The sequence below is a fragment of the Neobacillus sp. NPDC058068 genome, assembly GCF_042885335.1.
Lineage (GTDB): Bacteria > Bacillota > Bacilli > Bacillales > Cytobacillaceae > Neobacillus.
Window position 1 is genome coordinate 57,672 of sequence record NZ_JBHVSI010000002.1, and the last position, 56,245, is coordinate 113,916.

General features: G+C 39.0%; 66 protein-coding genes (1 of these 66 running past the window's edge). 14 read left to right on the plus strand and 52 right to left on the minus strand.

The window, feature by feature from the left end:
- The 16 genes from spoVE to ACFVSW_RS02550 all read right to left on the minus strand — a co-directional run.
- Window positions 1-478, minus strand: partial view of a stage V sporulation protein E gene (spoVE, locus tag ACFVSW_RS02475; RefSeq protein ID WP_024029195.1) — the beginning only. It extends 623 nt beyond the left edge of the window; 478 of the gene's 1,101 nt are visible here — the first part of the coding sequence; its start codon is at window positions 476-478; its stop codon lies beyond the left edge, outside the window.
- A 140-nt stretch (window positions 479-618) separates the two neighbouring features.
- Entirely contained in the window at window positions 619-1,971 is a 1,353-nt protein-coding gene (gene murD, locus ACFVSW_RS02480) for a UDP-N-acetylmuramoyl-L-alanine--D-glutamate ligase (RefSeq protein ID WP_387311771.1), read from the minus strand.
- Window positions 1,972-2,949 carry a phospho-N-acetylmuramoyl-pentapeptide-transferase gene (gene mraY / locus ACFVSW_RS02485; RefSeq protein ID WP_387311773.1) on the minus strand — a complete coding sequence of 326 codons (978 nt, stop codon included), beginning with the start codon at window positions 2,947-2,949 and terminating at the stop codon, window positions 1,972-1,974.
- 1 nt (window position 2,950) lies between these two features.
- Window positions 2,951-3,400, minus strand: coding sequence for a hypothetical protein (locus ACFVSW_RS02490; RefSeq protein ID WP_387311775.1), 450 nt, complete (start codon window positions 3,398-3,400; stop codon window positions 2,951-2,953).
- 2 nt (window positions 3,401-3,402) lie between these two features.
- Window positions 3,403-4,863 (minus strand): UDP-N-acetylmuramoyl-L-alanyl-D-glutamate--2,6-diaminopimelate ligase, encoded by a 1,461-nt coding sequence (locus tag ACFVSW_RS02495; protein WP_387311777.1) that lies wholly within the window; start codon window positions 4,861-4,863, stop codon window positions 3,403-3,405.
- A gap of 171 nt (window positions 4,864-5,034) precedes the next feature.
- On the minus strand, window positions 5,035-6,954 hold the full coding sequence (locus ACFVSW_RS02500) for a stage V sporulation protein D (RefSeq protein ID WP_387311779.1): 1,920 nt from the start codon (window positions 6,952-6,954) through the stop codon (window positions 5,035-5,037).
- Between the two features lie 135 nt (window positions 6,955-7,089).
- Complete coding sequence (locus ACFVSW_RS02505) at window positions 7,090-9,333, minus strand: penicillin-binding protein (protein ID WP_387311781.1); 2,244 nt, start codon at window positions 9,331-9,333, stop codon at window positions 7,090-7,092.
- Window positions 9,330-9,689: a cell division protein FtsL gene (ftsL, locus tag ACFVSW_RS02510; protein WP_387311783.1), complete on the minus strand. Its 360-nt coding sequence runs from the start codon at window positions 9,687-9,689 to the stop codon at window positions 9,330-9,332. Before ftsL ends, ACFVSW_RS02505 begins: the two co-directional genes overlap by 4 nt.
- Before the next feature lie 19 nt (window positions 9,690-9,708).
- Entirely contained in the window at window positions 9,709-10,644 is a 936-nt protein-coding gene (gene rsmH / locus ACFVSW_RS02515; RefSeq protein ID WP_387311786.1) for a 16S rRNA (cytosine(1402)-N(4))-methyltransferase RsmH, read from the minus strand.
- Between the two features lie 64 nt (window positions 10,645-10,708).
- Window positions 10,709-11,140 (minus strand): division/cell wall cluster transcriptional repressor MraZ, encoded by a 432-nt coding sequence (gene mraZ / locus ACFVSW_RS02520; protein WP_387311787.1) that lies wholly within the window; start codon window positions 11,138-11,140, stop codon window positions 10,709-10,711.
- Between the two features lie 150 nt (window positions 11,141-11,290).
- On the minus strand, window positions 11,291-12,925 hold the full coding sequence (gene bshC, locus ACFVSW_RS02525) for a bacillithiol biosynthesis cysteine-adding enzyme BshC (protein WP_387311789.1): 1,635 nt from the start codon (window positions 12,923-12,925) through the stop codon (window positions 11,291-11,293).
- An 80-nt stretch (window positions 12,926-13,005) separates the two neighbouring features.
- Window positions 13,006-13,401, minus strand: coding sequence for a DUF3397 domain-containing protein (locus ACFVSW_RS02530; RefSeq protein WP_387311791.1), 396 nt, complete (start codon window positions 13,399-13,401; stop codon window positions 13,006-13,008).
- On the minus strand, window positions 13,398-14,300 hold the full coding sequence (locus ACFVSW_RS02535; protein ID WP_387311793.1) for a 2-dehydropantoate 2-reductase: 903 nt from the start codon (window positions 14,298-14,300) through the stop codon (window positions 13,398-13,400). Before ACFVSW_RS02535 ends, ACFVSW_RS02530 begins: the two co-directional genes overlap by 4 nt.
- A gap of 116 nt (window positions 14,301-14,416) precedes the next feature.
- On the minus strand, window positions 14,417-15,958 hold the full coding sequence (locus ACFVSW_RS02540) for an acyl-CoA carboxylase subunit beta (protein ID WP_387311795.1): 1,542 nt from the start codon (window positions 15,956-15,958) through the stop codon (window positions 14,417-14,419).
- Window positions 15,959-15,981: 23 nt separating this feature from the next.
- Entirely contained in the window at window positions 15,982-16,194 is a 213-nt protein-coding gene (locus ACFVSW_RS02545) for a biotin/lipoyl-containing protein (RefSeq protein ID WP_387311797.1), read from the minus strand.
- A 14-nt stretch (window positions 16,195-16,208) separates the two neighbouring features.
- Window positions 16,209-17,546 (minus strand): acetyl-CoA carboxylase biotin carboxylase subunit, encoded by a 1,338-nt coding sequence (locus ACFVSW_RS02550; RefSeq protein ID WP_387311799.1) that lies wholly within the window; start codon window positions 17,544-17,546, stop codon window positions 16,209-16,211.
- A 233-nt stretch (window positions 17,547-17,779) separates the two neighbouring features.
- On the opposite strand from ACFVSW_RS02550, the gene ACFVSW_RS02555 reads away from it, so the two are divergent.
- Window positions 17,780-18,250 carry an N-acetyltransferase gene (locus ACFVSW_RS02555; protein ID WP_387311800.1) on the plus strand — a complete coding sequence of 157 codons (471 nt, stop codon included), beginning with the start codon at window positions 17,780-17,782 and terminating at the stop codon, window positions 18,248-18,250.
- 49 nt (window positions 18,251-18,299) lie between these two features.
- Here the strand turns inward: ACFVSW_RS02555 and ACFVSW_RS02560 are convergent, their stop codons facing one another.
- From ACFVSW_RS02560 to ACFVSW_RS02575, 4 genes are all read right to left on the minus strand, one after another.
- Window positions 18,300-18,929, minus strand: coding sequence for an RsfA family transcriptional regulator (locus ACFVSW_RS02560; RefSeq protein ID WP_387311802.1), 630 nt, complete (start codon window positions 18,927-18,929; stop codon window positions 18,300-18,302).
- A gap of 87 nt (window positions 18,930-19,016) precedes the next feature.
- Window positions 19,017-19,775 (minus strand): enoyl-CoA hydratase/isomerase family protein, encoded by a 759-nt coding sequence (locus tag ACFVSW_RS02565; RefSeq protein WP_387311804.1) that lies wholly within the window; start codon window positions 19,773-19,775, stop codon window positions 19,017-19,019.
- Window positions 19,776-19,893: 118 nt separating this feature from the next.
- Complete coding sequence (gene rpmF, locus ACFVSW_RS02570; RefSeq protein ID WP_024029176.1) at window positions 19,894-20,067, minus strand: 50S ribosomal protein L32; 174 nt, start codon at window positions 20,065-20,067, stop codon at window positions 19,894-19,896.
- Between the two features lie 90 nt (window positions 20,068-20,157).
- On the minus strand, window positions 20,158-20,679 hold the full coding sequence (locus tag ACFVSW_RS02575; protein WP_387311807.1) for a YceD family protein: 522 nt from the start codon (window positions 20,677-20,679) through the stop codon (window positions 20,158-20,160).
- A 237-nt stretch (window positions 20,680-20,916) separates the two neighbouring features.
- Between ACFVSW_RS02575 and ACFVSW_RS02580 the strand changes: the two genes are divergently transcribed.
- Entirely contained in the window at window positions 20,917-22,131 is a 1,215-nt protein-coding gene (locus ACFVSW_RS02580) for a nucleotidyltransferase (RefSeq protein ID WP_387311810.1), read from the plus strand.
- A 30-nt stretch (window positions 22,132-22,161) separates the two neighbouring features.
- Here the strand turns inward: ACFVSW_RS02580 and ACFVSW_RS02585 are convergent, their stop codons facing one another.
- Both ACFVSW_RS02585 and ACFVSW_RS02590 read right to left on the minus strand, forming a co-directional pair.
- Window positions 22,162-23,181 carry a SepM family pheromone-processing serine protease gene (locus ACFVSW_RS02585; RefSeq protein ID WP_387311813.1) on the minus strand — a complete coding sequence of 340 codons (1,020 nt, stop codon included), beginning with the start codon at window positions 23,179-23,181 and terminating at the stop codon, window positions 22,162-22,164.
- Window positions 23,182-23,188: 7 nt separating this feature from the next.
- The gene (locus ACFVSW_RS02590; RefSeq protein WP_387311816.1) at window positions 23,189-23,968 is read right to left on the minus strand and encodes a patatin-like phospholipase family protein; all 780 of its coding nucleotides are present in this window, start codon (window positions 23,966-23,968) and stop codon (window positions 23,189-23,191) included.
- A 247-nt stretch (window positions 23,969-24,215) separates the two neighbouring features.
- On the opposite strand from ACFVSW_RS02590, the gene ylbJ reads away from it, so the two are divergent.
- Window positions 24,216-25,430 carry a sporulation integral membrane protein YlbJ gene (ylbJ, locus tag ACFVSW_RS02595; RefSeq protein ID WP_387311819.1) on the plus strand — a complete coding sequence of 405 codons (1,215 nt, stop codon included), beginning with the start codon at window positions 24,216-24,218 and terminating at the stop codon, window positions 25,428-25,430.
- 218 nt (window positions 25,431-25,648) lie between these two features.
- Here the strand turns inward: ylbJ and coaD are convergent, their stop codons facing one another.
- The 7 genes from coaD to ACFVSW_RS02630 form a co-directional block, all read right to left on the minus strand.
- Window positions 25,649-26,134: a pantetheine-phosphate adenylyltransferase gene (gene coaD / locus ACFVSW_RS02600; RefSeq protein ID WP_387311822.1), complete on the minus strand. Its 486-nt coding sequence runs from the start codon at window positions 26,132-26,134 to the stop codon at window positions 25,649-25,651.
- 12 nt (window positions 26,135-26,146) lie between these two features.
- A complete protein-coding gene (gene rsmD / locus ACFVSW_RS02605; protein ID WP_387311825.1) occupies window positions 26,147-26,707 on the minus strand; it encodes a 16S rRNA (guanine(966)-N(2))-methyltransferase RsmD in 561 nt (186 codons plus the stop codon).
- 390 nt (window positions 26,708-27,097) lie between these two features.
- Complete coding sequence (locus ACFVSW_RS02610) at window positions 27,098-27,373, minus strand: YlbG family protein (RefSeq protein ID WP_024029168.1); 276 nt, start codon at window positions 27,371-27,373, stop codon at window positions 27,098-27,100.
- Window positions 27,374-27,475: 102 nt separating this feature from the next.
- Window positions 27,476-27,919, minus strand: a complete 444-nt coding sequence (locus ACFVSW_RS02615; RefSeq protein WP_387311828.1) for a YlbF/YmcA family competence regulator — start codon at window positions 27,917-27,919, stop codon at window positions 27,476-27,478.
- Window positions 27,920-27,978: 59 nt separating this feature from the next.
- Window positions 27,979-28,425, minus strand: coding sequence for a hypothetical protein (locus tag ACFVSW_RS02620; RefSeq protein WP_387311831.1), 447 nt, complete (start codon window positions 28,423-28,425; stop codon window positions 27,979-27,981).
- 298 nt (window positions 28,426-28,723) lie between these two features.
- Window positions 28,724-28,963 (minus strand): YlbE-like family protein, encoded by a 240-nt coding sequence (locus ACFVSW_RS02625; protein ID WP_387311832.1) that lies wholly within the window; start codon window positions 28,961-28,963, stop codon window positions 28,724-28,726.
- 19 nt (window positions 28,964-28,982) lie between these two features.
- Window positions 28,983-29,387: a YlbD family protein gene (locus tag ACFVSW_RS02630; RefSeq protein WP_387311834.1), complete on the minus strand. Its 405-nt coding sequence runs from the start codon at window positions 29,385-29,387 to the stop codon at window positions 28,983-28,985.
- A 154-nt stretch (window positions 29,388-29,541) separates the two neighbouring features.
- Between ACFVSW_RS02630 and ACFVSW_RS02635 the strand changes: the two genes are divergently transcribed.
- A complete protein-coding gene (locus ACFVSW_RS02635) occupies window positions 29,542-30,024 on the plus strand; it encodes a PaaI family thioesterase (RefSeq protein ID WP_387311837.1) in 483 nt (160 codons plus the stop codon).
- A 20-nt stretch (window positions 30,025-30,044) separates the two neighbouring features.
- Window positions 30,045-30,404 carry a hypothetical protein gene (locus tag ACFVSW_RS02640; RefSeq protein WP_387311838.1) on the plus strand — a complete coding sequence of 120 codons (360 nt, stop codon included), beginning with the start codon at window positions 30,045-30,047 and terminating at the stop codon, window positions 30,402-30,404.
- 17 nt (window positions 30,405-30,421) lie between these two features.
- Here the strand turns inward: ACFVSW_RS02640 and ACFVSW_RS02645 are convergent, their stop codons facing one another.
- The gene (locus tag ACFVSW_RS02645) at window positions 30,422-31,399 is read right to left on the minus strand and encodes a CAP domain-containing protein (protein WP_387311839.1); all 978 of its coding nucleotides are present in this window, start codon (window positions 31,397-31,399) and stop codon (window positions 30,422-30,424) included.
- Between the two features lie 335 nt (window positions 31,400-31,734).
- Window positions 31,735-32,169, minus strand: a complete 435-nt coding sequence (locus tag ACFVSW_RS02650) for a CBS domain-containing protein (RefSeq protein WP_024029160.1) — start codon at window positions 32,167-32,169, stop codon at window positions 31,735-31,737.
- 187 nt (window positions 32,170-32,356) lie between these two features.
- Here ACFVSW_RS02650 and ACFVSW_RS02655 point away from each other — a divergent pair, with 187 nt between their 5' ends.
- Entirely contained in the window at window positions 32,357-32,716 is a 360-nt protein-coding gene (locus tag ACFVSW_RS02655; RefSeq protein ID WP_387311841.1) for a YugN family protein, read from the plus strand.
- A 44-nt stretch (window positions 32,717-32,760) separates the two neighbouring features.
- Here the strand turns inward: ACFVSW_RS02655 and ACFVSW_RS02660 are convergent, their stop codons facing one another.
- The 7 genes from ACFVSW_RS02660 to cyoE form a co-directional block, all read right to left on the minus strand.
- Window positions 32,761-33,225 carry a DUF420 domain-containing protein gene (locus tag ACFVSW_RS02660; protein WP_387311843.1) on the minus strand — a complete coding sequence of 155 codons (465 nt, stop codon included), beginning with the start codon at window positions 33,223-33,225 and terminating at the stop codon, window positions 32,761-32,763.
- 108 nt (window positions 33,226-33,333) lie between these two features.
- Entirely contained in the window at window positions 33,334-34,242 is a 909-nt protein-coding gene (gene ctaG / locus ACFVSW_RS02665; RefSeq protein ID WP_387311845.1) for a cytochrome c oxidase assembly factor CtaG, read from the minus strand.
- A 129-nt stretch (window positions 34,243-34,371) separates the two neighbouring features.
- Entirely contained in the window at window positions 34,372-34,707 is a 336-nt protein-coding gene (ctaF, locus tag ACFVSW_RS02670) for a cytochrome c oxidase subunit IVB (protein ID WP_387311847.1), read from the minus strand.
- 4 nt (window positions 34,708-34,711) lie between these two features.
- On the minus strand, window positions 34,712-35,341 hold the full coding sequence (locus ACFVSW_RS02675; RefSeq protein ID WP_387311848.1) for a cytochrome (ubi)quinol oxidase subunit III: 630 nt from the start codon (window positions 35,339-35,341) through the stop codon (window positions 34,712-34,714).
- A complete protein-coding gene (ctaD, locus tag ACFVSW_RS02680; protein ID WP_387311850.1) occupies window positions 35,341-37,209 on the minus strand; it encodes a cytochrome c oxidase subunit I in 1,869 nt (622 codons plus the stop codon). Before ctaD ends, ACFVSW_RS02675 begins: the two co-directional genes overlap by 1 nt.
- Window positions 37,210-37,241: 32 nt before the next feature.
- Window positions 37,242-38,312 (minus strand): cytochrome c oxidase subunit II, encoded by a 1,071-nt coding sequence (coxB, locus tag ACFVSW_RS02685; protein ID WP_387311852.1) that lies wholly within the window; start codon window positions 38,310-38,312, stop codon window positions 37,242-37,244.
- 108 nt (window positions 38,313-38,420) lie between these two features.
- Window positions 38,421-39,359, minus strand: a complete 939-nt coding sequence (gene cyoE / locus ACFVSW_RS02690; protein WP_387311854.1) for a heme o synthase — start codon at window positions 39,357-39,359, stop codon at window positions 38,421-38,423.
- Between the two features lie 588 nt (window positions 39,360-39,947).
- Between cyoE and ACFVSW_RS02695 the strand changes: the two genes are divergently transcribed.
- Window positions 39,948-40,856: a COX15/CtaA family protein gene (locus ACFVSW_RS02695; protein ID WP_387311857.1), complete on the plus strand. Its 909-nt coding sequence runs from the start codon at window positions 39,948-39,950 to the stop codon at window positions 40,854-40,856.
- 57 nt (window positions 40,857-40,913) lie between these two features.
- Here the strand turns inward: ACFVSW_RS02695 and ACFVSW_RS02700 are convergent, their stop codons facing one another.
- Together ACFVSW_RS02700 and ACFVSW_RS02705 are read right to left on the minus strand one after the other, a co-directional pair.
- Window positions 40,914-42,122 (minus strand): FtsW/RodA/SpoVE family cell cycle protein, encoded by a 1,209-nt coding sequence (locus tag ACFVSW_RS02700; RefSeq protein ID WP_387311859.1) that lies wholly within the window; start codon window positions 42,120-42,122, stop codon window positions 40,914-40,916.
- 176 nt (window positions 42,123-42,298) lie between these two features.
- Window positions 42,299-42,580 (minus strand): Fpa/YlaN family protein, encoded by a 282-nt coding sequence (locus ACFVSW_RS02705; protein ID WP_387311861.1) that lies wholly within the window; start codon window positions 42,578-42,580, stop codon window positions 42,299-42,301.
- A 170-nt stretch (window positions 42,581-42,750) separates the two neighbouring features.
- On the opposite strand from ACFVSW_RS02705, the gene ACFVSW_RS02710 reads away from it, so the two are divergent.
- Window positions 42,751-43,248 carry a peptidyl-prolyl cis-trans isomerase gene (locus ACFVSW_RS02710; protein WP_387311863.1) on the plus strand — a complete coding sequence of 166 codons (498 nt, stop codon included), beginning with the start codon at window positions 42,751-42,753 and terminating at the stop codon, window positions 43,246-43,248.
- 27 nt (window positions 43,249-43,275) lie between these two features.
- Here the strand turns inward: ACFVSW_RS02710 and ACFVSW_RS02715 are convergent, their stop codons facing one another.
- Window positions 43,276-44,604 carry a PhoH family protein gene (locus tag ACFVSW_RS02715; RefSeq protein ID WP_387311865.1) on the minus strand — a complete coding sequence of 443 codons (1,329 nt, stop codon included), beginning with the start codon at window positions 44,602-44,604 and terminating at the stop codon, window positions 43,276-43,278.
- A gap of 209 nt (window positions 44,605-44,813) precedes the next feature.
- Between ACFVSW_RS02715 and ACFVSW_RS02720 the strand changes: the two genes are divergently transcribed.
- Window positions 44,814-45,404 carry a YhcN/YlaJ family sporulation lipoprotein gene (locus ACFVSW_RS02720; protein ID WP_387311867.1) on the plus strand — a complete coding sequence of 197 codons (591 nt, stop codon included), beginning with the start codon at window positions 44,814-44,816 and terminating at the stop codon, window positions 45,402-45,404.
- 30 nt (window positions 45,405-45,434) lie between these two features.
- Here ACFVSW_RS02720 and ACFVSW_RS02725 read toward each other — a convergent pair whose 3' ends face one another.
- The gene (locus ACFVSW_RS02725) at window positions 45,435-45,890 is read right to left on the minus strand and encodes a pyridoxamine 5'-phosphate oxidase family protein (protein ID WP_387311870.1); all 456 of its coding nucleotides are present in this window, start codon (window positions 45,888-45,890) and stop codon (window positions 45,435-45,437) included.
- Between the two features lie 289 nt (window positions 45,891-46,179).
- Here ACFVSW_RS02725 and ACFVSW_RS02730 point away from each other — a divergent pair, with 289 nt between their 5' ends.
- Window positions 46,180-46,380, plus strand: coding sequence for a YlaI family protein (locus ACFVSW_RS02730; RefSeq protein WP_387311873.1), 201 nt, complete (start codon window positions 46,180-46,182; stop codon window positions 46,378-46,380).
- A gap of 51 nt (window positions 46,381-46,431) precedes the next feature.
- On the opposite strand, the gene ACFVSW_RS02735 is transcribed toward ACFVSW_RS02730, so the two are convergent.
- From ACFVSW_RS02735 to typA, 3 genes are read right to left on the minus strand one after another with little or no spacing between them, the layout of a single operon-like run.
- A complete protein-coding gene (locus ACFVSW_RS02735) occupies window positions 46,432-46,725 on the minus strand; it encodes a hypothetical protein (protein WP_387311875.1) in 294 nt (97 codons plus the stop codon).
- 14 nt (window positions 46,726-46,739) lie between these two features.
- Window positions 46,740-47,045, minus strand: a complete 306-nt coding sequence (locus ACFVSW_RS02740; RefSeq protein WP_387311878.1) for a YlaH-like family protein — start codon at window positions 47,043-47,045, stop codon at window positions 46,740-46,742.
- A 23-nt stretch (window positions 47,046-47,068) separates the two neighbouring features.
- Window positions 47,069-48,907 carry a translational GTPase TypA gene (gene typA / locus ACFVSW_RS02745; RefSeq protein ID WP_387311881.1) on the minus strand — a complete coding sequence of 613 codons (1,839 nt, stop codon included), beginning with the start codon at window positions 48,905-48,907 and terminating at the stop codon, window positions 47,069-47,071.
- A 148-nt stretch (window positions 48,908-49,055) separates the two neighbouring features.
- Here typA and ACFVSW_RS02750 point away from each other — a divergent pair, with 148 nt between their 5' ends.
- On the plus strand, window positions 49,056-49,241 hold the full coding sequence (locus tag ACFVSW_RS02750; protein ID WP_387311883.1) for a YlaF family protein: 186 nt from the start codon (window positions 49,056-49,058) through the stop codon (window positions 49,239-49,241).
- Window positions 49,242-49,269: 28 nt separating this feature from the next.
- Here the strand turns inward: ACFVSW_RS02750 and ACFVSW_RS02755 are convergent, their stop codons facing one another.
- Window positions 49,270-50,067, minus strand: a complete 798-nt coding sequence (locus tag ACFVSW_RS02755) for an inositol monophosphatase family protein (RefSeq protein ID WP_387311886.1) — start codon at window positions 50,065-50,067, stop codon at window positions 49,270-49,272.
- A gap of 247 nt (window positions 50,068-50,314) precedes the next feature.
- A complete protein-coding gene (locus ACFVSW_RS02760; protein WP_387311888.1) occupies window positions 50,315-50,509 on the minus strand; it encodes a hypothetical protein in 195 nt (64 codons plus the stop codon).
- A 184-nt stretch (window positions 50,510-50,693) separates the two neighbouring features.
- Between ACFVSW_RS02760 and ACFVSW_RS02765 the strand changes: the two genes are divergently transcribed.
- Window positions 50,694-51,326, plus strand: a complete 633-nt coding sequence (locus tag ACFVSW_RS02765; RefSeq protein ID WP_387311891.1) for a YktB family protein — start codon at window positions 50,694-50,696, stop codon at window positions 51,324-51,326.
- Window positions 51,327-51,364: 38 nt separating this feature from the next.
- Here the strand turns inward: ACFVSW_RS02765 and ACFVSW_RS02770 are convergent, their stop codons facing one another.
- Both ACFVSW_RS02770 and ACFVSW_RS02775 read right to left on the minus strand, forming a co-directional pair.
- Complete coding sequence (locus tag ACFVSW_RS02770; protein WP_387312695.1) at window positions 51,365-51,637, minus strand: UPF0223 family protein; 273 nt, start codon at window positions 51,635-51,637, stop codon at window positions 51,365-51,367.
- A 43-nt stretch (window positions 51,638-51,680) separates the two neighbouring features.
- Window positions 51,681-52,640, minus strand: coding sequence for an NAD(P)H-dependent flavin oxidoreductase (locus ACFVSW_RS02775; RefSeq protein WP_387311893.1), 960 nt, complete (start codon window positions 52,638-52,640; stop codon window positions 51,681-51,683).
- A 196-nt stretch (window positions 52,641-52,836) separates the two neighbouring features.
- On the opposite strand from ACFVSW_RS02775, the gene ACFVSW_RS02780 reads away from it, so the two are divergent.
- Window positions 52,837-54,309 carry an aminotransferase class I/II-fold pyridoxal phosphate-dependent enzyme gene (locus tag ACFVSW_RS02780; RefSeq protein ID WP_387311896.1) on the plus strand — a complete coding sequence of 491 codons (1,473 nt, stop codon included), beginning with the start codon at window positions 52,837-52,839 and terminating at the stop codon, window positions 54,307-54,309.
- Between the two features lie 211 nt (window positions 54,310-54,520).
- Here ACFVSW_RS02780 and ACFVSW_RS02785 read toward each other — a convergent pair whose 3' ends face one another.
- Together ACFVSW_RS02785 and ACFVSW_RS02790 are read right to left on the minus strand one after the other, a co-directional pair.
- Window positions 54,521-54,643 carry a GapA-binding peptide SR1P gene (locus ACFVSW_RS02785; RefSeq protein WP_387311899.1) on the minus strand — a complete coding sequence of 41 codons (123 nt, stop codon included), beginning with the start codon at window positions 54,641-54,643 and terminating at the stop codon, window positions 54,521-54,523.
- Window positions 54,644-54,808: 165 nt separating this feature from the next.
- Complete coding sequence (locus ACFVSW_RS02790) at window positions 54,809-55,108, minus strand: DUF3055 domain-containing protein (RefSeq protein WP_387311902.1); 300 nt, start codon at window positions 55,106-55,108, stop codon at window positions 54,809-54,811.
- A gap of 161 nt (window positions 55,109-55,269) precedes the next feature.
- Here ACFVSW_RS02790 and ACFVSW_RS02795 point away from each other — a divergent pair, with 161 nt between their 5' ends.
- Window positions 55,270-55,704, plus strand: a complete 435-nt coding sequence (locus tag ACFVSW_RS02795; protein ID WP_387311905.1) for a DUF1885 family protein — start codon at window positions 55,270-55,272, stop codon at window positions 55,702-55,704.
- 22 nt (window positions 55,705-55,726) lie between these two features.
- Here the strand turns inward: ACFVSW_RS02795 and ACFVSW_RS02800 are convergent, their stop codons facing one another.
- Window positions 55,727-55,969 carry a hypothetical protein gene (locus ACFVSW_RS02800; protein WP_387311908.1) on the minus strand — a complete coding sequence of 81 codons (243 nt, stop codon included), beginning with the start codon at window positions 55,967-55,969 and terminating at the stop codon, window positions 55,727-55,729.
- Between the last annotated feature and the right edge of the window lie 276 nt (window positions 55,970-56,245).

Genomic DNA, 56,245 nt, shown 5'->3' on the forward strand with positions numbered 1-56,245 from the left:
GCATAATCATGGCAAAGGCAATAAATGCAAGCCCTAAAGAAGGGACAAGCCCTTTTTTAAACGAGGTTATCAGCTTTTGCCTTTCAGATAGGAATTTTGCCAAAAAGGCAATCATCGCCAGCTTCATAAATTCTGAAGGCTGAATTGAAAAGGCACCAACCCCGATCCAGCTTCTAGATCCGTTTCTTTCATTTCCAATTCCAGGAATTAAGACAAGGATTAACAACACAAAACAAACAATAATGATTGTTTTCGACCAGGTTCTCCATGTCCAGTAGTTGATATTCATAATAAAAAACATGGCAGCAATACCGACCCCGGCAAAGAGTATCTGCCTTTTTGCAAAGAAAAAGGAATCATGAAATTTATATTCAGCCCAAATCGCACTTGCACTGTAAACCATGATTAGCCCTATCGCCAGCAGCGTGAAGGTTACAATCATTAAAATAAAATCAGGAGTAGTTCTCTTTGTCGGCACACTATCCACCTCAACTGCGAGTTTTGGGCTTAACACGATAGGTGACAAAGTAAGAGCCTATTCAAGGCGCTTTCGCTTTTCGTTTGTCTAGCTGCAGCGCCCTTGGCCAAGGCGATGCAGCTTTTCGTGTGGACAAGCCCTTACTTAAGCTTATGCACCGCTTCAATAAAAATGTCTCCCCTGACTTCAAAAGTTTTATATTGATCCCAGCTTGCACAAGCAGGCGATAATAATATGATGTCCCCTGGTTCAGAGTGACGATAAGCCTCGGGCACTGCCTTGTCAACATTATCGACACGCTTGATTGTTTTTATTCCAGCCTCGCTTCCAACCCTCTCGATCTTTGGAGCCGTCTGCCCAAATGTAACCAACGCTTTAACATTTTTTAAATAAGGAAGCAGTTCATCAAATTCATTGCCGCGGTCAAGGCCCCCAGCAAGTAAAATAATTGGTGCCTCAAAAGCTGCAAGGGCATTGATGGCTGCTAAACTATTCGTGGCTTTTGAGTCGTTATAAAATTTTCTGCCATTCACTTCTGTAACATATTGCAAACGATGTTTTACACCAGTAAAGGTTTTCAGCACTTCCTGAATCGCACTATTTTCCACACCGGAAAGCTTGGCCGCTACCATAGCGGATAAAATATTTTCGAGATTATGAACTCCCGGCAAAGCTATTTTTTCAATCTCTATTACCTTCTCATCATTAAAACAAATCCAGCCATTGCTAATGAACGCACCTTCAGACAGATGTTTCTTTGTAGAAAAGGGAATGATCTTCGCTTTGGAATGGCGGGCAATTTCAAGTGTTTCTTCCTGATCGGCATTAATGATTAAATATTCCAGTTCAGTTTGCATTTTCGTTATATTCGACTTTGCTTCAATGTATTCTTTTCTAGTTCCATGATAATCCAAATGGGCATCATAAAGGTTTGTGATAATAGCAATTCTAGGCTTAAAGGTGTCAATTCCCATAAGCTGAAACGACGATAATTCAATCACAATCGTATTTTCCTTCGTTGCCTTTTGTGCAACGCCTGAAGCCACTGTCCCAATATTTCCAGCAATTAATGGCTGTTTGTTGCCCTGGTTCAGCATTTCAAAAATGAGGGTTGTCGTTGTTGTTTTTCCATTTGTCCCTGTAATTGCGATGAAAGGTGCATCTGATATTTGATAAGCAAGCTCTACTTCCGTAATAACAGGAATCCCCTTTTCAATCGCCCCGGCAATCATTGGATTATTATATGGGATGCCGGGATTCTTTACAATCAGCTCAAAACCCTCATCCAATAGCTCTATTGGATGATCTCCACAAATCACTTTAATCCCTTGTTCTAATAACCCCTGTGCCTCGGGATTTTCCGAAAGAGGTTTTTTATCATTAACGGTAACAAATGCCCCTAGCTTATGTAAAAGGGCTGCAGCGGTTACCCCGCTTTTTGCCAGCCCAAGAACAAGGATTTTCTTATGTCGATATACATCAATCTGCTTCACTTACAACCACACCTCAATATAGATTCCTAGTACTGCCAAAATTAATCCTACGCTCCAAAAGGTTACGACAACTCTCCATTCCGACCAGCCGACTAATTCGTAATGATGATGCAAAGGGCTCATTCGGAAAATCCGTTTACCAGTCGTCTTAAAGGATGCGACCTGGAGGATAACCGATAACGTTTCGATGACAAATACTCCACCAATAATAATTAGCAGTAGTTCAAGATCTGTTAAAATCGCGATGGCTGCGAGTGCTCCGCCAAGCGCAAGTGACCCTGTATCCCCCATGAACACCTTAGCAGGATGTGCGTTAAATACCAAGAATCCCAAGACTGCCCCAACTACAGCAACACAGAAAACGGCAATTTCAAGGTCGCCCTTATTCCATGCCAGAACGGCAAATGCCCCGAATGCGATGGCTGCGGTGCCTGACACCAAGCCGTCAAGACCGTCAGTCAAATTGACTGCATTTGAGAATCCAACCAGCCAGAATATAATTAGAAACACATAGGACCAGCCTAGGTCAAACGAGTAGTCACTAAACGGAAGATTGACTTCGGTTGATTGCCCCGTATGTTTTAAGATTAAATAAAATATTACCGAAATAATAATTTGACCTAAAAACTTTTGCTTTGATGTTAGCCCTAAATTTCGTTTTAAGACCACTTTGATAAAATCATCCAAGAACCCAAGTAACCCGAAACCAAAAGTAACAAATAGCAGTAAGAACACGTTAACTTTTGTTTGGTCTGAGTATTTCCCAATCATGACAAGTGTCGTAATAATGATTGAGAATAAAATCATTACCCCGCCCATTGTCGGAGTTCCTGATTTTTTTTGATGTGATTTAGGACCTTCCTCCCGAATGCTTTGTCCAAATTTCAACCTTCTTAAGAAGGGAATAAAAATCGGAGAAAGTAAGACCGATATGAGAAAGCTCATAATAATTGTGAAAAAAATAACTTGCTCCTTCATTTTATCCCCTCCCATCCTTATTTAGTGCCATTTTATTTGTTAGTTTTTCTAATATCACAGCTATATCATATGTTTGTTTATTTTTATTAAGAAGTTTTTTATTTGAAAATTTAAAGTTAGTTATCTCCATTTTACGAATCGTTTCTCCATCTAATTTTTCATTATATAATTTTATTATCTCTTTTATTGCTTCCGCTGAATCATTGGTAAAAAAAACCGGAAAATAATTTGGTGTATATTGCGGCAGCATTTCTTCAACATCCCATACGGCAGCGATAGCTCCATTAGCAATGGCTTCCAAAAGTTCCCCTGAATCTTCGTTTAATCGGACAAACAAACCCTTAGGCTGCGAAAAACTTGCTTTGTCTGTAACGGTATAAAACGAAAAGCCGTCGTTAATACCTCGTTGATCATTGAACAAGTCTGCCATGTCTTTACTAGCTAAATACATCCCTATCTCACCTCGATTGCTTCCCTTGCCACCTGCCGATCATCAAAGTCATGAACAACATTACCGATTATTTGATAGGTTTCATGTCCTTTTCCGGCAATTAAAATAACGTCCCCCGCTGATGCCTGACTAACAGCCAATTCAATTGCCTCTTTACGGTCAGGAATGACTTGGTAGAGTTCCCCTTCTACCCCCGCCTCCATATCCTTTAAGATTGCGATTGGTTCTTCACTTCTTGGGTTATCCGAAGTGAAAATTGGATCTGTTGCCAGCTTACAGGCAATCTGAGCCATCAAAGGCCGTTTCGTTTTATCTCTGTCGCCGCCGCAGCCTACGACAACGAAGACCCTTTTCTTCGCAAAATGCTGAATAGTGTTTAACACATTTTCCAGACTGTCTGGTGTATGGGCATAATCAACAATTACCATATATTCTTGGCCAGCGTTTACAAGCTCAAACCTTCCGGCTACCCCTTCCACACTCTCAATTGAAAGGATTATTTCATTGATTCCAATTCCGGATACTAATGCGGCAGCAATACTTGCTAAAACATTATAAACACTGAATTTACCAAGAAACTGTATGTTGATTGGATAGCTTGCATCTTCAATCCAAAGTTCAAAACGAGTCCCCTTAGGAGTCATGTGAATATTTTTTGCTTGAATATCCGCCTTTTCATCAATCCCATATGTAATTACATTTGCTGCCGTTGATCTAGATAACATCTCTGAAGCAGGGTCATCAGCATTTATGACAGCAAATTTTGGTTTATCATTTTCATAGGAATTGCCTAGCTGGGCAAATAATAAGCTCTTGGCCCGCTGATATTCTGCCATCGTCTTATGGTAATCAAGATGATCCTGCGTAAGGTTGGTAAATACAGCCACATCATAATCACATCTATGGACTCTGCCTTGGTCAAGAGCATGCGAGGAAACCTCCATGACTGCTAAAACAACTCCTGCATCCACCATTTGCCGAAAGGTCTTTTGCAGTGTCAGACTCTCTGGTGTTGTGTTTTTTGTCTCTAATGTCTTGTCAGCAATTTTCGTATACATTGTGCCAATCAGGCCAGTTTTTTTTCCTGCATCAGCAAATATTTTTTCAATTAAATGACTGGTAGTCGTTTTTCCGTTTGTACCGGTGATGCCGATTAACTGCAGTTTTTTCGTTGGCTGCTCGTAAAAGGTATCTGCGAGCACTGCCATAGCTCTTGTTGTATCCTTAACAACGACAACAGGTACTTCTAATGATAACGGGCGCTCTGCAAGGATCGCGGCAGCCCCTTTTTCAACAGCCGATTCCGCAAAATCATGACCGTCCACTGTGTAACCTTTAATACAAATAAATAAGCTCCCTTTTTGCACCTTGCGATTATCATTTTCAATCGATGTAATAACCGGGTTCTCTCCCTTAAAAGGGACGATAGGATGCAAAGACTTTAGCAGCTCTTGCAGCTTCATTTCAACTCAAATCCTCTCAAGACCTTTCTCAAAGTCAACTCTATGCAAAAGTTCCATCTTATTTTACATTAAATCTTTTTATTTTGCTATTTAGTTATGCATGATAAATAATAAAATCGGCGGCGGAAACGATTCCAGCCGCCCTTTCGATAATATTTCATCCAATTCACGTTAATCGCCTTTACCGAAATAAAGCCAAATCTTAGAGCCTTCTTTTACTTTGGTACCTGCTTCAGGTGATTGCCTCACCACAATATCGCCTTCGCCGCTGGCATCAATTCTTAGATTAATAATTTGTTCTTGGAGCTCATCTTTGGATAACCCCTCGAAATCAGGCAGCTTTATTAATGGAGTATCCGGCCATTTTATTTTTTTTTCAATTTGCTCTTTGCGCGGTTCTACACCCATCGCAGTTAGACTATCTTTCATAATATTTCCAACGATTGGCGCGCTAATCGTACCCCCGAAGGCAGTAACTCCTTTTGGATTATCAACGGCCACATAGACAACAATTTGCGGATCATCAGCAGGGGCAAAACCAATAAAAGAAACGATGAAGTTATTTTCTAAATATCTTCCGCCCTGCGCTTTTTGTGCTGTTCCTGTTTTTCCACCCACCCGATAACCGTCAACAAACGCCCTTCCACCAGTCCCTTGGGCAACAACACTTTCAAGGGCATGTCTGATTTCTTTGGACGTTGCCTCTGAAATGACTCTTCTTTTTTCAACAGGGGAGTTTCGCATGACGACCTCTTTTGTCAGCGGGTCGATTAATTCTTTGGCAATAAACGGTTTGTATAATATTCCGCCATTAATGGCTGCAGCTACTGCCGTTACTTGCTGAATCGGCGTGACTGATACACCTTGTCCAAACGCTGTGGTTGCTTGTTCAACAGGACCAACCCGGTTCAAATTAAATAAAATCCCCGTTCCTTCCCCTTGCAAATCAATTCCTGTCTTTTGTCCAAATCCAAAATCCTTGATATATTTAAATAGCTTGTCTTTTCCTAAGCGCTCACCTAATTCGACGAACCCCGGGTTACATGAGTTTTGGACTACCTCCAAAAAGGTTTGATCGCCATGACCGCCCCTTTTCCAGCATTTTAACCTTGCTCCGGCTATCTGAACGGAACCAGAGTCATGGAAATGCTCCTTTTCTAGGTCCACTTTGCCTTCATTAAGTGCGGCCGCAAGAGTAATGATTTTGAAAGTTGACCCAGGCTCATAGGTTGACCAGACAGGCAGGTTTCGATTATAAACCTCTTGGGGAACATTTCGGAAATTTGCTGGATCAAATGTCGGCCTGCTTGACATCCCCAATATTTCACCGTTGTTTGGGTTCATAGCAATTGCGACAATTCCATCTGGATTATATTTTGCTGCGGCTATATCCAGTTCTCTTTCAATAACGGTCTGAATTTTGGAATCAATGGTCAGTTTTAACTTAAGCCCGTTGATTGGATGTTCATAGTCGTCAGCCATTTCATTCATTCTTTGTCCTTTAGCATTGGCATAAAATTTAACGGCCCCGCGTTCACCACTTAACTCTTTATCATAATACTGCTCGAGTCCCATTAACCCCTGGTTGTCGACACCTGCAAATCCAAGTACATGGGAAAGATAACTGCCCATCGGATAATGCCGCTTGGAATCTTCACCAATATAGACCCCTTCAAGACCAAGTGCTCTGATTTCTTTTGCTTTTTCATGAGAAATTTTTCTGCCTTCCTTTATCCGGACTGACGATGCTTTTTTCGTTATTTCTCGGTAGGCTTTATCTTTTGGCATATTTAACACAGCTGCCAGCTTCTCAGCAGTAGTTGCCGGGTCCTTAACCTGTCTTGGAATAACATAAACTGTTGGAGCACTAACATTTGTTGCCAATGCTACACCGTTACGGTCGACAATTTCGCCGCGCTCAGGTTCAAAAGGGATGTTCCTGCTCCAAGAATCCTTGGCCCGGTCCGTTAACATATCACCCAGGACAAATTGTACATAGCCAAGCCGGACATCAATAACCAAGAAGGTTAAAATACCAATGAATAGTGCAATCATTAGCCGTTTACGGACAGTAACATTAGATACACGCATATAATGAATAATCCTCCTTTTTCCAGCATTCAGAAAACATTATCGTTCATTTATATGCTTGTACTTTTTTAATTAGAACGGAGCCTCTGGGTCAAAAACACGCAAAGATCCCGCTTTATTAAGCGGGATCTACGGTTAATCTTGAACCTTATCTTCCGAGTTTTCCTCTGTCTTTCCTTTTTCATCTATGTTTGCTTTTTTTGCTTCCTCCCACTGTTCTTCAGGAGTTTTTAAATCCACAATCAGGATATCCCCGTCGCGCAACAATGCTTTTGGTTTTAGATTTTGCTGGACAACATAGCCTTTCCCCTTGGAATTGAGCTTAAGTCCGGCGAGATTAGCTATTTTCATCACATCACGGAGTGACCATCCTGTCATATCTGGTGCAATCAAATCACCATCGGTTTGAATGATGACCTTTTCACCCTCTAAAACAGCTGTTCCAGCCTCTGGGAGCTGCCCGGCTATTTTTGTTCCACTGCCAAGGACCACGGTGTCATAGCCGTCTGTATTAAGACTTTTGACCGCTTCCTCCACTGACTGTCCCTTTAGATTTGGTAATTTTTTAACGGCAGCCTTTATTACCGTGGATGGCTGGATATTTAAATAATGCAGGCTATTTTGCATAACAGGATTAAAAATCGCTGAAACCGGAATTGCTCCTTGACCCGTTTCTTCCCCTTTCAATTGCGGTTCTTGAACTGCTACATAAACAATTAACTTAGGGTTATCCTTCGGGGCCATACCTAAAAAGGAAAACATGTAACTATTCGGACCTTGTAAGTATCTTCCACCTGGTCCAGGAATATTAGCAGTTCCCGTTTTCCCTGCTACACTGTAACCATCAATTTGGTAACGGCCGCCTGTACCTTTAGGTGAAGTCACAACCGTTTCAAGAATATCCCGAACTTTGCTAGCTGTTGCAGCAGAAATCGGTGTCGAAACGACTTCAGGTGTTATTTCCTTAATTGTTTTGCCAGTATCATGATTAACAATTTTTTCGACTACATGCGGCTTTAACATTTTTCCATCATTTGCAATCGCTGTTGCCGCTTGGATCTGCTGAATCGCCGTAATGGCTGTTCCCTGTCCATAGGCAGTGGTGATTTTTTCAATTGGATACTTGTATTGAATTTTTCCTGATGTCTCTCCTGGAAGTTCAATCCCTGTCGGTTTATCAAAACCGAATTTGGATAAATACTCTCTGAATTTATCAAACCCTAACTTCTCTTTCGCAATTTTGGCAAATGCGACATTGGAAGAACGCTGTACACCTTCGAGATAGGTGATTGGTCCCCACCCTGAAACATTATGGTCATGAATCGGTTGGTCTTTTGGTGTCACCCGATAGGAACCGGATTGATAAGTTTCATTTGGATCAAACTTGTTTTCCTGGATGGCGGCTGCAAGGGTAAAGATTTTCATCGTCGACCCTGGTTCATACGAGGTTTCAATCGCTTCATTATGCCAGCTTTTATCAATACCTTCTTTTGTCTTCGGATGAAACGTCGGCCGCTGCCCCATTGCTAATATTTGTCCTGTTTTTGGATCCGCCACAATCGCAATTATTTTTTTCGGTTTATATTGCTTTACTGCTTGATCCATGGCATCTTCTAAAAAGGTTTGAATCTTCTTGTCGACGGTTAAATAAATATCGTTTCCATTTTTCGCAGGAGTAATCTTTTCTTGTCCATCAGGAAGTAAATAGCCCCACAAATCACTCTCATAATTGATTTTGCCATTTTTCCCTGTCAGTTCATCATCCATCTCTTTTTCGATTCCCATGCTTACTGTTTTATAGGTGCCATCATCCTGTTTAATACTTTCTTTATACCCCACTAAATGGGAAGCAAAAATTCCATTTGGATAGAAACGTTTTGAATCTCGGATAAACGTAATTCCAGGAAGCCCTAAGGCTTCAATTTTTTTCTTTGTTTGATGGCTGATATCTTTTCCCGCTTTTCCAAACTCAACCTGAAATCTGCCTTTTTTGATTCCTGCCGTTAAAACTCTATAAATCTCCGATTCATCCATTTCAATGATTTGTGAGAGTTGTTTCGCCGTCTTGCTTGGGTCTTTCACGTGTTTTGGTTTTTTTGAATTCGTCGTCATTTTCTTATCGAGAATGGCAACAAGGGTATAAGCGGTCGCATCCTCAGCGACAACCTCACCATTTCTGTCAAGGATGTCCCCCCTGGCAGCTTGAATCAAACCCTCCTTGCTGTATTTCTGCTGTGCTTTAGCAGTAAGCGGTTGGCCGCCCACTTCTCCGGTGATTTGAATCGAGTAGAATCTGTACAATAATACAAAAAAGAGCAGGCCGAATATTACAAACAATATCGCTGCTCCTGCATTCATATATGGCTGTTTCTTGTTCATTTCTCCTGCACGACCTTAACATTATCATTATTTAGCTCTAGACCCATTTTTTTTGCCTTATCGCGGATCCGTTCATAAGTGCTCATTTCGCGTACCTGAACCTGCAAATCACTGTTTACTTTCTGCTGTTCATTTACCTGTGCTTCGATCGTTTGTATTTCGGTGTTAATCTTGTAAATATTTGCTTGATTTGAAATGAGATGGACGGAACCAAAACAAACCAAACCGGCAAATGCAATACCGATAATTTTTTCTCCTGGAGTTAGCCAGGATTTTTTAATCTTTAATTGACTCTGTTTTTCGACTTTGTGTTCGACTTGCTGTTGTCGTTCTAAATTCCTGGCAAGATTACTCATTCTTTCCCCTCCGGATATTTTATCTGTTTTTTTCCGCAACTCGTAATTTAGCTGAGCGAGCACGATTATTTGCCTCTAATTCTTCTTCCGATGGAACGATTGGTTTTCGTGATATTAGCTTTAAAACGGGTTTATATTCATCAGGAATGATTGGTAAACCCTTTAGTAAATTAGGGGTTTCGCTCGCTTTCTTAAAGGCAGCCTTACAAATTCGATCCTCTAACGAGTGAAACGTGATTACACTTATGCGACCTTCTGGGTTTAGCAATTCTATCGCTTGATTTAATGATTGTTCAAACACAGCTAATTCATCATTGACTGCAATTCTGACCGCTTGAAAAATTCGTTTGGCGGGATGTCCGCCCTTTCTCCTCGCAGGCGCAGGGATTGCATCTTTAATAATTTCAACTAATTCAGCTGTTGTTTGAATCGGCTTTTTCTCTCGGGCTGATTCTATTTTTCGGGCAATTTGCTTGGAGAATTTCTCCTCGCCATAGCGATAAAAGATTCGGACTAAATCCTCATATGACCAATGATTAATGACATCATAAGCCGAAACCTCTGCTTCATTGTCCATTCTCATATCGAGCGGGGCATCATGATGGTAGCTAAATCCTCGTTCCGGGGTATCCAATTGCGGTGAGGACACTCCTAAGTCATAAAGGACACCATCCACTTTTTCAATCCCGCGATTCGCAAGTTCTTCTTGTAAATATAAGAAATTATTTTTAATAATGATTAACCGATCTCCGTATTCGGATAATCTCTCTTTAGCATGGGCTATAGCTGTTTCGTCCTGGTCAAATGCAAACAATTTTCCGTCCGTACCAAGCTTTGAAAGGATGAGAGCACTATGTCCGGCTCCTCCCAACGTACAATCAACGTAAATACCATCCGACTTAATATTTAATCCGTCAACAGCTTCCTTTAATAACACAGTTGTATGTTCAAACATTTAAGTACCTTCCTTTTCCAATCGAACGATCATAATGAGAAAATATATTAATATAACTTTCCCATTATATATCAAAGCCAATCATATTTTCTGCAATTTCTGCAAAAGATTCTTCAGACTGTGAAAAATAGTCTTCCCAAATCTGTTTACTCCAAATTTCAATTCGATTGGACACACCCAAAATGACACATTCTTTATCCAACTTTGCATATTGCAATAGTGGTGCGGGGATATTAATTCTTCCTTGCTTATCAAGTTCACTCTCTGTTGCTCCTGAAAAGAAGAATCTGGTAAAAGCTCGGGCATCTTTTTTTGTCAGCGGTAGGCCTTTTAACTTTTCTTCGATAAGCCCCCACTCTGAAACTGGGTAACCAAATAAACATTGATCCAATCCGCGCGTAATAATAAACATCTCGCCAAGCTCTTCACGGAATTTGGAGGGCACGATAAGTCTGCCTTTATTATCAATGCTGTGATGGTATTCACCCATGAACATACCCATTACCCCCACTTTCTATTAAAAATGTACCACATTCCCCCACTTTCCACCACCTATTTTTAAACTATTCGCCCCAAATTGTTTAAAATCCTTTTTCCACAGGGGATTTTTCCAAAAAAAAACTCCACTTTTTTTAGTGGAGTTTTTCTAAATAGCAATTACCTTGTGGCTTCCATCAAATTCAAAAGAAAGTGCCATTATGTCGTTAATAAAGTTAAGGCCATATTGATTTAAATAGGAAAAGATATTCCAAACCCTTTCTTGAGGAAAACCATCTGGTCTTAATGCGAGATCGACCCGGGCATATTTCATTAATTGGGTATCATGTTTCAGTTTAACGGCGCCTTCAAGCTTAGCTTCCATGAAACTGATTTCCTTCAGCAGATAATTTTCGTTTTTCTTTAACATCGGCAACAGCGCTTGGTTCAGTTCCTCTGTTTTGGCTTCAATCAGCTGATACTGCTTTATTAACTGATCTTTTGTCCTTGAAAATAATTCTTCTAATTCTTTGTCTTTAATTGTTTCTAGAAATTTTGCTCTTTCTCTTTCCGTCCCCCTGATTAATACATCCGCTAAATTCAAATGTAACTCCGAAATATCTGTTTCAACAGAACGGTCTAGGAAGGTAATATTTAAACGCGGAACTATTGGCGGCATACATATCTTAAAATGTTCAAAAACAAGTTTCAGCTCCGCCCAATATGAAATCTCACCAGGACCGGCAATAAAAGCGATGGTTGGAAATAGCCATTCTTGCATGAGCGGCCTCGTCACCACATTATTGCTTAAATTTGCAGGATTTTGAGCGACCAGTCCCAGTAATTCATCCTTCGAAAAGGAAATAGCACCACTTTTACCCACAAAACAATCAATTTTGCGATCATATTCAAGTAAAATCCGCTCATTTCTTTTTTCGTCATAGTAGAACAGATTTGCTGCTTGTTCACTTGCATCAATTGTAATGGGAAATCCCTTTTTCGCTATTTGCTTTTGCTGTTCTAATAACGAGTAGGTGATCGAATCATGGTGAGCAATTTGTGCAGTTAAGAATTCCTTTTGTAGCTGGCGGAATTCCCTGTTTCCAGAATCAACGATTAAAAGCCCATAATCCTTAAACAATTCCATGATAATATGCGCAAAAAAATCGACGAAGGTTGACGATTTTACAAGCTCTGCTTCGGCAAATGCTAATAAATCGTTTGTATGTTCCGTCTCTCCAAAGTTTTCAATTAAGTTTTTCACCCATGAATAACAGAGATCTTTATTTAAATGAATATCCGATACCATTTTCTTTTGGGTAACTCTTTCTGGATAAATCCATTTGTCTGTCTTTTGCTCAATTGGCACAAACAGATGATTTACTTCTTGGAAATCATGATCTTCTCCTGCTATCCAAAAAACAGGAATAACAGGAATCCCAAGCTGTCTTTCTTTTTGTTTTGCTAATTTAATTATCGAAATGACTTTATGTATCGAGTAAAGCGGTCCAGTTAGGATTCCAGCTTGCTGTCCTCCTATCACAACGACGCTATTATTTTGTTTTAATTTTTCAATAGACCTCTCAACAGCTTCTGAAGATGGAAAACGCTTCATAAAAGCCTCAATATGGGCTGCAACCTCCATGCGCGGAAATGGTCTGCCAGTTAATTCAGCTATTCTTTTCATATCTTCGTTTCGATCATTAAAGCGATAATGAAAAAAAGGCTGGATATCAGCAGATTGTTCCAAATAACTCGAAGCAAACCGATTAGTTGCTGGTAAAGAGAGATTAAAAATCTCCATTCATGTACTTCCTTTCTGATCATCCAAATTCATTCTTTTACGAGTATACCACTAGCCGCCATTTTTAAAAAAATTTATGCTTAAGATACAAAGGTAAAGGTTAAGGCACGATATATTAAACCATAAAGGGTTAAGGTAATGTAGGCAAGAAAAAAAATAATAAAATTAAAACGCCAAAAACCCTTGGCAACTTTTATTAAAATTATTTCCTGCTTCACCTTCCAATGAACTACAACAAACACCATCGCAATTAATATCATAAATAATATTATTAACCATGATAACGATTTTCCCGATATCGTGATAATTAAAAAGTGAACAGCAATGATATATAAAATGGTTGTATAGTCTAACGCTTTATGGATAGATTTTCGTTTGTTTTTGGTCGTTAACTTTATCAGTAAATATACCAAAATAGAACCGATAAACGGCAGAGTAAAAACCACAGTTAATATAGAGGAGAAAATGGCAGTCACGAAAGCCGCCCCCTCTCTGCTTCTTTTCCTTTAATCAAATAATAAAGGGTTTCTAGTTGAGGAGCTCTCTTTTCCTGTCTGGCAGCTTCTTCTAATAAAAATCCCAAAATAGCGTCTATTTCCGTCAGTCTGTTTGCTTCTATATCTTTTAACATCGAAGACCGATTTTCAGCTGTATTTTTACAAATAGTAATAATTTGCTGAAGATGCTCCTCCTGTTTTTCCAAATTCAAAATGAAAGAGATTTCTTTAAAAAGATTTTTTAATACGTTGAAATAAAAGGGATTGTTTACCAATTCCCCATTTTCCACTTCTAGGATAGCAGTCAAGGGATTAATGACTGCATTGACAATTAATTTATTTTCAAGCATCTCGTAGTAGTCTTCTTGGAATGCAATCGGAAATTCCTCTGAAAGACGTGTAGAAAATTGCTGCAACAATAAGCCATCTCCATTGAAAACAGCAACGTTAGTTTTCCCTTCACCGTTATGGTTTACTCGATACGAATTATCTTTTAATGCTCCATGTTCGACTGACCCGACAAAGATATTCTTTCCCTGAATATTAGTAAGAAGCTTTAAATGACCCATCCCATTCTGTAGAAATAAAAGATTTTCAGGCATGATGGATAAATGATTTATTTTTTCAATTATCGATTGAAGCTGATATTGTTTAACCGCAATAATCGTTAAAACTTCTGTTCCCTTCCACTCTGTAATTGGTAAGGCGCTAACGATCGATATCGTTTGTTCTGATCCTTTTTGCAGTATGATTCCACATTTATTTATCTCAGCGGCCTGCTCCACTGTTCTTGTGTAAATCGTTACCTCGAATACTCTGCTAATATATGCAGCAAATAATAATCCAATTGAACCGGCGCCAATTATTCCAATCTTCACCTTAATCCCTCATTTAGTCGTCTTTCCACCTATTTTATCAGATAATAGCGATTTCTTGTAAACGAGATTAATGAAAAAATCCCATATCGTCAATAAAACGATAAGGGATTTTTGGACTATACCGGATAAACTGGATGTTTGCGAACACTAAAGGTTAATTCTTTCGTTTCATAGTAAGCAAAGCGCTGAATAAGCACATCTCTCAATTCAGATGGTGCAACAATTTCATCAACAATAAGGTCAGATGCTAACTTATAAATATCGATATGTTCTTTATACTCTTTTTGCTTCGCTTGAACAAAGGCGATTCTTTCTTTCGGATCTTCAATTTCATTTATCTTATTTGAATAGACTGCATTAACAGCCGCTTCTGGCCCCATAACGGCAATTTGTGCCGTTGGCAGCGCGATACAGCAATCAGGTTCAAACGCCGGACCTGCCATCGCATATAGACCCGCCCCATAAGCCTTTCTAACAACTACTGATATTTTCGGTACGGTTGCCGAGCTCATGGCCGCGATTAATTTTGCCCCATGACGAATAATTCCGGCACGCTCTACCTTTGTTCCGATCATAAAGCCAGGTACATCCGCAAGGAATAATAATGGAATGTGAAACGCGTCGCAGAGCTGAATGAATTTTGCTGCCTTATCAGCAGAATCAACGAATAAAACGCCGCCTTTGACTTTTGGCTGATTGGCAATAATCCCAATAGCACGTCCATTGATTCTAGCCAGCCCGGTAATTAATTCCGGTGCAAACAATCTTTTCACTTCATAAAAACTAGCACCGTCAACCAGCCTATCAATACATTCATACATATCAAATGGAGCGTTTTGGTTTTCTGGAATGATTGCTTCTAGTTCGCGGCCTTCTTTCGCTTTCACGCCAGCCGTTATTTTTGTTCTTTCTTTAAAGCTGGCGGGAAAAAAGCGGATATACTGTTTCGCTGACTCAATCGCTTCTTCCTCGCTGAAGGCAAGCACATCACCGCAACCGCTTACAGAACAGTGCATCCTGGCCCCGCCCATTTCCTCTAACGTAACTTTTTCACCGATTACCTTTTCAGCCATCCGCGGTGAGCCAAGGTACATCGAGGCATTTTGGTCAACCATGATGACGATATCGCAAAACGCTGGAATGTATGCACCTCCAGCTGCGGAAGGGCCAAATAAAATACAAACCTGCGGAATCATCCCGGAAAGCTTTACTTGGTTATGAAATATTTTCCCGGCACCCCGGCGGTTTGGGAACATCTCTAATTGGTCAGTGATTCTTGCTCCGGCTGAATCGACTAAATAGAATAAGGGAACCTGCAATTTTTCTGCTGTTTCCTGAATACGGATAATCTTTTCAACTGTCCGAGCTCCCCAAGACCCCGCCTTGATTGTCGAATCATTCGCCATGACACAGACTGTCTGGCCATTAATTTTACCAATGGTGGTTACGACACCATCCGCCGGCAGGTCACCCGCAGTAAAATTGGCAAACTTACCGTCCTCTTCGTATTTACCTTCATCAAACAATAAGGCAAGCCGGTCACGAACAAAGAGTTTTTTTTGTTCCTTGGCTTTCACATGATATTTTGGATGACCGCCAGCCTCAATTTTTTTCCTAGTTTCATTTAATTGCTCGGTTAATATGTTTGTTGCTGCCATTAATGCTCCCCCTCGATAAAATGCTATTCTAGGACAATTAGAACGTCACCTTCATTGACGAAATCACCGATCGTAACCTTCACTTCTAGTACAACGCCTTCTGTCGTGCTTTCAATCGGAATTTCCATTTTCATTGATTCAAGCATTAACACTTCTTGACCGACACTCACTTGATTACCGTTTGCTGTGAAAATATTCAAAACTGTTCCTGCCATAGATGCTGTGATTTCTTTCATGTCTCTCTCTCCTCTTATTTCACTAATTTTTTTGTTAAAAAGCTTGTCGTATACAATCCGTTTTGGAAGTCGTCATTGGCTAGAATCTTTAAAAAAAGTGGTGCATTTGTTTTTATTCCTTCAATTTGTACACCCTTAAAGAAACTTTCTGCAGCTGCCAATGCTTCTTTCCGTGTTTGACCATGAACGATACATTTGGCAATCATCGGGTCATAAAACGGGGTAACCGTTCCCCCCTCCTCATATCCCGAATCAATCCTTACTTTGCCGCTTTGATTCCAGTTAAGCGTAGTGATTTTCCCTGGTGATGGTAAAAAACGGACAGGGTCTTCGGCATAAAGACGAAACTCAACCGCATTTCCCGACGAGACAATCTCTGATTGCAGCAAAGGTAATTTCTCATTTCCAGCCACAAGAATTTGCCATTTGACTAAATCAAGATTCGTAATCATTTCCGTTACGGGATGCTCCACCTGTAGTCGTGTATTCATTTCTAAAAAATAAAAATTTTCTTCCTCATCGACAATGAATTCAATCGTACCTGCATTTGTATAATTAACGGCACGCGCTGCCCTTACAGCCGTTTCGAACATTTTTTGTCTTACAGTTTCCGAAAGAAATGGCGATGGTGATTCTTCGACAACTTTTTGATGTCTTCTTTGAATCGAACAATCCCGCTCAAACAGGTGAACGATATTTCCATGATTGTCTCCGAATACCTGAACTTCAACATGTCTAGCATCTGCAATATATTTCTCAATAAAAACTTCATCTGATCCGAAATAGGTCTTTGCTCTCGACTTTGTCGATTCATAAGACTTAACGAGCGCTTGCTCATTTTCACAAAGCACCATTCCAATGCCGCCGCCGCCGCCGCTTGCCTTCAGCATGACAGGATATCCGATTGAATCTGCAAGACTCGAAGCTTCTTCAATCGTCTTTAACCCAGAGCCGCTTCCAGGCACTACTGGTACTCCCGCCTGCTCCATTGTCTGGCGCGAAACGATTTTATCACCCATTAATTCGATGGTTTTAGGATTTGGTCCGATAAATATAATTCCATCCGCAATCGTTTGTTTTGCGAATGCGGCATTTTCAGATAAAAAGCCATATCCTGGATGGATGGCATCCGCATTTTCGCTTCTTGCGATTTCTAAAATTTTTTCTGCCTGCAAATAGGATTTATTGACAGGCGGCTCCCCGACACAAACCGCCTTAGAAGCCGCTTTCACAAACGGCATTTCCTTATCAGCTTCGGAATAAATCGCAATTGTTTCAATTCCCATCTCCTGACAAGTTTTAATAATCCGCAGCGCAATTTCTCCTCGATTGGCAATTAAAATTTTTTGCACATTTTTTCCCCTTTCATACCCTTTTGACCCACCATTTATATGTTTCTACATCATTCCCCGAATTTCCTGCAAATTTTGAAAACGCTGTCAGAGTTTATAGGAAGAATTTTTTTTGTTTTTGTTATATAATGATATTAATTCGTTTAGAATAATGCAAAAATTTTGCACATCATGTAATTCAAAATCAATTGCATATAGACAAAAATATGGGCTTTTATTTTAGGAGGATGGCTATGGGAGTAAAAGTGGAAAGACTAAAAGTAAATTTCAAAACACTGGAAGAGTTTAAAAAATTTAAAGAATATGGGATTCAAGAGCTATCTATGCTTGAAGATCTTGAAGCAAATATGGTGGATAATGATAGTGAATCACCGTTTTACGGAGTTTATTTCGGGGACAAACTAGTAGCACGCATGAGTTTATATCAAATTAACGCTAAATTTGACCGCTATTTCTATCCGCCGCAAAACTATTTAGAATTATGGAAGCTTGAAGTGTTACCAGATTATCAAGGTAAGGGGTATGGCAAACAGCTTGTTGAGTTTGCGAAAAGCTTTGGCCTGCCAATTAAAACAAACCCAAGAGTGAAGTCAAGCGACTTTTGGGAAAAGATGGATTTCGCTAATGTAGAATATGACATGGAGCGTGACCGTGGAGAAAATCCTCTTGTCTGGTATCCAGAAGGTGTCGAAGCACAGCATTAATAATATAGGAACAAAGAAAAAAGCGGACAAAGGAAGTATCCGCTTTTTTCTATTTTTCCACTCTTTCAAGATTACCGTTTTTGTCCATTTGGAATTTTACCTTTTGCTGTCTGTCCTCATCTTGGAGGACAACCATCTTCCGCGCTCGCTCCATAATTTCGATTAAAGAGCGGTAATCCTCTTCGATTGCCTTTAAATTTTTCGCCAGTCTTTCATTTTCCGCTGCCAAATAATAAGCTTTCTTCTCCAACTCTTTGATTTTTTCCGAAGATTTCTTCCTATCCTCTTCAAAGCTAGATGAGTTTTCGGCTCGCTTTTGAAGTTCTTCTAAAAAATAAAGAACTGCGGGGAAAGTAATGGTACTGCCCTGCTCACATCCAGGCGGCGATGAAATTGTTTCCACTTGATCCTCTTCGTGAAAAGGCTCCGCTTCCACTGGGATTGCTTGCTTTTTCATCTCTTTACGCTGCTTTTTTGCAAGCTCAATTCCTGATTTATATTGCTTTCTAACATATGAGTTCCAACGGAATCCACAGGCCGCCGAGGTTCTTGATAGCCGTTTGCCTACTTCCTCAAAAGCTTGAAGCTGTGTACCGCCTTCGCGGATATAGCGGAGCACCACTTCAGCAAGCAGCAAATCTTCGTCCTGGGACCATGCATCTTGTCGGGTTGGTGACATCAGTTCATCCCTCCTAGTGTTTTTATAATACATATGCATCTACTAGAAAAGATAGACTCAAACAAGAGTTGTCTTTTTAATCTTTATTCACCGTTTTTTCATTATAAAACTTTTAACATAATCATGATGGGCATCACTTTCCCATAGCAATGCACAATTTCTTACCTCTTCCTCTATTCTTTCACGCAGCTTCGTTTCTTCCCACTTTCTAATCCATATTCTTTTATAGGACTCCAGTACCCTTAAATCCTTGGCTAAGATTTTTTCAAGATATGCTTCACATGCCATTAGCGCATCTTTTTCGAAGAGAGCATCAATAAATCCGCATGCTTTTAATTCTTCTGCTGTTTGCAGTTCGGCATCCATTAGCATTTTCATTGCGTTTGCTGCCGGGAGCTTTTCTGCAAGAATTGACCCGCCGCCCCAGCCAGTGGTTATCGCCTGCTTCCCTTGGACAAAGCCCGCTTTAATTCCATTTCGTGCAAGACGAAAATCACAGGCTGCAGCAAGTTCACAACCGCCCCCAACTGAGGACCCATTCATGAGCGCTATCGTCGGTATCGGTAACGTAAGGAGCGAATAAAGAATGGCTGCCATTTTTGAAAGCATAGGGTAGGCCTCCTCCTTTGTGTGAAGGAGATGAAAAACGGATAAATCTCCTCCCGAACAAAAGGCTTTGTCTCCTTCTCCAGTAATAATCAGCACCTTACTATCAGCTTCAGAAGCTTCTTTTATCGCCTCTTCTAAACCGTTCATCACTTCATAATTAATAGCATTTCTTTTATCACTTCGTCTAATTGTAAATAACACATAACCCTTCTCCCGTTTTTCTATGGTATATGACAATTTCACTCATCCTTTCACACGGAAATAATGTCAAAGTTTAGATGCCAATAATATGTACGGAAACGACAAAAGCACAAGGGCTATTATGAGCTCCTTGTGCTTTCTATCCTAACAGAAATTAGTCGTTTACAACGTCTTTTCCTTTGTATGTTCCGCAAGCTTTACATACGCGGTGAGCAAGTTTCATTTCACCACAGTTTGGGCAGCTTACCATACCAGGTACGTTTAATTTAAAATGAGTACGACGTTTTCTCTTTGCAGTTTTAGAAGTTCTTCTAAAAGGTACAGCCATTCTTCCCACCTCCTTAAAGAGTATTAAGAAAGGAATGAAGGCCAGGGTTACTGGTTCTTCACTTTGCTTCTTAGTTTTTGCCGATTAGATTTACGAAGAAGAATTGTTTTCGTCAAAAAACTTAGCAAGGCCTGCTAGTCTCGGATCAACCTTTTTCACTTGATCTTCTTCATGAACAACTTCCCAATCCTTCCCGGATTGCGGTGCAGCCCCTTCAGAATCGACGTCTTCGCAAAACACTTGCATCGGAACCTCAAGTAAAAGAATTTCGCGGATGATTGGCATTACATCAATCACGTCCCCTTTTACTTGATGCGCTTCCTCTTCAGTTTCATAAACTGAACCTTGTAAGAGGAACGTTTCAGTTGTTTCGACATTAATTGGAAGTTTAACATCCACTAAAGTACGAGAACAAGGAAGAATTAAATGACCTTCGATTTTTAAATGGAATGTCACTTTCGTTGAATCAATATCTCCACGACCCGTAATGTGAATCGGAGAGACTTCCCGAATGGATGGATCGATTTCGATAATCTCATCTACCCGAATCGTTTCATCAATCAAAAAATCCTTGTTTCGATATTTTTGTAATTGACTTAATGTCCATTTCAATTGAATCACCCCAAGGCAACAAAAGTAATTATAGCCTTCGTTAAAATTTTTGTCAATGTTTTTTCTTTACACCTCGTCAGGTGATTTTTTAAAAAGCAAATTTGAACAAACGTTATCCTTTACTAGTTTATCCAGAACCACTTTTTGCAAACATCTACAACATCTTATCATAAAAATTGATTGGTTTCTTTAAAATTTTGCTATAATGATAATAATTTTTACATAAGGAGATAAAGAATGAGAGCTGTTGGCTTAATTGTCGAATATAACCCCTTTCATAACGGACACGCCTACCATTTGGAGGCTTCGAAGGAGGCAGCAAAGGCAGATGTTGTGATTGCAGTCATGAGTGGGAATTTTTTGCAGCGCGGGGAACCTGCACTTGTTTCCAAATGGTATCGCACGAGGATGGCGCTATTAAATGGTGTAGATATTGTTTTTGAACTTCCCTACCGCTTCGCGGTACAAAAGGCAGAAACCTTTGCCAATGGGGCCGTCTCGATTCTAGATGCAGCTGGCTGCGATTCATTATGCTTTGGAAGCGAAAGCGGAGATCTTTCCGCCTTTTATCAAACAATTGATTTTTTAGAAGAACAGCACACACGATTTGATCATCATATTAAACGATTTATGGATACAGGTGTCAGTTACCCTAAAGCCGTATCTCTTTCATTTCGGCAATTACCAGATTCGGAACGATATTTGGATTTAGCAAAACCAAATAATATCCTGGGCTTTCAATACATAAAGGCAATCAACCAGCAAAAAAGCCCAATTAGACCACTGACGGTCGCTCGCAAAAACGCTGACTATCACGATGAAGATTTTTCTTCGGAAACGATAGCAAGCGCAACGAGTATTCGAAAAGCCATTTTTTCAAACGAAGATGGTAAATCGGAAATTGACCAATATGTACCAGAGCCAACCAAACAATTGTTACAACAATATTTACACGACTATCATGTGTTTCACCAATGGGAAAATTATTGGAGCCTCCTTCAATTCCGGCTCATTCATAGCAGTCCTGATGAACTGAGAGAAATTTACGAAGTGGAGGAAGGACTTGAGCACAGATTACTAGCCGCAGCTCTAGTTTCCAATAACTTTCAAGAATTTATGCAAAAAATAAAAACGAAACGTTATACATGGACAAGGCTTCAAAGATTATGCGTTCATATTTTGACAAATACAAAAAAGGCAGAAATGGCTGGAAAGATCGAAAAAGCCTCCTATTTAAGACTATTAGGAATGACAACAATAGGAAAAGCATACTTGAATATGAGAAAAAAGGATTTCAGCCTTCCCCTCGTTTCTAAACTATCGTCCTTTAAGGAAAAAGAAATTATATTTGATGTAAAAGCAGCACGTGTTTATTCTCTAGGAATCCCTAATCAATTTAAAAGTGATTTGATCAGGCAGGAATACAAGCAGCCGCCAATATTTATCGAGTAAAAAAGATGATGCGACAGGCACCATCTTTTTTTACTTCTCTTGGAGCTTTTCTAAATATTGAACTGCTTCATCGAAAGTATCTATTGGAACAATCTTCATTTTTGTCTTAATTTCACGAGCGGTCTTTACGGCAGCCCGGTAGTTAGAATTCTTAGCCCCTTTTTCATTCGGAGCTAAAAAGAACTCCGCTCCTGCCTTGTCAGCTGCGACTATTTTTTGTTCAATCCCGCCAATCGGGCCTACAGTGCCGTCAACATCAATCGTGCCTGTTCCGGCAATTTGATAGCCCTTTGTCAAATCATCTTTCGTTAATTGGTTATAAATTTCCAATGAAAACATCAGCCCCGCAGACGGTCCGCCTATTGTATCTGTCTTAACTGTAACCTTTGGATCGACAACAATGTCCTTATCATCTACTAATGAAATTCCAATGCCAACCCTTTTAGGGTCCTCTTTAAACTGCTGAAGACTCAAGGTAACATTTTTTGTTGCCTTATTTCGAGAAAAAGTTAATTCAATCTTATCCCCGGCTTGTTTTTTGCCAACATAGTTAATGAATTCTTCTGAGGACGGAAATTGATGCCCATCCACTTTGAAAATCCGATCCCCTGCTTGAAGCTTCCCTGATGCCGGCATATCGGAAATCACCTGCATGACATAAATCCCTTTATAATTATAGTGTATAGGCATTCCAGCTTTCCGGTATGCTACTTCTATCGCATTCAGCTTCGAAGCGGCCATTAGATGAAGCTGTCTTACATTGTACTCTTCCTCCGTTTCTTCTTTATTTAACACCATATCCAATGGATAAAGTTCTTCATATTTCCGCATCTTTGCTTCTAAATAGGAGTAAATATTAGCCCTTCCCATTCTTACTGTTGTAAGCATAAAGTTTCCTTCATCCTTATAGCCATTTTCCACCGTTATAATCGGACCAAGCTCTTTCGCCATTCCGGGTTTTGATACATAATAGGGCAATGAATAATTCATCCCGCCTATTAAGATGATGGCAAGTAAAACGAAGGATCCTAAATATATTTTTTTGCGCATTGCTAGTTTACCCCTTCCACTGTTCAATGACGGTTTCTATTTGCGTAAGATATTTTTTAGTTTCTTCCTGACCAAGGTTGATAATTTCCTCAATATTTGTGAAGGCCCGCGAGCTATACATATCGACAGGAGGGCGGACCATCACGTCGGCTGTGGTCTCCCTGCTGTTGACTATTTCCGCTTGCATAATGTCAATACTCTGCATAATGACATCATATATCGAGGTAATTTCAGCGTTACGTTTTACCATTGAAACATCTACGGCAATCACAATATCTGCACCCATTTCTTTCGCAACAGAGATAGGAACACGGTCAGCAACACCGCCGTCCACCAAGAGCCTCCCATTATATTTTTCCGGCACAAATATCCCGGGGATAGAGATGCTTGCTCTTACTGCTTCAGCGACAGGCCCCTTTTTGAAAACAACCTTTTCTCCTGTTAATAAATCGGTTGCGACAATGCCAATTGGGATTGATAAGTCCTCAATATTTTTTCCATGAGTAAAAACCTTGATAAATTCCTTCACTTTCTTTCCTGAGATAAAGCCCATTTTTGGAACGGTAAAATCCAAAAAGTATTTCCTTTTAAAGGCCGTTGAAAATTTATATAACCGGTCCAAGTCGATGCCTGCCCCGTAAAAACTGGCAACAAGTGCCCCCATGCTGCTGCCGGCTATTAGATGAATCGGAATTCCCGCATCTTTTAAGGCGATAATGACTCCTAAATGAGCAAACCCTCGTGCACCGCCCGAACCAAGTGCTAAACCTATTCTAGGGTGCTCCATATTCGCTACCTCCAATTTATTCATCCATGGATTCTCTGCTATCTCATTCAATCTTATGGTCTAAAATAACCTTCTATGAGTATATTTGTGTTATATGGGACAAGAACAAAACGCGCAAGCGCCCAGATGCTGCAGCTAGACATCGTTTTTTCCAAAGTTCATAAAAGAATATTTCCTATTTTATCATTCAACTATTTGATTTGCACAGTTTGAACTAGTCTATCGCCTTAGAAGGAGGTCCCCTTCATTGGATCGGTCAAAATTAAAAACTATTTTTTTATCCATATCCGTCACTATTTTGGCAGTTTCACTTATTTCTTTCCCGCAAGAGTCATTAAAAGCCTCTATCCGCGGTCTCGATATGTGGTGGGAAATCGTTTTCCCTTCACTGTTACCTTTTTTTATTATTTCTGAAATGTTAATTGGCTTCGGGGTTGTTAGGTTCATTGGCGTTTTGCTGGAACCCTTCATGAGGCCGCTTTTTAAGGTGCCTGGTGTTGGCGGTTTTGTATGGGCAATGGGGATGGCTTCAGGTTTCCCAGCAGGTGCCAAATTTACAGCGAGATTACGCGAGGAGGGCCAATTAACACAAATTGAGGCGGAAAGGCTCGTTTCTTTCACAAATTCTTCGAATCCGTTATTTATCTTCGGAGCTGTTTCAGTAGGATTCTTCCATAATCCCCGTTTAGGTCTTCTCCTCGGATTAGCCCATTATCTAGGGAATATATGTGTTGGCATCATCATGCGATTTTATGGGAATGAATCACCTGACGAAACGAGGGAAAGAAGAAAAAAATTTAAAATTAGAACCGCCATTTCCGCACTGCATCAAACTAGATTAAAAGACAATCGGCCAATCGGGAAACTTCTGGGTGATGCTGTCAATTCATCCATTCAAACCTTGTTAATGGTCGGTGGATTTATTATTCTTTTCTCGGTAGTGAACAAACTTCTTTATCATTTACATATAACAGCTGCTCTTGGAAAAACTGTTGAAATGGGTCTCTCCTTTTTATCGTTTCCAGAAATGTTAAGCATCCCATTTATTTCGGGATTATTTGAAATTACCTTAGGGAGCGACCTGACAAGTCGTGTAGAAGCTGCGACACTTCTGCAACAGGCAATGATTACAAGTTTCATCTTGGCCTTCAGCGGTTTTAGTGTCCAAGCCCAGGTTGCCAGCATCCTTGCACAAACAGATATCAGGTTTAAGCCCTTTTTTATCGCGAGAATCATGCATGGTATTTTTGCCAGCTTGTTTGCTCTCATCCTTTGGAAACCAATATACTTGCGCTTTAGCAGCAATGAGCAGCCCTCCAATGCCATTCCAGTTGGTTTTTTTGGGGAAGGATCATGGGCGAATTATTTCTACCACAAAATGTTAGAGATGGGTCCGCTTATTACCATTCTTTCCTTGTTAGTCTATGTGTTAATTTTGTTTACACGATTAAAAAAGAGCTAAGCAATTAGATTGCTAGCTCTTTTATTTATTTGGCTGTGTTAAAAGTGAATGTTGATTTCCGTTCCAGGCGCGAGCGGTTCGCGGGGCGGGTGGTGAGCCTCCTCGGCGCTAAAGCGCCTGCGGGGTCTCACCTGTCCCGCTGCTCCCGCAGGAGTCTCGCGCCTTCCACTCCAATCAACATTGTGCTCACAATCAACAATGTTCTTTAACACAGCCATTTATTTAAGCAAAAATTTTTTCTGCAATTCCTTTTCAACAATCGGCGGGACGAGTGTCGATATGTCCCCATTGTACTTGGCAACCTCTTTCACAATACTGGAACTTAAAAAGGAATACTGGTTATTAGTCATGATGAAAAAGGTTTCAATGTCCTCATTAAGCACCCTGTTCATCGAAGTAATTTGCATTTCGTACTCAAAGTCTGAAACTGCCCGTAAGCCGCGAATAATGGCATTGGCCTTGACACTTTTTGCATATTCGACTAGCAGGCCTGAAAATTCATCCACGATTACATTTGGAATATCCTTAGTCACCTCTTTAATTAAACTAATTCTTTCCTCAACCGTAAACAGCGGATTTTTTGCTGAATTATTCAGAACAACCACATATACCTTATCGAAAACCTTGGCCCCTCTGCGAATAATATCTACATGGCCATAGGTTATTGGATCAAAACTCCCTGGACAAACAGCAATGCTTGACAAAATGTCTCCCCCTTACTCTCCATTGTTTCGCATATAAATCGTCACAGCAATTACTCCATACCTTTCGTCTTTCATTTGCGTAAACCGACCGGCCATTTGCGGTAATTCGACGTCAAAACTATGCTCGCAGACAATAATTCCGTTAGGTTTTACTAAATCATGGTTATCGATTTTCTCCATCAAACTGACCAGCTGTTGTAATTTATAGGGCGGGTCCAAAAATATGTAATCAAAGCTCATTTCCCGTTTAATAAGCGCCTTCAATGCTCTGTCTGCGTCGTTACGATAGACCTCTGTTTGTTCTTCAAATCTACAGACCTGAATATTTTCATGAATCACTTGAATCGCTTTTGCATCACGATCGACAAAAATAACCTTTTCCATTCCACGGCTTAATGCCTCCAGACCTAATCCCCCGCTGCCGGCAAATAGATCTAAGCCTATTCCCCCGTCAAAATAAGGTCCAATCATATTAAATAATGCTTCCTTAACTTTATCCGTAGTTGGCCTGGTTGAATTTCCAGGTACCGCCTTAAGGGGTCTTCCTTTACAAACTCCTGATACCACTCTCACAAAAATATCACCACATTTTTTTATTAAATCCAATTTCTTTATCCATCCTATCATAATTTACAAAAAGTACACAAATCAGTTGTAAAAAATCGATAAGAATGATGCATTATCAATAATCCGACAAATAATTACAAGTAGGCGGGAAAATTTATGAAAAGTACGTATAAGCTTTTTGGTTGTGGAAATAATGTTATTAACAACATCAATTCGAGGATGTTGTTGCCAACCGCGGAGAAGACTTACGTTTCCCCATAAGTTCTTCCTCCGGTTTCTCCTCTCCCTTTGCCTTCTATCCTTTATGAGGATATAGAAGGACCCTGCAGATATTTCTGCAGGGTTTTTTTTTATCTTCCACAACAGGAAAAAGGTGAGGCAAAGCGGCCCCACCTTTTAAATACCCATTTTATAATCATATTCTTTCGCTTTATCTGGTGCTGAATTCTCATACTCCATTCTTAAGAATGGTTTATAGGAGGGTTCTACATTTTTAACAAATGAAAAGGAATTTAACTTTTCCATAATTCCCTCTAGATCTTCTTGATTACAATATAAAACCACGTATTTCAGCTTTTTTGACACGTAATGGACATTTCCGAAGCGCCTTAGCATTTTAGCTTGTTTTAATGAATAAAGCCAAACAACTAATCCTTGCCTTTGAACAAACATACTTTTTTCCCCTTCAGCATAACCATCATTTTACATAAGTTTAGCATATTAAAACAAACTTTATCAATTCAAAATTTTTTGCTACTCCGCTTCTTTTCTTCTTCACCCGCACCCGCAGCTGCCGCCGCCGCCGCAGCCGCTACCGTGACTGGACTTCGAATCGAAAAACGGGTTGCCAGTTGGTACTTTTATATGGCTTGAGACTGCTCCGCCAACCAACATACTGATTTCATCCAAAAGGCCTTGCAAATCATTTTCAGCTAACTTAAACTCTGCAACAAGGGGATCTAAATCCATTTCCCGTTTATATTCACGAATTTGCATCATGACCCGTTTATAATCAGGGTGGTATTTGCCAAAGCGCTGAACCTCTTCATAAAGTTCCTTTAGGTTGACAAATTGGTTTATCTTCCGCTGTGTTTCCTTGTTATTTCGCATTTTATATAAACAAATTTGGTATTGTTCTGCTATATCGGATTCTAGGACCATCCTAGCTAAGTTTTCAGCATTTTCCAATAGTTCAATTCTCTCTATCGTAGCAAGCATGTACGCCCACCTCCAAAGTCATTTTATCATTAATACTTGGAGAAAGCGAAAATTACCTTTTATTTAGGGATATTTACCATAAATTCCTTTGTTAATCCGTATGGTTCATTATTTAATTTAACCACTTCTATCTTTAATTTGTGACTTCCTGGTGATAGTCCTTTAATAATAAAGGCTGCTGCGGAGGCTTCAGATGCTCTTTTTCCATCAATCCAAACAACCATTTTGCCAACCTTATCCTTAGAACGATCTGTTTCACGGAAGCTAATTCCGGTAACGATGCACTCGATCATTACCTGACTTCCCCTTGTTTCATGATTCACGATTAAAGAAGGTATTTCATTAGTATTTTGATTATAAACAGGCAAAGTCTCGAACTGCTTCCTATTTGTCAGTTCCATTATCACGATTTTGGGTTTCGTTTCAGGCTTTGGCAAATCCTTTTGACATCCCATCGTGATACCCATTAACAGTATTATTAGAGCTTTAGGAATTACCCCATTCAATCCAATCACTCCTTCTTTCCTGTATTGTTCGCCTCCTTTTTATTTTTTAGTCTTTTTACAAAAAATAAGGCTCTGTTAAATTTGGATGTTGATTTCCGTTCCAGGCGCTTCGCTTTCCGCGGGGCGGGCGGTGAGCCTCCTCGGCGCTAAAGCGCCTGCGGGGTCTCACCTGTCCCGCTGCTCCCGCAGGAGTCTCGCGCCTTCCACTCCAATCAACATTGTATTCAAAATCAACAATGTTCTTTTACACAGCCAAAAATAAAAAAAGGCCACATTTTATTGTAAATGTGGTCCTTTGTTAATTTTGAGTTTTCATTACCTGAAACATCTGATACATCATATTCGCCATTTGGACGCCGCTTGAGAATTTCTCGACCTGATCAGGAATTGTTTTTTTATAATAATGTAAGGATGCAACTTCTAGAGACTGTATATCATATGGATTTCTAGACAGCTTCCGATACCAATGAGGCTGTTCCCTTAGAAATTGCTTAAGGTCCTTCTGTCGCCCTATATACTCTAGTACTTCCCTTCGCATCGTTTAAGCTTCCCCTCCATTAATCTTTTCTAAATACAAAGGGATTCTTTGGCCCTTCTGGCGGCTTTACGGCACCCGCTGTTGGATTCCCCCCTTGAAATTGTGCGATAACACCCTGAATAGCACCTAACGCCTGACTTAAGTTAGTAATATGATTTTGCATTTGATTTGGATCCATTTTCTTGACCATTCCCATGATATTGGACATCCAATCACCCTTGGTCTCGGTGTTGGTTTCAGGTTCTGATTCAGTTTCTGTTCCAATTGATTCCCAGCGCTTATCTTCCTCGCCTAATAGGTACCAATCTTCATATAATTCTTGCCAGGTTGCCTTTCCATTCCGAACCTCTTTGATAACTTTCGGATTATTCTTTACGAATTCTTTAAATTTTAGCACGGAAGGGTGCAATTTTTTTTGCGTCATATTTCTCACCTCTGCCCATATTCATCGCCAATAATACAATATGTAGGAAATGAAGAAAGGTGAAAACTCAATTGATGTGAAAATATTTATAATTATCTAATTGAATGTTAAGATAACAAAAGCAAAAGAAAAAGAAATGAAAGAGGTAAAGGAAATGAAAGACGAATTACGTCAATTATTAGAATCATGTATCGAAAATGGGTCAGAGACAGATTTAGATGTCCTCTCGAGCCTTTTAGAAGCAGTCGAAAAAAAAATAAATCGCAAGCGGACCACTTTTATTGATGGAATCCTCCAGATGGAAAGAACGATCGACAAAGAATCCTGTGAAATAACAATTCCAATTAATCCGATTATTAATAATAACCTAAATATTGTTCATGGCGGCATTACTGCGACGGTTCTGGATACTGCGATGGGAAGCTTAGTTAATTTCCTGCTTCCAGAGGGCTTTGGGGCTGTAACGAATCAGCTAAATATCCATTACATCGCACCGGGAATTGGCGAATCACTCCGCTGTAGAGCTGAAATCATTCATAAAGGCAGTAAAACATTTGTTATATCCGGGGAAGCTTTTCGTAGTGATGGGAAAAAAATCGCCTATGCAACAGGGACTTTTTTTATCATAAAAAAATAAATTGAGGGGTTTGATCAATAATGGTTACCGCCATTGTTATCCCAATCATTTGTTTATACTTTTTTTGGCTGACTAGAAAAGAAATAAAGGAACAGGATGAGAAATGGCTTGCTGTAAGTAATGTGAGGGAAGAATCGGTTTTAACTGGGGAAATTAAAAGTATTGTTGAAGAGAAGCAACGCTTTTATTACCATCGTTTCATATATGTACAAACACTTAACCTCCAAACAGACACAAAAATAGTCACCGCCAAAAAGAAAACACCCATTTTAAAAGATATTAAAATTGAATCGTTTACTGTCGGGGAAGTAATTCTTGTTTATGGGTGCTGGGTAGGAAATAAATTTTTTTTTAGTCATTATGAGATTGAAAAAAGGTGACAGGATTGTCACCTTTTTTATGGCTCATTCTTTTGAATAAAGTTTTGTGTATAAAACTTTTGATATACCCCTACTCCAAGATGCGAATAATCCTTATTTAATAATGATTCCCGGTGACCTTTGCTATTTAGCCAGCCTTCCACCACTGCAGGCCCGTCTGTATATTTGGCTGCAATATTTTCACCAGCAGCCTCAAATTCAACTTGCGCTGTCTTTAGTCGAGTAGCGAGATCGCCAAATTTCTTGGAGGTATGAGAAAAATCATTGTTTTCATACATATCCTTGCTATGTCCAAATGCGACTTCAGCAGTACTCTCATCCCATTTCAGTGGTTTTAGATTATGCCTCATTCGTAAAACATTGGTAATATCAAAAATCTCTTGTGCCGTACCATATTCAATGATCTTCCACGCATCCTCACTTGGAGCAGGAGGCTCGATTAATTCACCGCTGTAAACAAGCTCATATGGCCTTTGTTTAATCAGCGTTTGTGTATTCAAAAAACGCACACTCGAGAGGTTCCCCGTAAACTTATCGATATAGAGCTGAACATAAATATCACCTATTTGAACCATTGGTCGAAGATTTAAATCGTTATCATTCAATTCAAAACGATAGGAATTACCATTTAGTTCAAGATTAATATTTGTATCAATATATTGGGTATTAAAAATTTCCTCCACTGGCTGTCCGATCTCAAATGGAGCAACATCTAAGCTTTCTCCAATAGCATAAATCGTCACAACCTGATTATTTTCAACACCAACCTGTACATAGTGGCTGTAGTCCTGATTATAAATATACCATCGATAACCATACATAGATTCATCAACACGTGCAGGTGCTCCGAGTTGTTTTTCTAAGGCATTGACGTCTTCTCCGATTAATAATGCTAATCCTTCTTTTGGTTTTTCAGAAACAGTTTTCTTGTTTGTCTTATTGTCGGTCACAGGTAAGGTTGGATTCATTTCTGAAGTATGATCTTCTCTGATCAATACATTATTTTCACTTTTTTCATTTATGTTAACATAAAAACCAATTGTTAAGAAAATTACCGAAAGTATCAGAATTCGACTTAGAGTTCGCAGAGGTCTTCACCCTCTCTATTACTTTTTCAATCATATTATTGATTATTCATTAATTATATCATCTATATCCTGATTAGTAATAGTCATTAGCAAAGAAAACTCGTCGATTGGCAAGCTGTTAGGCGGTTCATGAGACGGAGTTGCACATATGCCTATTAGGATGTTTTTCCTAACAACCAAAATAAAACAGGTACAGTTTGTACCTGTCTATTTATAAACTGCAAATTTTTGAAATTATTTTTTCAATGTTGAACACCATTATAATTTTGTTCGGATATTTCCGAAAGTGCATCCTTTGCCTGGTCATCGGTTAATTCATTAATGGCAAAATCACCAAGTGAAACGATTCCAATTAATTTACCGTCTTCAACAACAGGTAATCTCCGGATTTGATGCTCTGCCATTAACTTTGCCGCTTCTTTACTGGATGTATCGGGGGTAACAGTTATCAGGTCACTACTCATGATTGCTTCTACTTTTGATGAACCCGGGTGTTTTTCTGCAACACCTCTTATTACAATATCCCGGTCTGTTATCATCCCAACTAGTTTATCTTGATCTACAATTGGTATGGCTCCTACATTTAATTCCTTCATTTTTAGTGCAACTTCAAACATATTATCTAATAATGTACAGCACTCAATCTCATCGGTCATAATATCACGAATTTTTCCCATCGTATCGCCCCTTTTTACAGATTGCATTATCAAATTATAGGTTTTCCAAGTAAGATTGTTTTATTCGCTGTATGTATCCATTGCAAGTTGTAACATTTTCAACTATTATTAAAATGAATTCTACTTGCTGTAATACCGAAAATGGGTAACATAGGGGTAATGGTAATCGTTTTAGGAGGGATTTTTGATGAAATTCGAGAATACGGGTATCGAAAAGTTAAAGGCAGATTTAAACCGATTAGATGAGGTAATGGATAATCACGGTTTAGTACGTGCAGGTCAATGGGACTACGAACGTGTTACATATGATCGCAAGTTTGAATTAAAAGAAGGTGTATTTTACCTCCGGGTTCAAGGCTATGCGGTCGAAGGGGACGTTGATACTTTCAAGGCAACAATCCAATTAATGACACCATTACTTGGAAAGCATTATTATCCACATGGCGTCGAATATGGTGAAGGTGAAAACTTCCCGACTTCCCTTGTGAACTCTTGCAAAAAGATTCTTGAGACAGTGAAAGAAGAAGTTAGCAAATTTGCTTTATAAACAGAGAAAGACGCATGAATATTTTTTTCATGCGTCTTTTTCAATTATAGTCCAAGAATTGCCTTTATCATCGATGTGGTCTCTCCGCCTTTGTAGAACACATATAACAATAGATAAACAGCAACCCCTGTAATTGCTGTAAAGAACCAAATGAAACTCGTTATTGGGCCAAGCTTGCGGTGGATAGACAGTTTATTTTTATATCCTGTCAGTAACGAAACAATCCCGAATACCGCTCCAATCGTAGCTAACGTAATATGAAAAACTAAAAAGATGGTGTAATAGATTTTGATATCATCAGGACCGCCAAAGGAGGTATTCCCGATAAAAATAGTCCTTGATGCATAAATAATAAAAAAGATAATAGCAAAAACAGCTGCAAAAAACATCGTCTTTTTGTGGGCTTCAATTTTCCTTTGTTTTATTTGCCACCAGCCAATTGCTACCGTAATAGCACTTAAAACAATGAATGACGTACTGATTGTTGGTAAAATCGGTAATGAATCCATTTATATTTCCTCTCTTTTATAAGTTCTATCCTCATTTTAGTGCAGTTCCGTATCCAATTCAAATAAAACCTGTCCGACTATAAAAAAAGCTCCCAAATGAATGGGAGTTTATTCAACAAGGGTTGGATTTAAAATCGGATTATTCATCTCTCGTTCTGATTCTTCCTGATCTTTACGATACCATTCAAAAAATACTTGGGCTAACACAACACCATAAATAGTTTCCTGAATAATTTTCATCACTACACCGCCAAGCCGCTGGTCATCGACCAATGACATTGAGCTAAACAACTCCGGCCCACTTAGGTTCAAATTAGAAAATGTGGAAGGTCCAACACATAAACTCATAACCTGACCCCAAACTTCCGGGTCATGATAGGTCGCATATAATGAAGAATCTGAAAAAATAATCAGTGCACAAGCGGGCGTGATTAACATACTGTTTGCAAATAAATAAGCTACTTTTTTAATCCCGCTTAATGGCTGATATTCCGGAAGAGGGCTGATTAATGACCACCACATACAAATAGCCGCCGCGAATAAAAGGACCGAATAGCCTCCATGGTAAAAGCGGTTTTGCATAATATGGTCAAAAATTAGCGGTATATGGTAGAAAGAAAACAGACCATTAAATAACAGAACTGCGATAACTGGTTTGGTAAATAGGTTGAATAAAGCATTAAGAACATTAATTTTTAATATGCTTCTCCAAAGCCATGCTGGAATCCCGCTAATGAACAATGGCGGCAGCAATAATACTAGAACAACCATGGTAATTCCATGGACCCAAAACATTAAATGACCCATTAAATCTAGCGGTGAGCCTTTAACAGCATAAAGGAGAACCATTGAGGTTAAAAACAATGACGCTTGTTTTACTGTTAACGGCTCACTCCCCTGAAATTTTGTTCTAAATTTAATTGTAATGAGAAAATATGCTGCTATTACTGCAAGTATAAACAATAAAAAATACGGGCTCCAAAGGGCTTTAAAACCAAAAATATTTAATGTAAGCACCAAATATCACCTCGAAATATAGTAAAAAATCCTGTCTTTATTACAGCCATCAAAAAAACAGTAAGCAAAGATATAGTATATACCTTCTTAACAAAGAAAATCGGCATAACGCCGATTTTCCTTTTTTACTTACCACCAAACAATGGTAACAAATGTCAATACCGTAAGCATGGCAACAAACACTCCAGAAAACAGAAACAATTGTGGAGCTTCATGACCTTTATGACTCATATGCATGAAATAAAACAATTGAAATACAACCTGTACGGCCGCTAAAAGCAAGATAAACGGCACGGTAAACCATGAGGTAAAACCTTTAATTGCCACTGACGCAAACGCAATTAAGGTTAAGAAAATCATTAACGAAAAAGAAACTACTTGATATCTCATTTCCTCCGCACTTTTGCGGCGGCGATATTCAATGTCAACACTTGGGTTACCTGAATTTAATTGTTGATTCGTCATCAGTTTATCCCACCATTCCCATTAAATAAACTACTGTAAAGATAAACACCCACACTACGTCGATAAAGTGCCAGTAAAGACTAGCAACATAAAACTTTGGTGCATTGTAAAGACTTAAGCCGCGTTTAGAGTTGCGGATCATTAACGATAAAATCCAGCATAAACCAAAGGCTACGTGTGCACCGTGGAAACCAACTAATGTATAGAAGGCAGATCCGAATGCACTGCTTGTAAAGGTATGTTTATATGTGTGCACATAATGATTAAACTCATAAACCTCAAGCCCAAGAAACCCGAAACCTAATAATACTGTAAGCCCGAGCCAAACCATCATCTTTTTAAACGCAAAGTTTTTCATATGATACATTGCATAAACACTTGTTAATGAACTCGTTAAGAGAAGCATTGTCGCGACAAATGTTAATGGTAAATCAAATAAATCCTTTGCTAAAGTCGCTTCGGTGCTTGGAACCTTATCCTTTAATGCAAGGTAGGTTGCGAAGAGAGAGGCAAACAAGGTTGTCTCTCCCCCTAAGAATAACCAAAATCCTAAGAATTTATTTTTTGCCTCAAGGGTTGTTTTCTCCGGCGCAGCAGGCCATTTTTCATACGTCATTTTTTCTTCAGCGTGCATTATGCCTTAACCCCCTTATCATTATCTTCTACTAAGTCTTCCTTGTGGATATGGAATCCGTGATCATCTTTAACGGAACGTAAGAACATTGATCCAAATGTCACGAGTAAGCCCAAGATGATGACTGGGAGTCCCCAGGCGTTATCTTTATGATACATCGCTCCAAAGGCAGCAATAAATAATCCAAACGAAATCATAAACGGAATGAATGACGCGTTCGGCATATGAATATCACCAAGCGGTTCAGCCGGCGTCATCCCTTTTTTACCAGCCATTTTTTCTAACCAGTATGCATCTAACCCGCGAACGAGCGGCAGCTGCTTGAAGTTATAGAATGGCGGTGGTGATGGAATTGCCCATTCAAGTGTTCTTCCATCGCCCCACGGGTCATTTCCAACTTTTACATTTTTCACTTGTGTCATAATGATGTTATAGAGAAGCACAAGGACACCAATTGACATAAATGCAGCACCAATTGAACTTACTAAGTTCGAGAAATCGAACCCTTGCCCTGGAAGGTAAGTAAACACACGGCGCGGCATTCCCCAGAGACCTAAGAAATGCTGGATAAAGAATGTTAGATGGAAACCAATAAAGAAGAACCAGAAAGTAATCTTTCCTAATGTTTCATTTAACATCGTACCGAACATTTTTGGCCACCATAGATGTGTTGCTGCAAGAATTGCTAGGACTACACCACCAACAATTACGTAGTGAAAGTGTGCAACGACAAAATACGTATCATGATACTGGTAGTCGGCAGCAGCTGTAGCAACCATGATCCCTGTTACACCACCACAAACAAATGATGGAATAAAACCAAATGCATAATACATTGGAGTAGTGAATTTAACACTTCCACCCCACATCGTAAACAGCCAGTTAAATATTTTAATACCAGTTGGTACCCCAATCGCCATTGTAGCAACTGCGAATATAGCATTCGCAACTGGTCCTAACCCAGTTGTGAACATATGGTGAGCCCATACCATGAACCCTAAGAAACCAATTAACACGGTTGCAAACACCATGGATGAATAACCAAATAGACGTTTTCTGGAGAAGATAGCGAAAATTTCCGAGAAAATACCGAAAGCCGGCAGTATTAAAATGTAAACTTCAGGGTGACCGAAGATCCAGAAAAGATGTTCCCAAATTACAGTATTACCACCCATTGCCACTTCGAAGAAATTCGCACCGAATAAACGGTCGAACATCATTAATGTCAAGCCGACAGTTAATGGCGGGAAAGCAAATAAAATCATCGCCGAAGCAACAAAGGTAGACCAGGTAAATAACGGCATCCTCATATACGTCATACCAGGTGCGCGCATATTAATAATCGTAACCAGAAAGTTTATTCCACCAATCAGCGTTCCAAGTCCGGCGATCTGCAAACCAAGGACATAGAAGTCAACGCCATGACCTTTAGAATGAATCGCAAGTGATGCATACGATGTCCAGCCTGCATCTGGAGCTCCGCCTAGAAACCATGAAAGGTTTAGGAATATTCCACCGAAAAAGAATAACCAAAATCCAAGTGCATTTACAAACGGAAATGCAACGTCACGAGCACCAATCTGAAGCGGCATGACCGCATTCATAAAGGCAAATAAAAGCGGCATAGCTGCTAAGAAAATCATCGTTGTTCCGTGCATCGTAATAATTTGATTAAATGCTCCGGCACTTACAAAATCATTGTTTGGCACTGCAAGTTGAATGCGGATGAATACAGCCTCAAGTCCGCCTGCAACGAAGAAAAATCCACCTGCAATAAGATATAGGATGGCAATTTTTTTATGGTCAACTGTTGTTAAAAAGTCCCATAACGTTCCGCCAAATCCCTTTTTTTGAGCAATGGTACTCACAAATTATACCTCCCTTTCAACCAATTCCCCTATTATTCCTGAACCTTTAAGCCCATTAAATATTCTGCTAATGCGTCGAGCTCTTGAGGAGACATCTGATCATATTTTCCAGTCATCAAGTTGCCTGGTTTATAGGTTTCAGGATTACTAATCCACTGTTTCAATTTCTCTTTATTATGATCTAAAAAACCAGCAATCCGGGCGCGGTCACCAAAGTTTGTTAAGTTTGGCGCTTGTCGCGCAGTATCAGGCATTTTGTTTTCAGGTGTCACAGCATGACAGCCGATACAGCTTTTATTAAAAATATCTTGACCTTGAACTGCTAAATCACTTTGTGCTTTTTGCGGTTCTTTTATATCCTGCATCGCCGTAACCCAAGCATCGAACTTATCACGGCTGATTGCTTTTACTTTGAAGTCCATTAATGCGTGGGACGGACCGCAAAGCTCAGCACATTTCCCATAGAAAAGGTTTCCAGCTTCATTTGAACGTTTGTCATCAAACTCTAACCAGAATTTATTGATATTATCCGTATTGGTATCTAATTTACCACCAGCGGCTGGAATCCAGAATGAATGTTTTACATCTAATGATTTAAGGTTAAAATAAACTCTTTCATTCGTTGGAACTACCAGCTCCTGGCTCGTTACAAGCTTTTGACCTGGATATTCAAAATCCCACCAATATAAATGGGAACGAACATTAATAACAAGAGCATCTGAATTTTTCTTATCCATTGGTGAAACATCTGCAAGTCTAAATGTAGCAGAAACAGTTGGGACAGCCAGGATTAAGAGTAAGAGAATCGGAATAGCAGTCCAGATAATTTCTAATGTGTGACTTCCTTCCACCTGTTTTGGAATCGTTTCATCTTTATCATCTTTTCGTCTAAAGCGGAAAAAGATGATCACAAAAATAATCATTACGACAAGGATAACCCCAATCATAACATACGTACTTAGCTTCATTAAACCAAATTGCATATCTGCAACTTCACCGGCAGGCCTTAACGCCGAAACAAAATTTTCACCGCGGCATCCGGAAAGCACAAGCGCTAAAATCGCAAATAACGGTAATAGGCGCCATTTTGCAAGCCTTTTCATAGCTAAATCAAACCCCTCTTTCACTTTTAAATTGATAATTTTTTCTGGTAGATCAAAGAAGTATGTAGATAATTCTTTCCTGGTTCAGAAAAGAATCGTGAAACAAAACTAAATTAATGTAACAATGACCATCGCTACAAAAATAATAGTTAAATATTGCAAAGAGTAAACAAACATTAGTTTTGCCCACTTAATGTCATCTTTGATCTTATATCCATAAATCCCTAATGCAAGCCAGCCGATATTTAAAACGGTTGCAAGAATTAGAAATGGGATTCCTAATTTGGTTAGAAAAAATGGGATTGGCAGTAATGCCGCAACCCAGACTACAATGTGGATTTTAGTTGTTTTAAAACCCTTCACTACAGGCAGCATCGGAACTCCAGCCGCTCTATATTCTTTTACTCTCCTCATAGCCAGAGCATAAAAATGCGGTGGCTGCCAAACAAACATGAGGACAAACAATGCCCACGCCATGATATCAAGGTTTGCATCTACTGCAGCCCAGCCTATTAGCGGCGGAACGGCACCAGAGATACTTCCAATAATTGTATTAGAAACCAATTGCCGCTTAGACCATAACGTGTACAAGAAAACATAACTAAAAACTCCAAGCAGTCCAATTACTGTTGCAGTCATCGTTGTAAAGAATAAAAACAGTGTTCCCAGTCCAATCAGGATAATACCTAATAGAAGAACTTTCGCAGGAAGCACTTTCCCGGTAACCGTAGGTCTTGCCTTCGTTCTTTCCATTAAATGATCAATATCACGATCAACATAATTATTAATGGCACATGATCCTGCAATGATAAGGGAGGAACCTGCAACCGTAAAAAACACGATATCTAAATTATTTAGGAAGCTTTGACCAGTAAAATGAAGTGCAAGCCATAATCCAGTAAAGGTGGTAATGAGATTTGAATTGACAATTCCAATTTTGATTAAGGCCGTAAAGTCTTTCCATACAGAGGTTTTTTCTATAGTTGAATTCAGGCTCCCAGCGCCATTTTCTATGGCTGCTTCTCCATAAGCCTTAGAGTTGGACATTTATTTCTCCTCCTAATCCTTATTCACATATATTCACCATATGAGGGTTATCGAAACTTACTATTTTGCCCTCCTGTTATAAATCAAAAATAGATGTATGCTTCACACATTTATGTTCTGTTGGATTAAAGGAGTGACAAAAATATCCGTTATAAAAAATGCAGTGATTTACAAAACACTTTCTCTGTATATTAAATCACACTTTCCGATATTTTTGTGAACTTTTTTTGAATAATTTTTGACTAAATTGTGTTTGAAGATATATTATCTTTTATTATCGGATTTTAGACCTGTAAATTTGGAAAAATAAGCAATGTTACAGAAAATAATCCTTCTATAAATATTTCTAACAGACTATGGTGGAAGTTTCAATGTTTTCCACTATAATAATAGTGGAAAATAAAAGTTATCGACTAATCTATCATCGTCTTAAATTTACCTTTCAAAATTTAAGTTGAATTTCTGTTCTTTTCCTAGTTATTTCGTTATGATGAATTAGGTACTTTTTATCTTTCTACTTTTTTACTCCATTATACTGTCAAGTTTTTTTTTTGACAAATCATTGAACATTTATAAGAGGTGAATTTTTTGCGACGTTCTCTGAAGTGGCTGGCGGTTGCGACCACCATCGGAATGGTATTAGTTTTACTTGGCGGTGCATTAGTTACAAAAACTGGCTCTGGGATGGGCTGCGGGAGATCTTGGCCATTATGCAACGGTAAATTTCTTCCATTAGAAATATCCCCTGAGTTAATCATTGAGCTTGCACACAGACTAGTTTCAGGAGTAGTTGGGGTCTTGGTTCTCATCCTTTCGATTTGGTCATGGAAGGCGATTGGTCATATTAGAGAAACAAAATTTCTTTCTTTTCTCTCCTTTTTCTTTTTACTTTTACAAGGCTTAATTGGGGCCGCAGCAGTAAAATGGGGACAATCAGGGTTTGTCCTTGCCCTGCATTTTGGTATTTCGCTGATTTCATTTGCAGCAGTATTCTTGTTGACGTTGCTTATATTTGAAATCGATAAGAAGTTTGATGCAGAAAAACTGTATATTGATAAGAGAATGGGCTTTCATATAATCGGTGTTTCCATTTATAGTTATCTGGTTATTTACACCGGGGCATTGGTCCGGCACACAAAGGCAAGCCTCATTTGCCGCGATTGGCCTTTATGCTTAAATGACGACCCCTCATTACCTGCTAACATGTATGAATGGGTGCAAATGGGACATCGGGCCGCAGCGGGTTTAATCTTTATCTGGATAACTTACATATTTATTTTGACCATTCGCCGTTACAAAGAGCAAAAGGTTTTATATTGGGGATGGATCATCTCTTTCATTCTCGTTTCATTACAGGTTATTGCCGGTGCTTTCATTATTTTCAGCAGATTGAATCTGTACATTGCACTATCGCACGCCTTCTTTATTACTTGCTTATTTGGGGTATTAAGTTATTTTCTCTTGTTATATTCAAGGTCCAAAAGAAATCATCACTAAAAAAGCTGCCGGGTTATATCCGGCAGCTAATTTTTTATCATTTGATTTCGCTAAACATTAAAGATAGAAAACCTTACCATCACGCTGTTGTTTCTTTTTGTCCACTAGTACCTGTTTAGTTTTATATGTTTTTTCATATTTCGTAAACATCGACACATTTACGAGAATTCCTGACGCGGCAGCAAGCATTAACACCGAGGAACCACCGTAGCTGATAAATGGCAGCGGTACACCTGTAAGCGGAATAACCCCTGATATCCCCCCCAAATTAATAAAGGACTGAATACCAAGCATACTAGAAATCCCTATAGCAAGCAGGCTCCCAAAAGGATCTTTACATTGTAAGCCAATATAAATTCCTCTTAAGACGATATAAGCCAAAAGAATAATAACAAAGCTTACTCCCCAAATACCTAATTCTTCGGCAATGATTGCCATAATGAAATCTGTATGTGCTTCAGGTAAATAACCGAGCTTTTGGATGCTTTTTCCTAAACCAAGTCCATTGACACCACCTGAACCGATAGCGATGTAGGAGTTGGCTAAGTGAAATCCTGCATCATTTACAAGCTCCGGAGCAAAAGGATTATCTAGTACAGCAAATCGGTTTGTACGCTTCTCAGAAAGTATTTTATCTTTAGCAACAAATGCAATTGGCAGGAGGACAATAAGAGCCATGATAATTAATTTCGAAATACTTTTAAAATTCATCCCGGATGCAAAAATAATGGTGACGGCAATCACAGCGATAATAAAGGCAGTACCGTAATCAGGCTGCAAGATAATTAACCCGCAAACGATAAACAGAAATACTAATGGCGGCAGGACTCCTTTATTAAATTGATTAATATACGCCTGCTTTTTTGCGTATACAGCGGCCAAATAGATGATGACAATAAGCTTTACAAACTCAGATGGCTGGATTTTAAACGGACCAATTTGATACCAGCTTTGTGCACCGCCAGCAACATGTCCAAAAAGATCCAAGCCTAAAAGACCAAAAATAGATAAACAAACCATTGGTGCGAGAAACCATTTTGTAAATTGCATCATTTTATATGGAACAATTGCACAAAAAATAAAGACAAAAGAAGAGGCTAATAAAAACAATTTTTGCCTTTGATAATAGAAATCACTTGGCTTTTTATAATATTGAACAGTCCATGCCATGCTGGCACTGTAAATCATAACTAAACCAAAAGCACACAAAAGGATTATAGCTATGATTAAGGTATAATCATATGACTTCACTATTTTTTTAATCATTTACGTTGTCCTCATTTTCAAAATTGATAAACTCTACTCTATTATAATAGAAAACGACTGATATGACTTGAGGAAAGTATTTTTGTTATCAAATTTTAATAAAGAATATTCTGAAATTTGTATCAGGTAATAAAAAACTCAAACAATTCATCGTTATTGTTTGAGTTCATGTTCTACTATTTTCTTAAGGAAGCATCGTGAAGCGCAGATAATTCACTCTCTAATTGATCTAAAATCGCTTTTCCATCCTTACCATCTATTAAGCCTAATCGGACAGCAAAGTCTATTTCTCTCGACAGCCCAAACATTTGTGTATCCAACACCTCTTCATAAAGAGGGCATTGAGGCATCGTGAGATTGTCCATTTGCACTTTGATAAGCTTTAATATCTTTTCAGCGTCAGCCTGCAATAAGGCATAGGCTTTTTCCTGATGATTCACGATCATTTCAGACGCCAACATTAATCCCCCCAATTCAGAGCGATAATTCAACTTATCTATAAATTTTACCGTTTACAAGCGAAAATTGCAAGAACAATGAAGGATATTGCCATACAGGAGTTACTTTTATGACATTCACTCTAAAAAAAGTTATACTTATTCATGTTAGCCTTTAGGAGGAATGGAAGATGGAAAATATTATAATCATATCCGGTAAAGTAAAGTATACGATTACACTTGAACCAAGCGTCTGGATTTTTGATGACCGCCGCATTGATTTGACTACTTATTTTTCAATAAACAAAGTGATCTCGAATTCATTGGAAGATTATACAAAGGCTGTCTCAAAACACTGGGACCGCGAAATTATGGAGGGAGCCATTTATCCTCCGACGTTAAAAACAGAAAAGAAATTTGAAAAGGAAAAAGTATTAACTGGGACTTTCGGAATTCCTTTCAAGCCTTTTTTGGTAAATTCTGAGCCTGCCGATGATGCACATACATTGGTCATTCATAGTACCGATGGTGATTACGAAGTACTTCTTGAACGTGCCTTTGATTTAATCTTGGCGTTCTCAGATACCGGTAAACCGTTAAATGCTGATGGGCCGGTTCATGTCTACTTCGGTGATGGCTCTAATCAGCAGGATCCAATTAAAAATGTAAGAGGTTTTACAGTAAAATAAGACGGGTGCCCCTGGCACCCGTCTTTCTCATAATAAATCCGCTGCGAGCCTCGCCAATCCTGACCGTTCTCCTTTTAATAGCTTAACATGCCCTGAAATGTCTTGGTCCTTGAACCTTTCAACAACAAAGGTAAGGCCATTATTGTAGGCATCGAGATATGGATGATCAATCTGTTCCGGGTCTCCCATTAGCACAATCTTACTTCCCTCTCCCACCCGAGTTAAGATTGTTTTTACTTCATGCCTCGTTAAGTTTTGTGCTTCGTCAATGATAATAAATTGTTTAGGTAAACTTCTGCCACGAATATACGTTAACGCCTCCACCTCTATCGAACCCATACCGGCTAAAATTGCATCCAGTTCGCCTGGCTTTTTTGTATTAAAGAGATATTCCAAGTTGTCATAAATCGGCTGCATCCACGGTCTTAGTTTCTCTTGCTTTTCACCTGGCAGGAACCCCAAGTCTTTACCGACAGGTACAATCGGTCTAGCGACTAATAGCTTTTTATATTCTTTGAAATCCTCCGTTTGCATTAATCCGGAAGCAAGTGCAAGCAATGTTTTTCCTGTCCCAGCTTTGCCTGTTAAGGTAACAAGCGGGATATCCTTCCGCAGCAATAATTCAATCGCCATCGTCTGCTGCACATTCCTTGAATGGATTCCCCAAACATGCTCTTGATTTAAGGTTAATTTTTTTACCTTCTTACTCGTTTTGTCCACCATTCCAATAGCTGATGCAGAACTGCCAAGAGCATCTTTCATTAGAAGAAATTGATTAGGATAAAACGGATGATTTGCAAACTCAGAAAGGAATAACTCCCCTTTTTCATAGAAACGACCTAATAATTCAATCGGCAAGAGTACTTCGAAAAAACCTGTATATATATGATCTATTTCAACCACCCGGTCATTTAAAAAATCTTCGGCCGTTAATCCAATGGCATCTGCTTTTACTCGAACTAGAGCATCCTTACTTACTATAATTACAGGCTTGCCATTTTCTTTCGCTTGTTCTTCTAAGTATAAATTTTTAGCAACCGCAAGTATGCGATTATCGTTTGTTTTCTCAACAAAAATATCTTGAAGCTCATGAAAGGCCCGATGATTTAATTCAATTTTTATTGTTCCCCCGTTCTCAAGAGGGATTTTTTCATGAAGCTTCCCTGAAGCTCTAAGACCATCAATTAATCTCGATACGTGCCGTGCATTTCTCCCGATTTCATCCATGTATCTTTTCTTTGAGTCCACTTCTTCAAGAACTACTGCTGGAATAACCACTTCATTATCTTCAAAGGAAAAAAGGGAATACGGGTCCTGCAGTAAGACATTTGTATCTAACACGTATATTTTACTCAAAGCGACGCCTCCCGCTTCACTGGATGTCAAGATTGTAAAAAAGTTCCAACAACCTCTTTGCGCTTATTGGACTTTGGTAAAATATATGTAAATCAGAATAAAGATAGAAGGAATTCCGCACAATAAATGTAAGTAAGCACTCAAGGATGGTTAAATTCTAGCGTTAGTAATTATTTAACCTTTTAATAATGCATCTTGGAGGGTGTTAAATGAAGAAATTCTTTGCGATAGCTGCACTTTGTTTGCTTTTAGGCGGATGTAATACCGATAAACATAAGGAAATGGCAAAAAGTGAAAACCATTCATTAGTGAACGTAAAAAACAGTTATATTGAAAGTGTTGACCGCAAGTCGGGTCAACAAATATCCAAGCACCTGGTTCAGCTTGCAACAAGCATTCCCGGTGTGAATGATGCAACTGCTGTAGTAATAGGGAGATATGCGATTGTCGGTATCGACGTAAATGCTAAGCTTGACCGTTCACAGGTCGGGTCGATTAAATATTCTGTAGCAGAAAGCTTGAAAAAAGATCCACATGGCGCTAACGCTGTTGTCGTAGCTGATGCAGACACAACAGCGCGTTTAAAAGAAATCCAAGCAGATATTAAAAAAGGCAAGCCGATACGAGGCATTATGGAGGAGCTTGCAGATGTTGCAGGTCGATTAATGCCAGAAATACCAGGGGATTTAATTACCCCAAGCCCGAAGAAAGCAACTGAAAAACCGGACAAAAAACTCCCAGCAAATGAAGAAGATAAATTAAAGAAGGAACAAGAAGACCAATCAAATCACCATAAATAAAACTTGGTCATGGAAAAAAGCTTAGGAATCCTAAGCTTTTTTCATTGCATCCATAACTTGTCTGTCTAACTTTTCTGCCGCATTTTTATCGTATGTCTTATCATACTGAACTTCTGTGATAATTTTCGAACCGTAAAACATAACATCCCGTACTTCTCTAATTGAAACTTCAACCAAGGCAAGCTTTAGCGGTACATCTTGCAGTCTTTCTTCTTTAACCCGGGCATCCCCTTGTATTGAATATGTAGATTCATTAGCAATTAAATTGATAACCACTTTATTATTTTTATTAATATTTTCCAGTATTCTGGAACGATTATCAACTGCAAAATAGATGGTACTGTCATCCTTTGCTAAAATCCAGGAAATTGCGCTGACGTTTGGCCCTCCTGTTTCATGGTCAATTGTTGCTAGAGTTACGAACCGTTCTTTTTGCAGCCCTTCATATAATGGACTGATGAGCTTTGGCTCTACTTGATTTACCATCTTTACAACCCCTTTAATTATTGAATCAAAAATTATATCATCTGACTTTGAGAATTGTCCAGCTTCAGCGCCTAGGGGCTCGGGTCATAAGCCAATCCGTCAAGAAGGCTCGTCTTATGCCTATCGCCCCTGAGCAAGGCGCTTCCGCTTTTCTTGTATAAACAGATATTCTCATATTACTACTATCCCATTTTTTCATCAATATAAACGCAATTGATTTACTTGGCAATGCGCTGCCATGTTATACTATAAATATTCTGATTTAGAAAGAATTAAAAGAGGTGCCTTAATGAGAGTAAAGTGTGTGATCTGCGATAAAATCGAAGCGATAGCAGATGAATCGTTAGAAGCCAAACGCCTGCGCAATCGTCCAATCCATACATATATGTGCAATGAATGCAGCTCAAGAATAACCGAAAAAACAAACGCACGCATCGATACAGGCAATTTCAAGTTATATCGTACAAAAATTGATAAAGATGATTGGTAAAGAAAAACCCGCTTGCAATAACCTTATCGGAATTGCAAGCGGGTTTTTTTCTTATTCCTCTGTTGGATAGTTCTCATACTTTTCAGGCTCATTATTAATTTGGTCGAGCATAATTTCAATTAACTCACGCGGATAGCGTGCTTTTTTCATTTCTTCGCCTTGCTGGTATGAAAGATAATACATCATTTCATCTGTAGTCGTTTCGATATTCGAAACGTGGTGCTTTGATGTTAACATCTCATCAAAGTATTCAAGTGTTTCTTTTGCTGCCGTATCTTCAGGACGAGCATCAAAAACAACCTTTATCGTAAGCCAATTATAAAGTGCATCTTGTAAGGATTTCATTTAGGTATCCCCCGTTATTTCGCTTCTGTCTGCTGCTTTTTCGTTTGGTGTAAGCGAATTTTATAAATAATTAATAAAATCGCAGCACCTGCTAGTCCTTCCGCAATTGGCAGTGCATAAGAAAAAATCAGCATCACTAAGCACCCAATTAAGAGGCAGAAATAAATCACAATGTTTTTCAAAAGAGGCAGTTTTTTTGCAAAGCCTAACTTATATACAATTGCCGCGAGGATTACAATATATAAATACTGTAACCATACAGCCGTTTTTACATCTGTTAGTTCAATGAAAAATCTAAGACTCGGGGCAAATCCTTCCATATCCTTTATGCACTCCTTTGTACTTAACTCAGTTCAGCATACTTTTTCTTTTTAGCTGCTTTTTCACGTTCATTTTTATCAAGAATTTTCTTACGTAGACGAATGGATTCCGGTGTAACCTCACAATATTCGTCCTCATTTAAATATTCTAATGACTCTTCCAATGTCATAATGCGCGGCTTTTTAATTACCGATGTTTGGTCTTTGTTGGCTGACCGAACATTCGTTGCTTGCTTCATTTTGGTAATATTAACAGTGATGTCATTTTCACGAGTGTTTTCGCCAACAATCATTCCCTCGTAAATTTCCGTACCCGGTTCAACGAAAATCGTTCCGCGGTCTTCTATTTGCATTATACCATATGTCGAGGCTTTTCCAGATTCCATTGATACAAGTACACCTTGGTGTCTTCCACCAACTTGACCTGGCAGCATTGGCTGATAGCTATCAAAGGTGTGATTAATAATACCATAACCGCGTGTCATCGTTAAAAACTCGGTTGTATAACCAATTAGACCGCGTGCCGGCACATTAAAGATTAAGCGGACTTGACCAGATCCATTATTAATCATATCAAGCATTTCGCCTTTACGTGCGCCAATTGATTCCATTACAGAACCAGTATGCTCTTCTGGAACATCAATTTGGACTCTTTCAACTGGTTCGTGGCGGACGCCATCAATAACCTTAACAATAACCTCAGGTTTTGAAACTTGAAGCTCGTAGCCTTCACGGCGCATGTTTTCAATCAAAATTGATAAATGAAGTTCACCACGGCCGGAAACAATCCAAGCATCTGGTGAATCAGTATTTTCGACACGTAAGCTTACGTCAGTTTGTAATTGGGAACGCAGTCTTTCTTCAATCTTTCTTGAAGTTAAATATTTACCTTCTCTGCCGGCAAACGGGCTGTTGTTTACAACAAATGTCATTTGTAATGTTGGTTCGTCAATTCGTAAAACAGGTAATGCTTCTTGATGTTCTGTTGGGCATACTGTCTCGCCGACATTGATATCTTCCATACCGGAAACAGCAATTAAGTCGCCTGCTTTGGCTTCTTGAACTTCCTCTCGCTTTAGACCAAAGAAACCAAAGATCTTGGTGACGCGGAATTGTTTTACACTGCCGTCCAATTTCATTAATGCGACTTGTTGACCAACATGCATCGTTCCGCGGAAAACGCGTCCAATCCCTATTCTGCCCACATAATCGTTATAATCAAGAAGAGCCACTTGAAATTGCAATGGTTCTTCGTGATTATCAATAGGAGCAGGAATATATTCAACGATTGCATCATATAGACACTGCATGTTTTCATCTTGCTTTTCAGGATCTGTACTTGCTGTACCGTTTATACCTGATGCGTAGATTACCGGAAATTCAAGCTGATCTTCCGTCGCATCAAGTTCAATAAACAAATCTATGACCTCATCTACTACTTCAGCAGGTCGGGCGAAATCACGGTCAATTTTATTTACTACGACAATCGGGGTGATTTTTTGCTCCAATGCCTTTTTAAGCACAAAACGTGTTTGCGGCATACAGCCTTCATAAGCATCGACTACAAGCAAAACACCATCAACCATTTTCATGATTCGTTCTACTTCTCCGCCAAAGTCTGCATGTCCTGGTGTATCCAAAATATTGATTCTTGTATCTTTATATTGAATCGCGGTATTCTTCGCAAGGATGGTGATGCCGCGTTCTCTTTCTATATCACCAGAGTCCATCGCACGTTCTTCCACGTGCTCATTCGAACGAAACGTTCCGGATTGTTTTAACAATTGGTCCACCAAAGTCGTTTTTCCATGGTCAACGTGGGCGATAATCGCTATATTTCGTACATCTTCTCTTAGTTTCAAAATTCCACTCCTACCTATTTTATAAAAATAAACGCTATTTTTAGTTTCCCAAATACAACTAAAATATTATACCATACTTAAAGTGGAAACCAATAAGCATTTTAATGTATTATAAAAATAAAAGAAAAAACTTTAAGGGGATTTATAAATGAATCAAGTGAAATGGCCATTACTTATGTATGCGATTTTAGCCGCAGCAAGTATTATGGGAATAGGGGTTGCCATTAGTGAAAAGAGCATCGCCGGGGCTTTTGGCTCAATCCTAGCCGTTGCTATTATTATGGGATTGGGATTTAAAACTAAAAAAAAGATGCGTGAGAATGGAAAATTGTAAAAAAAGAAGCCAGTCAGGCTTCTTTTTTTCACCATTTCCCCTCTTTTAAATAATCATTTAATATCGAACGATGTAAGCCGGGATTTGCGGCGAATAAGGAATCTTTGGAAAGAAAATTAAGCTTTTCTCCCCGTAAATTTGTAACCACTCCCCCAAGCTCTTCAATAATGATAGACCCTGCAGCAAAATCCCATGGCGATAATCGCATCGATATATAAGCGTCCACCCTTCCAGTGGCAACAAACACCATCTCTAGCGCTGCTGTCCCGTACGACCTTGTGCCTCTAGCGTCCTTTACAAGTGGAATCATTAAATTGTGATCTATACGATGATTCTCCATAACCCATGTTGCATTTAGGGCAATGATGGATTCCTTCACTGTTGTACTCTTAAGTACCGGGATAGATTTATCATTTAAATAGGCACCATTTCCGCGGATTGCATGGTACAATTCATCATGGACGACATCATAAATGAGACCGATTTTGCCTGTTCCATTTTCATATACCGCTAGCGATATCGCAAAGTTCCTTTGTTGGTGAATAAAGTTCATTGTCCCATCAATTGGATCAATCAGCCAGACAATTCCTTCAAGGCTCTTTAGTTCGTCACCAAACCCTTCTTCACCCAATATTTTATGATTTGGATAAACTCCCCTAACTTTTTTTATAAAAAATTGTTCAATTTCTTTGTCAATATTCGTTACAAGATCATTAGGGTTTGATTTTGTTTGAATATTTAGCGTCTGATCAAAGGATGAACGGATTCTATTTCCTGCTTCTTTTACCCATTCCTGTGCATGAGCATAAATGTCTTCCCAATTCATTTTTCTCCTCCAGCCAACATATTTAAAATTCAATTCCAATGTATGTAGTATGAAGCATGACCAATAATTTGATGTACCTATAGCTTAAACAAATTAACCGAACACATCAACTTTTAGCCTTGTTTACACAATAATAAACGAACTCCCCTCACTCTTTTGGAGTTCGTTCTCAGATAAGTATCCGAATTATTCCTTTTCGTTTCATTCTATTTTGTTTCCCCTTAGCTAATAAAAATCAAGAGAGCAGTCAAAGTGCTTTTAATCGTAATAATTCTTGGCGGATTTTTTCTAACTTTTGCTTACATTCCTTCATCTTTTTTTCATTCTTTTCCTCAATTGCCTCAAATAATACAGCTAATTCATAGTCCATTTCCAATCTTAATACAGCTGTTCTTTCTTTTTCTCCAACTTTTTTTAATGATGTATTCATCAATTGTTTCACCTTTTTCCTCCCCTTCCTTGTTGATATAACTAATTTTTCAGATAATTTTTTTACTGTATAATATGAGGAATTTTAGAATGTTGGAACAAATATGTGCTTTAACCTAGATAAGCAACATCCTTCTTGTATACTCGGCAATATGCTACAATCATTCCAAGAAAGATGGTTTATTGGAGGTTTTACTATGAATTTCACTGGATTTACAACTGAAGATTTTGATGTGTTTTTAATAGATGGTTTAGAGCCAAGAATGGAGGCTCTTAAAGAGATAATTCGGCCAAAATTAGAAGGTCTAGGACAATATTTTTCTCCAACATTATCAGCTATTACAGGTGAAGAATTATTTGTCCATGTAGCCAAGCATGCAAGGAGAACGATAAATCCGCCAAAGGATACCTGGGTAGCATTTGCGGGGAATCCCCGCGGCTATAAAATGATGCCTCATTTTCAAATCGGCTTGTGGAACACCCATTTATTTATTTGGTTTGCTGTGATATACGAAGCACCGCAAAAAGCCGAAATCGGAGCGAGATTTTTAAAAAAGGCAGCCAAAATACATAAAGAAATTCCCAAGGACTTTGTCTGGTCACTTGATCATACAAAGCCCGACACAATTACACATGGACAACTTTCTAAGGACGACTTACGAGTCTATTTTGAACGCTTGCAAAATGTTAAAAAAGCAGAATTATTATGCGGCTATACACTGGATAAGGAAGAAGTCATCCGATTAGGAGCTGAAGGATTATTAAATCAAATTGATGGTGTTTTTAATAAAATAGCACCACTATATAAAATAGCGCAAAACAGTAAATAAACAAAAGCTCCTGAACAAATTTGTTCGGGAGCTTTTGTTTAGTTCATTTTTATTCTGTCTCCAGCTGAAGCTTCTTTTGCTTTTTTGACGGTCCGGTAAGACGAATAGCCGCTCATTTCTTCAAATTCACCGCATATAGTCTTTTCTTCCGCTTTACTAGGGACAATTTCTTTAAAACGACGATACACGTTCATGACTTCCTCGCGGTCAATTCCTTTTTCATATGCCTTCTCAATCGCTTCAAAGAATTTAATCACATCGACAATTTCGTCGGTAGACCAGTTATAATCGATTGGGTATTGATACTCCATTAGTTCACCTTCTAACTTTTTCTTCTCAAAGTGAATGATAGCGTTATTTTCCCCATTTTGCACGAATTTGTTCCGCCTCATTAATCATTCGTTCAAACAATTCTGCAACAGAAGGTACATCCTTAATTAAACCCATCACCTGTCCGGCCCAGGCAAAGCCTTCACTGGCAGAACCATCATATATGTATCGTTTGTTTGCCATACCGCTAATAAAATCTTTTAATTGTTCGTAATCCCCCTTATTCTTCTCGATCTCCAGGATTTTTTCTGTCCAGCTGTTCGCGAGTGCCCTTGCTGGTGTTCCCAAAGTCCTTTTTATTACTACAGTGTCTGTTTCCGTTCCTTCCACTAATCTCTTTTTATATCGCTCATTTGCATGAACACATTCTTTTGTTGCAATAAATCTCGTGCCCATTTCAATCCCTTCAGCACCCAAACTAAGTGCTGCCATTAGTCCCCTGCCATCGCCAATACCTCCAGAAGCAATCACAGGAATGGAAACGGCATCAACGACTTGTGGAATCAACACCATTGTACCAATATCATCCCTGCCGAGATGGCCGCCTCCCTCTTGCCCGACAACCATTACCGCATCGGCACCAAGCTCTTCTGCCTTAACGGCCTGTCTTCGTGCTGCAACTAGGACAAGTGTTTTGATCCTTGTTCCTTTTAACTGCTCAAAAATCGGAGCTGGATTCCCTCCAGTCATCGAGACAACCGGAACATTTTCTTCAATTGCAACCTGTAGAAAGTCTGCAAACGGCCGGCCATGCTGTCCAATAGCAAAATTGACTCCAAAAGGCTTGTTTGTCAGTTTTTTTACTTTATGTATTTCTTCTCTTAGCTCATCCGGATGTGCTAATGACATGGCTGTAATTTGACCAAGACCACCCGCGTTTGAGACAGCTGCTGCCAAGTCAGAATAGGCTAGGTATGCTAGGCCTCCTTGAATAATTGGATATTGGATATTAAGAATTTCAGTAACGCGTGTTTTCCAATTCAATGCAATCCCTCCTATATTTTTATATTCTGCTTAAAAGGTTATTTTTCCTTTATTATTGAGAAACTAACATGAAGATTCCAAACTGATATTTTCCCATTAACACTATGCAATCCAAAGGAATAATGCTATAATTCCATTTGTTTTATTTTTTTCAGATTAAAATAGAGTATTTTTTTATAAAGAGGTGCAATTATCTTTGTCACAAAATCAAACACCCTTATTTAGCGGCTTATTAGCCCATGCAAAGAGAAATCCGATTCAATTCCATATCCCCGGGCACAAAAAGGGAGCTGGAATTGACCCGGAATTTCGTGAATTTATTGGCGATAATGCCCTATCTATCGACTTAATTAATATCGGACCCCTTGATGATCTTCACCAGCCGAAGGGAATCATTAAACAGGCGCAAGATTTAGCCGCTGAAGCTTTTGGCGCCGACCGTACATTCTTTTCTGTACAAGGGACAAGCGGTGCCATTATTGCCATGGTCATGGCCGTTTGTGGACCAGGTGAGAAAATCATTGTACCAAGAAATGTTCATAAATCGGTTATGTCTGCGATTGTCTTTTCCGGATCGATCCCGGTATTCATTCATCCGGAAATCGATATAGATTTAGGAATTTCCCATGGGATTACTACTGAATCTGTGGAAAGAGCACTTCAGCAGCACCCTGATGCTAAAGGTGTATTAGTAATTAATCCTACTTATTTTGGTATATCTGCTGATTTAAAGAAAATTGTCGAAATCGCACATTCATATAATGTTCCCGTCCTTGTCGACGAAGCTCACGGAGTCCATATCCATTTTCATGACGAGCTGCCGCTTTCAGCGATGCAGGCCGGGGCAGATATGGCGGCAACAAGTGTCCATAAACTTGGCGGTTCCATGACACAAAGTTCCATTCTAAACGTAAAAGAGGGGCTTGTTTCAGCGAAGCATGTCCAATCGATTTTAAGCATGCTGACTACAACGTCGACCTCATATTTATTGCTTGCTTCTCTTGATGTTGCCCGCAAGCAGCTTGCAACAAAAGGCAAAGAGTTAATTGATAGGACGATTCAAGTTGCCCAGTCTATTCGCAAAAGAATCAATGAGATTGATCATCTCCATTGTATTGGCGAAGAGATTTTAGGTTCTAAAGCAACTTTTGATTATGACCCGACTAAACTAATTATTTCTGTCAAAGAATTAGGCTTAACCGGGTATGATGTAGAAAAGTGGCTGCGAGAAAGACATAATATCGAAGTAGAATTATCCGACTTATACAACATCCTTTGTATTATCACACTTGGGGACACAGAAGTAGAGGCAGACCTTTTAGTAAATGCCTTAAAGGAACTGGCTGACGAATGTAAACATCGTCCTGGAAAGTTTGAACCGGCAGAGGTTCTCCTTCCAGAAATTCCCGTTCTTGCCCTAACTCCAAGAGATGCTTTTTATGCTGAGACAGAAGTTATTCCTTTTGAAGAATCTGAAGGCAGAATCATTGCTGAATTTATTATGGTTTACCCGCCTGGAATTCCAATTTTTATTCCCGGTGAGATTATTACACAGGAAAATCTTCATTATATTCGTAAAAACCTTGAAGCCGGCTTGCCTGTCCAAGGACCGGAAGACGATGAAATCAAAACAATCCATGTTATAAAAGAGTATAAAGCTATTAAATAAGAAAAGCGCAAGCGCCCTGTTCAGCGGCGTATGGCCTGGAGCACTCCAACTGAGATAAAGGAAACACGAAGAGCGTAGCGCATTCGTGCTTGACTTATCGTAGGGCGGAGTGCGAAGGACAGTAGCCGCTAGGGCGCTGGAGCTGGACAAATAAAGAAAAATACAGGATTCCGGGCTGCGGAATCCTGTTTTTATTTATTTTATAGCTTTTTTATATTTCTTCGGCAGTGTGATGGTCGTCGCAACAGTTACATTTCGAGTAAAGAACTGTTACTTTTTCATCTTCAAAATGATCAATAGTAGAGTTACATGTTTGGCATACAAGTGTGCCCATCTGTTCAATCCCCTTTTCATAATTGAATGACCATAATTTTGAAAGCGCTTAAATATCTTTAATGCAATAATAATATATCACATTGGAAATATCAAGCCTAATTTGTATGTCACATTTAAAAAAATCCATTAAAAAAAGGTCCTTTTCTGGACCTTTTGATAACTTTTATTCATATTGAGTGACAAATGGAATGGACGGAAGTGTTTCGCGGAAAAACTCAGCTAAATCGGCTGCCTGTTGTTTATCAGGGATACGGAATACTGTTTGAAGGTAGTCTAAGTCTTCAATTTCTTTTGGATCGAGGAGAGTTGAACGCCCAGTTTGCATACAGATTACAAGCGGCTTGCCGAAAAACATATTGGTATAAATAATACCAAAGTCATAACGGGTATCTTCAGTGGCAAATCCAATAAACCTTACTTTAGTGTTTTCATGCTCATCATAAAGTTTGTCAAAAAGCTCCATAATTCTCCTCCTGTTCTTATAATATTTTGAATATTATTATAATTAATTTTTATCCTAATAACAAGGAACTTGGCAATTAATTTTTATAAGAGTTGTCATCACTTTTTATTCAATGCTAGAATAGAAGGGCATATATTATAAGTAATAGGGGGGAAATGATGATGGCTGAAAACGCTTTTATTAAACTTGTGCCTTCATCCGCAAAACAAGCAGTAGCAATTGAAGAGGTAAAGGATTTATTTCAATATTATAAAAACATAACCACAAAAACAGGAAACCAATTGAATTGGCAATACGGGGAAACCGCGTTTCCATATGAAATAAAAGAAACCGAAGGCGGAAAAGGAAAATGGTTTTACTTACTTTCTGAGCACGAACGCTACAATGCGATATTAATAGGTGTTGATACAGAAACGGTTAGAAGTGAGGATGGGACTCTGAGCGAGCAAACATACATACAGGTCACGCTGCCTGAACAATCCACCTTTGGTGACAAAGGGAAGGCAAATGAATTCTGTAAATTCCTTGCCAAAAAGCTACAAGGGGAGCTTCACCTTTTTAACGAACGTATCATGTATTACAACCCAAGAAAGTAATGGCTCCTTTAGGGAGCTTTTTTTAATGGACAAGGTATGCTAAGGTGTAATGGATCGACGTGTAAATAACAAGGCTTAATGTCGTGATAAAGAGTGTTTTCCGCACTGATTTTGTTGCTTGGTTTCCTATTAATAATGCTAAATAAAAAAACACAAAAAACATGATGACTTTATAAATGAGTTGATCGTGACTTGAGAGCCATTCAATTAAGGTATAGCCGCTCCAAATAATAAATTGTACTATTATGACAATATAAATCCTCATATTTATCACCACTCAAAATACATTGTTCTTAAAAAAAACAAAGAGATTTCGTGTTGTAAGTATATGCATTAAACCAGACAGTTAGGTTAGTTTTTATATCCTTCTGTTTATACAATTCGCTTTTTATAAAAAAAGTCCTTTCCGTTTTTTCGAAAAGGACTTTTTTTCTTTATTTCATGGCTGTGTTATAAGTGAATGTTGATTTCCGTTCCAGGCGTTTCGCTTTCCGCGGGGCGGGCGGTGAGCCTCCTCGGCGCTAAAGCGCCTGCGGGGTCT

What these genes read in the sequence shown, in the direction of transcription:
- mraY (WP_387311773.1), bottom strand. Translation starts at nt 2,949, where the DNA reads ATGAAGGAGCAAGTTATTTTTTTCACAATTATTATGAGCTTTCTCATA.
- ACFVSW_RS02490 (WP_387311775.1), bottom strand. Translation starts at nt 3,400, where the DNA reads ATGTATTTAGCTAGTAAAGACATGGCAGACTTGTTCAATGATCAACGA.
- ACFVSW_RS02495 (WP_387311777.1), bottom strand. Translation starts at nt 4,863, where the DNA reads ATGAAGCTGCAAGAGCTGCTAAAGTCTTTGCATCCTATCGTCCCTTTT.
- ACFVSW_RS02500 (WP_387311779.1), bottom strand. Translation starts at nt 6,954, where the DNA reads ATGCGTGTATCTAATGTTACTGTCCGTAAACGGCTAATGATTGCACTA.
- ACFVSW_RS02505 (WP_387311781.1), bottom strand. Translation starts at nt 9,333, where the DNA reads ATGAACAAGAAACAGCCATATATGAATGCAGGAGCAGCGATATTGTTT.
- ftsL (WP_387311783.1), bottom strand. Translation starts at nt 9,689, where the DNA reads ATGAGTAATCTTGCCAGGAATTTAGAACGACAACAGCAAGTCGAACAC.
- rsmH (WP_387311786.1), bottom strand. Translation starts at nt 10,644, where the DNA reads ATGTTTGAACATACAACTGTGTTATTAAAGGAAGCTGTTGACGGATTA.
- mraZ (WP_387311787.1), bottom strand. Translation starts at nt 11,140, where the DNA reads ATGTTCATGGGTGAATACCATCACAGCATTGATAATAAAGGCAGACTT.
- bshC (WP_387311789.1), bottom strand. Translation starts at nt 12,925, where the DNA reads ATGGAGATTTTTAATCTCTCTTTACCAGCAACTAATCGGTTTGCTTCG.
- ACFVSW_RS02540 (WP_387311795.1), bottom strand. Translation starts at nt 15,958, where the DNA reads ATGGCAGCAACAAACATATTAACCGAGCAATTAAATGAAACTAGGAAA.
- ACFVSW_RS02545 (WP_387311797.1), bottom strand. Translation starts at nt 16,194, where the DNA reads ATGAAAGAAATCACAGCATCTATGGCAGGAACAGTTTTGAATATTTTC.
- ACFVSW_RS02555 (WP_387311800.1), top strand. Translation starts at nt 17,780, where the DNA reads ATGGGAGTAAAAGTGGAAAGACTAAAAGTAAATTTCAAAACACTGGAA.
- ACFVSW_RS02560 (WP_387311802.1), bottom strand. Translation starts at nt 18,929, where the DNA reads ATGTCACCAACCCGACAAGATGCATGGTCCCAGGACGAAGATTTGCTG.
- rpmF (WP_024029176.1), bottom strand. Translation starts at nt 20,067, where the DNA reads ATGGCTGTACCTTTTAGAAGAACTTCTAAAACTGCAAAGAGAAAACGT.
- ACFVSW_RS02580 (WP_387311810.1), top strand. Translation starts at nt 20,917, where the DNA reads ATGAGAGCTGTTGGCTTAATTGTCGAATATAACCCCTTTCATAACGGA.
- ACFVSW_RS02585 (WP_387311813.1), bottom strand. Translation starts at nt 23,181, where the DNA reads ATGCGCAAAAAAATATATTTAGGATCCTTCGTTTTACTTGCCATCATC.
- ACFVSW_RS02590 (WP_387311816.1), bottom strand. Translation starts at nt 23,968, where the DNA reads ATGGAGCACCCTAGAATAGGTTTAGCACTTGGTTCGGGCGGTGCACGA.
- ACFVSW_RS02610 (WP_024029168.1), bottom strand. Translation starts at nt 27,373, where the DNA reads ATGTTTGTTCAAAGGCAAGGATTAGTTGTTTGGCTTTATTCATTAAAA.
- ACFVSW_RS02615 (WP_387311828.1), bottom strand. Translation starts at nt 27,919, where the DNA reads ATGCTTGCTACGATAGAGAGAATTGAACTATTGGAAAATGCTGAAAAC.
- ACFVSW_RS02625 (WP_387311832.1), bottom strand. Translation starts at nt 28,963, where the DNA reads ATGCGAAGGGAAGTACTAGAGTATATAGGGCGACAGAAGGACCTTAAG.
- ACFVSW_RS02630 (WP_387311834.1), bottom strand. Translation starts at nt 29,387, where the DNA reads ATGACGCAAAAAAAATTGCACCCTTCCGTGCTAAAATTTAAAGAATTC.
- ACFVSW_RS02635 (WP_387311837.1), top strand. Translation starts at nt 29,542, where the DNA reads ATGAAAGACGAATTACGTCAATTATTAGAATCATGTATCGAAAATGGG.
- ACFVSW_RS02640 (WP_387311838.1), top strand. Translation starts at nt 30,045, where the DNA reads ATGGTTACCGCCATTGTTATCCCAATCATTTGTTTATACTTTTTTTGG.
- ACFVSW_RS02650 (WP_024029160.1), bottom strand. Translation starts at nt 32,169, where the DNA reads ATGGGAAAAATTCGTGATATTATGACCGATGAGATTGAGTGCTGTACA.
- ACFVSW_RS02655 (WP_387311841.1), top strand. Translation starts at nt 32,357, where the DNA reads ATGAAATTCGAGAATACGGGTATCGAAAAGTTAAAGGCAGATTTAAAC.
- ACFVSW_RS02660 (WP_387311843.1), bottom strand. Translation starts at nt 33,225, where the DNA reads ATGGATTCATTACCGATTTTACCAACAATCAGTACGTCATTCATTGTT.
- ctaF (WP_387311847.1), bottom strand. Translation starts at nt 34,707, where the DNA reads ATGACGAATCAACAATTAAATTCAGGTAACCCAAGTGTTGACATTGAA.
- ACFVSW_RS02675 (WP_387311848.1), bottom strand. Translation starts at nt 35,341, where the DNA reads ATGCACGCTGAAGAAAAAATGACGTATGAAAAATGGCCTGCTGCGCCG.
- coxB (WP_387311852.1), bottom strand. Translation starts at nt 38,312, where the DNA reads ATGAAAAGGCTTGCAAAATGGCGCCTATTACCGTTATTTGCGATTTTA.
- cyoE (WP_387311854.1), bottom strand. Translation starts at nt 39,359, where the DNA reads ATGTCCAACTCTAAGGCTTATGGAGAAGCAGCCATAGAAAATGGCGCT.
- ACFVSW_RS02700 (WP_387311859.1), bottom strand. Translation starts at nt 42,122, where the DNA reads ATGATTAAAAAAATAGTGAAGTCATATGATTATACCTTAATCATAGCT.
- ACFVSW_RS02710 (WP_387311863.1), top strand. Translation starts at nt 42,751, where the DNA reads ATGGAAAATATTATAATCATATCCGGTAAAGTAAAGTATACGATTACA.
- ACFVSW_RS02720 (WP_387311867.1), top strand. Translation starts at nt 44,814, where the DNA reads ATGAAGAAATTCTTTGCGATAGCTGCACTTTGTTTGCTTTTAGGCGGA.
- ACFVSW_RS02725 (WP_387311870.1), bottom strand. Translation starts at nt 45,890, where the DNA reads ATGGTAAATCAAGTAGAGCCAAAGCTCATCAGTCCATTATATGAAGGG.
- ACFVSW_RS02730 (WP_387311873.1), top strand. Translation starts at nt 46,180, where the DNA reads ATGAGAGTAAAGTGTGTGATCTGCGATAAAATCGAAGCGATAGCAGAT.
- ACFVSW_RS02735 (WP_387311875.1), bottom strand. Translation starts at nt 46,725, where the DNA reads ATGAAATCCTTACAAGATGCACTTTATAATTGGCTTACGATAAAGGTT.
- ACFVSW_RS02740 (WP_387311878.1), bottom strand. Translation starts at nt 47,045, where the DNA reads ATGGAAGGATTTGCCCCGAGTCTTAGATTTTTCATTGAACTAACAGAT.
- ACFVSW_RS02750 (WP_387311883.1), top strand. Translation starts at nt 49,056, where the DNA reads ATGAATCAAGTGAAATGGCCATTACTTATGTATGCGATTTTAGCCGCA.
- ACFVSW_RS02755 (WP_387311886.1), bottom strand. Translation starts at nt 50,067, where the DNA reads ATGAATTGGGAAGACATTTATGCTCATGCACAGGAATGGGTAAAAGAA.
- ACFVSW_RS02765 (WP_387311891.1), top strand. Translation starts at nt 50,694, where the DNA reads ATGAATTTCACTGGATTTACAACTGAAGATTTTGATGTGTTTTTAATA.
- ACFVSW_RS02770 (WP_387312695.1), bottom strand. Translation starts at nt 51,637, where the DNA reads ATGGAGTATCAATACCCAATCGATTATAACTGGTCTACCGACGAAATT.
- ACFVSW_RS02785 (WP_387311899.1), bottom strand. Translation starts at nt 54,643, where the DNA reads ATGGGCACACTTGTATGCCAAACATGTAACTCTACTATTGATCATTTT.
- ACFVSW_RS02790 (WP_387311902.1), bottom strand. Translation starts at nt 55,108, where the DNA reads ATGGAGCTTTTTGACAAACTTTATGATGAGCATGAAAACACTAAAGTA.
- ACFVSW_RS02795 (WP_387311905.1), top strand. Translation starts at nt 55,270, where the DNA reads ATGGCTGAAAACGCTTTTATTAAACTTGTGCCTTCATCCGCAAAACAA.
- ACFVSW_RS02800 (WP_387311908.1), bottom strand. Translation starts at nt 55,969, where the DNA reads ATGAGGATTTATATTGTCATAATAGTACAATTTATTATTTGGAGCGGC.